34 protein-coding genes are annotated in these 45,203 nt (G+C 56.8%); 21 read left to right on the top strand and 13 right to left on the bottom strand.

The window, feature by feature from the left end; translation table 11 throughout:
- Window positions 1–430: 430 nt before the first annotated feature.
- Window positions 431–1,528: a tRNA 2-thiouridine(34) synthase MnmA gene (mnmA, locus tag C8P63_RS15900; RefSeq protein ID WP_108025707.1), complete on the bottom strand. Its 1,098-nt coding sequence runs from the start codon at window positions 1,526–1,528 to the stop codon at window positions 431–433.
- 327 nt (window positions 1,529–1,855) lie between these two features.
- On the opposite strand from mnmA, the gene C8P63_RS15895 reads away from it, so the two are divergent.
- The 6 genes from C8P63_RS15895 (at window position 1,856) to C8P63_RS15870 (ending at window position 7,659) form a co-directional block, all read left to right on the top strand.
- Window positions 1,856–3,202, top strand: coding sequence for a TrkH family potassium uptake protein (locus C8P63_RS15895; protein WP_108025719.1), 1,347 nt, complete (start codon window positions 1,856–1,858; stop codon window positions 3,200–3,202).
- A gap of 371 nt (window positions 3,203–3,573) precedes the next feature.
- Window positions 3,574–4,482, top strand: coding sequence for a tetratricopeptide repeat protein (locus C8P63_RS15890; RefSeq protein ID WP_108025705.1), 909 nt, complete (start codon window positions 3,574–3,576; stop codon window positions 4,480–4,482).
- A 229-nt stretch (window positions 4,483–4,711) separates the two neighbouring features.
- Window positions 4,712–5,515, top strand: coding sequence for an SDR family NAD(P)-dependent oxidoreductase (locus C8P63_RS15885; RefSeq protein ID WP_108025703.1), 804 nt, complete (start codon window positions 4,712–4,714; stop codon window positions 5,513–5,515).
- Between the two features lie 69 nt (window positions 5,516–5,584).
- Window positions 5,585–5,911, top strand: coding sequence for a hypothetical protein (locus C8P63_RS15880; protein WP_108025701.1), 327 nt, complete (start codon window positions 5,585–5,587; stop codon window positions 5,909–5,911).
- Window positions 5,912–6,214: 303 nt separating this feature from the next.
- The gene (locus C8P63_RS15875) at window positions 6,215–6,484 is read left to right on the top strand and encodes a metal-sensitive transcriptional regulator (protein WP_108025699.1); all 270 of its coding nucleotides are present in this window, start codon (window positions 6,215–6,217) and stop codon (window positions 6,482–6,484) included.
- 83 nt (window positions 6,485–6,567) lie between these two features.
- The gene (locus C8P63_RS15870) at window positions 6,568–7,659 is read left to right on the top strand and encodes a PQQ-dependent sugar dehydrogenase (RefSeq protein WP_108025697.1); all 1,092 of its coding nucleotides are present in this window, start codon (window positions 6,568–6,570) and stop codon (window positions 7,657–7,659) included.
- Window positions 7,660–7,751: 92 nt separating this feature from the next.
- On the opposite strand, the gene nhaC is transcribed toward C8P63_RS15870, so the two are convergent.
- From nhaC to C8P63_RS15840, 6 genes are all read right to left on the bottom strand, one after another.
- The gene (gene nhaC / locus C8P63_RS15865) at window positions 7,752–9,203 is read right to left on the bottom strand and encodes a Na+/H+ antiporter NhaC (protein ID WP_245920969.1); all 1,452 of its coding nucleotides are present in this window, start codon (window positions 9,201–9,203) and stop codon (window positions 7,752–7,754) included.
- Window positions 9,204–9,409: 206 nt separating this feature from the next.
- Complete coding sequence (locus C8P63_RS15860) at window positions 9,410–10,078, bottom strand: GNAT family N-acetyltransferase (protein WP_108025694.1); 669 nt, start codon at window positions 10,076–10,078, stop codon at window positions 9,410–9,412.
- A gap of 46 nt (window positions 10,079–10,124) precedes the next feature.
- Window positions 10,125–11,552 (bottom strand): NAD-dependent succinate-semialdehyde dehydrogenase, encoded by a 1,428-nt coding sequence (locus tag C8P63_RS15855; protein ID WP_281258735.1) that lies wholly within the window; start codon window positions 11,550–11,552, stop codon window positions 10,125–10,127.
- Window positions 11,498–12,655: a C45 family autoproteolytic acyltransferase/hydrolase gene (locus tag C8P63_RS15850; RefSeq protein ID WP_108025690.1), complete on the bottom strand. Its 1,158-nt coding sequence runs from the start codon at window positions 12,653–12,655 to the stop codon at window positions 11,498–11,500. The genes C8P63_RS15855 and C8P63_RS15850 overlap by 55 nt, the downstream gene beginning before the upstream one ends.
- Window positions 12,656–12,672: 17 nt before the next feature.
- Complete coding sequence (locus C8P63_RS15845) at window positions 12,673–14,058, bottom strand: aminotransferase family protein (RefSeq protein ID WP_108025688.1); 1,386 nt, start codon at window positions 14,056–14,058, stop codon at window positions 12,673–12,675.
- Window positions 14,059–14,241: 183 nt separating this feature from the next.
- Complete coding sequence (locus tag C8P63_RS15840; RefSeq protein WP_108025686.1) at window positions 14,242–16,371, bottom strand: sigma 54-interacting transcriptional regulator; 2,130 nt, start codon at window positions 16,369–16,371, stop codon at window positions 14,242–14,244.
- A gap of 537 nt (window positions 16,372–16,908) precedes the next feature.
- On the opposite strand from C8P63_RS15840, the gene C8P63_RS15835 reads away from it, so the two are divergent.
- The 3 genes from C8P63_RS15835 to C8P63_RS15825 all read left to right on the top strand — a co-directional run bounded on the left by C8P63_RS15835 (window position 16,909) and on the right by C8P63_RS15825 (window position 20,490).
- Entirely contained in the window at window positions 16,909–18,348 is a 1,440-nt protein-coding gene (locus C8P63_RS15835) for an NAD-dependent succinate-semialdehyde dehydrogenase (RefSeq protein ID WP_108025715.1), read from the top strand.
- A gap of 24 nt (window positions 18,349–18,372) precedes the next feature.
- Entirely contained in the window at window positions 18,373–19,719 is a 1,347-nt protein-coding gene (gene gabT / locus C8P63_RS15830; protein ID WP_108025684.1) for a 4-aminobutyrate--2-oxoglutarate transaminase, read from the top strand.
- Between the two features lie 549 nt (window positions 19,720–20,268).
- Window positions 20,269–20,490: a hypothetical protein gene (locus C8P63_RS15825; protein ID WP_108025683.1), complete on the top strand. Its 222-nt coding sequence runs from the start codon at window positions 20,269–20,271 to the stop codon at window positions 20,488–20,490.
- A 204-nt stretch (window positions 20,491–20,694) separates the two neighbouring features.
- On the opposite strand, the gene C8P63_RS15820 is transcribed toward C8P63_RS15825, so the two are convergent.
- Window positions 20,695–21,600, bottom strand: a complete 906-nt coding sequence (locus tag C8P63_RS15820) for a hypothetical protein (RefSeq protein WP_108025681.1) — start codon at window positions 21,598–21,600, stop codon at window positions 20,695–20,697.
- Window positions 21,601–21,783: 183 nt separating this feature from the next.
- Between C8P63_RS15820 and C8P63_RS15815 the strand changes: the two genes are divergently transcribed.
- From C8P63_RS15815 to C8P63_RS15800, 4 genes are all read left to right on the top strand, one after another.
- Complete coding sequence (locus tag C8P63_RS15815; protein WP_108025713.1) at window positions 21,784–22,608, top strand: inositol monophosphatase family protein; 825 nt, start codon at window positions 21,784–21,786, stop codon at window positions 22,606–22,608.
- A 279-nt stretch (window positions 22,609–22,887) separates the two neighbouring features.
- A complete protein-coding gene (gene pepV, locus C8P63_RS15810) occupies window positions 22,888–24,303 on the top strand; it encodes a dipeptidase PepV (protein ID WP_108025679.1) in 1,416 nt (471 codons plus the stop codon).
- A gap of 15 nt (window positions 24,304–24,318) precedes the next feature.
- Window positions 24,319–25,008: an MOSC domain-containing protein gene (locus C8P63_RS15805; RefSeq protein ID WP_108025677.1), complete on the top strand. Its 690-nt coding sequence runs from the start codon at window positions 24,319–24,321 to the stop codon at window positions 25,006–25,008.
- A gap of 117 nt (window positions 25,009–25,125) precedes the next feature.
- A complete protein-coding gene (locus tag C8P63_RS15800; protein ID WP_108025675.1) occupies window positions 25,126–25,767 on the top strand; it encodes an NUDIX hydrolase in 642 nt (213 codons plus the stop codon).
- Between the two features lie 113 nt (window positions 25,768–25,880).
- Here C8P63_RS15800 and C8P63_RS15795 read toward each other — a convergent pair whose 3' ends face one another.
- A complete protein-coding gene (locus C8P63_RS15795; protein ID WP_108025673.1) occupies window positions 25,881–26,192 on the bottom strand; it encodes a DMT family transporter in 312 nt (103 codons plus the stop codon).
- A gap of 90 nt (window positions 26,193–26,282) precedes the next feature.
- Window positions 26,283–26,837 (bottom strand): TetR/AcrR family transcriptional regulator, encoded by a 555-nt coding sequence (locus C8P63_RS19240; protein ID WP_170109710.1) that lies wholly within the window; start codon window positions 26,835–26,837, stop codon window positions 26,283–26,285.
- 102 nt (window positions 26,838–26,939) lie between these two features.
- On the opposite strand from C8P63_RS19240, the gene C8P63_RS15785 reads away from it, so the two are divergent.
- Complete coding sequence (locus C8P63_RS15785) at window positions 26,940–28,133, top strand: DUF418 domain-containing protein (RefSeq protein WP_170109709.1); 1,194 nt, start codon at window positions 26,940–26,942, stop codon at window positions 28,131–28,133.
- Window positions 28,134–28,425: 292 nt separating this feature from the next.
- Here C8P63_RS15785 and C8P63_RS15780 read toward each other — a convergent pair whose 3' ends face one another.
- The 3 genes from C8P63_RS15780 to C8P63_RS15770 all read right to left on the bottom strand — a co-directional run bounded on the left by C8P63_RS15780 (window position 28,426) and on the right by C8P63_RS15770 (window position 31,651).
- Window positions 28,426–29,523: an AI-2E family transporter gene (locus C8P63_RS15780; RefSeq protein ID WP_108025669.1), complete on the bottom strand. Its 1,098-nt coding sequence runs from the start codon at window positions 29,521–29,523 to the stop codon at window positions 28,426–28,428.
- Between the two features lie 128 nt (window positions 29,524–29,651).
- Window positions 29,652–30,344 (bottom strand): hypothetical protein, encoded by a 693-nt coding sequence (locus C8P63_RS15775; protein ID WP_108025667.1) that lies wholly within the window; start codon window positions 30,342–30,344, stop codon window positions 29,652–29,654.
- Between the two features lie 152 nt (window positions 30,345–30,496).
- The gene (locus C8P63_RS15770) at window positions 30,497–31,651 is read right to left on the bottom strand and encodes a cysteine desulfurase family protein (RefSeq protein WP_108025665.1); all 1,155 of its coding nucleotides are present in this window, start codon (window positions 31,649–31,651) and stop codon (window positions 30,497–30,499) included.
- Window positions 31,652–31,837: 186 nt separating this feature from the next.
- Between C8P63_RS15770 and nadB the strand changes: the two genes are divergently transcribed.
- The 7 genes from nadB to C8P63_RS15735 all read left to right on the top strand — a co-directional run.
- Window positions 31,838–33,310, top strand: a complete 1,473-nt coding sequence (gene nadB, locus C8P63_RS15765; protein WP_342748089.1) for an L-aspartate oxidase — start codon at window positions 31,838–31,840, stop codon at window positions 33,308–33,310.
- Window positions 33,276–34,124 carry a carboxylating nicotinate-nucleotide diphosphorylase gene (nadC, locus tag C8P63_RS15760; protein WP_108025661.1) on the top strand — a complete coding sequence of 283 codons (849 nt, stop codon included), beginning with the start codon at window positions 33,276–33,278 and terminating at the stop codon, window positions 34,122–34,124. The genes nadB and nadC overlap by 35 nt, the downstream gene beginning before the upstream one ends.
- Window positions 34,121–35,227 carry a quinolinate synthase NadA gene (nadA, locus tag C8P63_RS15755; RefSeq protein ID WP_108025659.1) on the top strand — a complete coding sequence of 369 codons (1,107 nt, stop codon included), beginning with the start codon at window positions 34,121–34,123 and terminating at the stop codon, window positions 35,225–35,227. Before nadC ends, nadA begins: the two co-directional genes overlap by 4 nt.
- Before the next feature lie 509 nt (window positions 35,228–35,736).
- Window positions 35,737–36,747: a type IV pilus biogenesis protein PilM gene (gene pilM, locus C8P63_RS15750; RefSeq protein WP_108025656.1), complete on the top strand. Its 1,011-nt coding sequence runs from the start codon at window positions 35,737–35,739 to the stop codon at window positions 36,745–36,747.
- The gene (locus tag C8P63_RS15745) at window positions 36,747–37,388 is read left to right on the top strand and encodes a hypothetical protein (RefSeq protein ID WP_108025654.1); all 642 of its coding nucleotides are present in this window, start codon (window positions 36,747–36,749) and stop codon (window positions 37,386–37,388) included. The genes pilM and C8P63_RS15745 overlap by 1 nt, the downstream gene beginning before the upstream one ends.
- Window positions 37,378–38,250: a hypothetical protein gene (locus C8P63_RS15740; protein ID WP_108025652.1), complete on the top strand. Its 873-nt coding sequence runs from the start codon at window positions 37,378–37,380 to the stop codon at window positions 38,248–38,250. The genes C8P63_RS15745 and C8P63_RS15740 overlap by 11 nt, the downstream gene beginning before the upstream one ends.
- 386 nt (window positions 38,251–38,636) lie before the next feature.
- The coding region (locus tag C8P63_RS15735) for a DNRLRE domain-containing protein (RefSeq protein WP_211308299.1) at window positions 38,637–45,203 on the top strand (6,567 nt) is incomplete at its 3' end.

The raw sequence follows: 45,203 nt of genomic DNA, 5'->3' as shown, positions 1-45,203 counted from the left end.
TGCACTCACAGAGCACAAGTCTCGCCTGGGTCGCTTCTCTCCCCGGTCTCGCTATGCACTCACAGAGCACAAGTCTCGCCTGGGTCGCTTCTCTCCCGGTCTCGCTATGCACTCACAGAGCACAAGTCTCGCCTGGGTCGCTTCTCTCCCCGGTCTCGCTATGCTGTCCTGCAGAGATGGTTGCATTGTCCGCTCCGAATCATCCTGCTGCGGGCAGGGGCAAACGCCTGCGGATGCAACACAGAGAAGCTTTTGCCCCTGAACGCCCTTGCAGGCTGATTCTCCGCTGGGCAGGACAGCAAAGTCGCTATTTTGGGTAAACGCTTCCCCTTTTCTCGAGAAACGAACATTCAATCACAACGCTTCTGGTGGTAAAGATCGCCCGATAAATCAATGGGAACAAAAAAGACGCCGGAAAAGGCGTCTTTTTTCAGTCTTCATTTTTAAACGTCGATTCAATGATCCCGCCTCCCAGACAGTCTTCTCCGTCATAAAAAACGACCGACTGGCCGGGGGTGACGGCCCGCTGCGCATCGTGGAAGCGGACCCGGAGCGTCCCGTTTTCCAGTGGCTCAACGGTCACTCCCTGGTCTTTTTGACGGTAACGGAATTTGGCCGTGCAGAAGAAGGGTTGAGTGCGGTTCTTCCGATCCACCCAATGGATGTGGCTTGCGATCAGACCGTCGGAGTACAGAGCGGGATGATCGTGCCCCTGTGCCACCAGAAGTACGTTCCGTTCCAGGTCTTTCCCGACGACAAACCAAGGTTCCCCGGTGCCGCCGCCTCCGATTCCAAGCCCCTGGCGTTGACCCAGGGTGTAATACATCAAACCATCGTGCCGTCCTTTGACTTCACCGGAGAGCGTTTGTATTTCACCGGGTTGTGCCGGAAGGTATTGGCTGAGGAACTCTTTGAAATCCCGTTCTCCGATGAAGCAAATCCCGGTGCTGTCCTTCTTGTGGGCCGTCGGCAAACCGGCGTCTTCGGCAATCCGACGCAATTCCTTTTTGTTGAGGTGGCCGACGGGAAAGATCGTTTTGGACAGCTGTTCCTGACCGAGGGTGTACAAAAAATACGTTTGGTCTTTGTTGGGATCCTCCCCTCTTTTCAGGCGATATGCACCGTCTGTTTCCTCCACCCGGGCATAATGGCCGGTGGCGATGTAATCGGCACCCAACTGCAGAGCTTTATTCAAAAACTCACCGAATTTGATTTCCTTGTTGCACATGACATCGGGGTTGGGGGTCCGGCCGTTCCGGTATTCCTCCAGAAAATACTCAAACACTCTGTCCCGATACTCCTTTTCGAAGTTGACGGAGTAATACGGAATTCCGATATGATCGGCGACCCGGCGAACATCTTCAAAATCCTCCGTGGCGGTGCAGTTTCCCCATTCATCCGTATCGTCCCAGTTTTTCATGAACAGGCCGACGACATCGTAACCCTGTTCTTTCAGAAGAAGGGCGGCCACGGAAGAATCAACGCCGCCGGACATTCCCAACACCACCCGCGGTGTTTTTTTCGCCATTGGTTACACCTCCCATGAAACGGTTTGGCTTGCTTTTCTCTTGAACTCCTTTATGCTTTGAATATAACGGAAACGAATCCGGGGAAATCTATTTTGCATAATCCACTCCGGGTGATCAACTTTCCTTGGGTCGGTTGATGCTTTAGAAGCGTTGTGATTGAATGTTCATTTCGAGAAAAGGGGAACGGTTTCCGAAAAATCGATGATGGACCGGAAAAAGGATTTCTGACCCATTCCTTAGATTATACCAAAAACCGTTGGGACTTTCGAGGAAGCATCTGCCTTCCCCGGGAGGGTCCTTTCGGCAGAATAAGGGGAAGACGATTCATGCAACCGAAAAAACAACTTCGTTTGACACCCCCCCGTATATTGGTTCTCGGATTTGCCTTGACCATCCTGATCGGTGCAGTCCTTTTGTCTCTGCCGATTGTGGTGGAAGGGAAAGAGCCGATACCCTTTCTGGATGCCCTTTTTACCGCCACATCGGCGGTTTGCGTCACCGGACTGGTGGTTCATGACACGGCAAATACATTCAGCACATTCGGAGAAGTGGTCATCATGCTCCTGATCCAGGTCGGAGGGTTGGGCTTTATGGGTTTTGCCACATTGTTTGCCCTTCTGTTGGGGAAAAGAGTGGGGGTGAAGGAGCGGCTCATCCTGAGGGAGGCGTACCACCAGGACCGGGTGGGTGGTGTGGTGCAGCTGGTCAAATACATTGTGGTGATTTTCGGTGTGTTTGAGGGACTGGGCGCTCTGATTTTGGCCACCCGGTTCATTCCTCTGTTCGGATGGAAAAAGGGAATTTATTTCTCGGTTTTTCACAGCATCTCCGCTTTTAACAATGCGGGTTTTGACTTAAATGGTGCTTTCGGGGATTACAGCAGTTTGACGCCCTTTGTGAACGATCCCGTCATCAGCCTGACCATCCCCGCGCTCTTCATCATCGGTGGGCTCGGGTTCGTCGTGATCGTTGAACTGTTTCAATACCGGTGGACGCGGCGGATCAGCCTGCATACCAAACTCGTTTTGTTGACCACTGGCATCTTGGTGGCAGCGGGAAGCTTCGGGATCCTTTTGATCGAATGGGGGAATCCCCGCACCCTTGGAGGCCTTTCCTTTCGGGATACGGTGGTGGCGGCCTTTTTTCAGGGAGTGACTCCCCGAACCGCAGGATTTAACACTCTGGATTTGGCGGGGATGTATCCCGCCACCCAGTTTCTCATCATCCTGTTGATGTTTGTGGGTGCTTCTCCGGGCTCCACGGGGGGCGGGATCAAAACCACCACCTTCATCACGATGCTTCTGGCCGTGTGGAGCATGATCCGCGGTCAGGACGATGTGGTCAGCTTCAGAAGAACCATCCCCCACCACCAGGTTTACCGCGCCCTGACGGTTACGGTTTTGTCGATGACCCTGGTGATTATCGTGACCATGCTGTTGACGATTACGGAATCCTCCGATGTGTTCCACGTCTTTTTTGAGTCGGTTTCCGCTTTCGGCACGGTGGGGCTTTCATTGGGAGTGACCCCCGATTTGTCCCCGCCGGGGCGGATCTTGGTCCTCATCACGATGTTCATCGGTCGGTTGGGTCCCATGACGGTGGCCTATGCCGTGGCCAAAGGGATGATCAAACCCCCGATCCGCCACCCGGAAGAAAAACCGCTGATCGGCTGATCCCACCGGCGGAGGTGTCGAACCAATGGGGTAGGAAAGACGGCCAATGGTAGGAGCCCACCTTTGGGGCCGACGCGGTATTACATCTTGGAGATTCTTATCGTACAATGAAAAAGAAACCGTAAAACGGAGTCACCGACCGGCAAGGATCGGCTTGACGTGCCATCCTTCAGCGGTTTCCGGTGTTGGTTGTTATTTCATTAAACTTTTTAAAGAATTGCACGCCATTGTTTGTTATAATTTGAATGTCCTTTTCGACAAACTCATTCATTATCCTTCAATTTTATTCAAAATATTCCCTCGACGGGTACCGGAAATTATTTTACAATTTTAGTAATCTTACAATAGTCGATAAATAAGGAGGTTGAGTGATGGGTCAAATCCCCTTATTCGACGAGTTGGGACACCTGATCTGGACAGATCGGGAAGAATTCCGAACTCATGTCATCCCCGGGAACATTCAGGCCGACTGGGATCACCCGCAGAACCTGTACACCTTTGTTGTTCAACTCTATAAGGACGGATTTTTGAAGGAAGCGGAACGGGGAGCCGACCGGCTGCTGGATTTGACCAACCGCGCAGAGGAAGCCCTGCTTTTAAAAGCCTTGATCCTCTTGAAAAACGGAGAGAACGGGGAAGCGGAAAAACATCTCCGGGAATGCATGGAGCAGTATCCGGAAAGAGGAGTGGCCCATACATACCTTGCCCGGATTCACGCGGCACGCTCGGAATCGGAAAACGTGGTGTCGGAACTGAAGGAAGGGCTGTTGAAGGAACCGAATCAGGAGACAGCACTGAGGATGCTCTCCGAATGGGTCCGGAATGAGAATGAATGGATCTCATTGCTGAGGTTGTTTTCTGAACGGGAGGATGCATGGTTGCCATTCCTTGAATTCGGAAGGTTGTTGCTCCGACAGGGAAAACCGGAAGAAGCTCTGGATCAATTTTCCACAGCCATGGAACGAACACGGTCCTTCCGCCCGGAAGAGAACGGTTATCCCGAATGGGAGGAAGAAGTGGCGGCGATGACCGTCTCCGCCCTGTTGCGCAATGAGGGTTTGCTCGAAGAACTGGTGCGTTTCTGCCAGAGCTATTGGAACCCCGCATTTCTCACGCCCTTCCACGGGATGGATTACGCGCATGCCCTTGATGAGATCGGGGATACGCCGGGTGCGATGGAAGTATTGACCCGCATGCTGGATTACATCGACCCCCATTATCAGAATGTGGTCCGTCTGCGCATTGATCAGTTCAAAGGAAAATCCCTGAGCAAAACATAAGACGGGTCCGGAATCGCTTTCTGGACCGAAACTCCGGCTTCCCGTCGAAAGGCCTTTGCCGATTTTGGGTGAGGGTCTTCTTGTTTGACCGAAAAACTGGATCAGGGTGGGTGGCTTGCGATCGGTCAAAACCGTCGCCGCTGGTTACCCGGAATCCGACTCCCAACATGGATGAAAGCGGACGGACAAGGGAATGGAATAAGAGAAAACGAAAAGGAGGGAATGTCGGATGGATTCGGTCTTTTCGTCCGGTGCCCTGAAGGGGAAGACGGCTTTGGTTACCGGGGCGACCGGTGGGATCGGAAGAGAAATCGCCAAACGACTCCGGGGTATGGGAGCCAATCTGGTGTTGACAGGACGAAGGGGCAATGTGCTGAAAGAGTTGAAAAAAGAACTGGACACCGTCGAAGGGTTCGGGGATGTGGTGATCGTGACGGCGGATTTGACGGAAGAAACCGGGCGTGAGAACGTTGTCCGAAAAGCCTCGGATTCTTTCGGGGGAACGGAGATCCTCGTCAATAACGCAGGCGCTTTTGCCAGCGCGTTGTTGGAAGAGGTGAAAGAAGAGGAAATGGAATGGGTGATGAAGGTCAACTTCTTTTCCGTCGTGATGTTGACTCAAAAGGTTTATGAGGAGATGAAACGGAAAAAATCCGGAAAGATTATTCAAATCTCTTCCCTTTCAGGCATCCGCGGTTGGGAAGGAGGGACCCTCTATGCTTCCTCCAAGTTCGCGGTCAACGGGTTCACCCAATGCCTTGCGGTGGAAGCGGCGAAACACGGAATTCAAGTGAATGCGGTGGCCCCCGGTTTCGTGGAAACGGAAATGGCCCGGGAGGCGATCGGAGCCAAAGCGGAACGGGCGGGACGGTCTCTGGCGGAAATGTGGGCCCAAATGGAGCAGGGGTTGCCCACGGGGCGCTTGACCACTCCGGAGGAAGTCGCCAATGCCGTCGCCTTCCTCAGCACCGGCGCGGTCGACAACATGACCGGTACTTATCTTCGGATTTCGGGAGGCGGGCTCTTGGGTTGATTTCGCTTGTCCTGAACCGTTATTCCATATATCATGGGAGAAACGGGAACGAATCGGAGTGAAAAGAAGATGGACCGACTGTTCCACTTTTTTTACGACGAGCGCCTGGAAGTGAGACGGCCGCTTCTTCATGTGAATTACGAAGAGTTGCCCCCTGAAAGCCAACACCGGTTTGAGATGAAATGTCAGGAAGTGTGTGCGGAAATTCCACCCAAACTGAAAGAATGGGAAGAGCGGTACATGATCTGTTTTGATGCCCTGAACCAGGCGGAAGGAGAAGAGGATTTTGACAGGATCTGGGATGAAATGAATGATATCTCCAGCCGAATCGCCGATCTGAATCTCCTGTATTTCCACATTGAAGGGCACCGATACGGAGCCAACGCCTACGCTTGACACTTGCAAACCCCCGCGGATCTGGGCGCGGGGGTTTTTCAGAAGTTCGGTCATTCCGGGCGGTTGACCTCATATGAGGAAGTTCCATCTTGTTTTGCCACGGAAAAACCCTTGTTTCACCTGCATGTAGGCGGGGAACCTGGATGCCTGTTCAGTATGGGGAGAGATGCGGCAAAATATACATCGGATGGATCCGAAGATCCGAGGGGGCAGAGAATCCCGTCAAGAGGGATCCGCATCTTGAATGTTATATACCGGCTGGGGTATAATGGATGGACGAGCCCATGAAAAGGAGCGAGGCTCATGGACTACCACGACGAAAATATGAAGAAACGCTTGCGCCGCGTGGAAGGACAAATCCGGGGGGTCCTCCGAATGATGGAGGAAGAGAAAAGCTGCAAGGAAGTCGTTTCTCAGCTCTCCGCGGTCCGTTCCGCAGTGGACCGGGCGATTGCGTACATTGTCAGCCGCAACTTGGAACATTGCATCCGCGAGGAGATCGCAAAAGGGGAGGACGGGGACACCCACCAACTGGTGGAAGAAGCGATGAACCTGTTGGTGAAAAGCCGTTGACCGGAATTGGGTCAACGGCTTTTTGAGCACGTTGGAAGGGGGAAAGGAAAACCGGGATTCCCGAGAGGGAGAGGAGGGCTTTCATGAAAAAACGGTTCGGGGGATGGATCCTGGCATGTTGGATGATGGTGGCCTGCACACCGGCTTCTCCTCCTGCGGACCCGGGAGGGGAAGAGAAGCAGCCAATGACGGAGGAACAAGCCGGGGAAGAGGTCGAAACGAAGGTGAAGCATCTCCGTGTTCCTTGGTCCCTGGTGGCGACCGATCGCTTTTTTTACATCAGTGAGCGGGGCGGGGCGATTGTGGAAGTGCCGCGATCGGGAGGTGAGCCTTCCCGGAGCGAATTAAGGCTCTCCAAACCGGTTCACCACAAAGGAGAAGGAGGATTTCTGGGGCTTGCTCTCCATCCCGATCGAAAGAGCCAAGATTGGCTTTTCGCTTATCATACGTACCGGGATCAAGGGGAAACGAAAAACCGGGTCATTCTTCTGGAGAAAAAGAAGGGAGTTTGGACGGAGAAGAAAGCATTGCTCGAAGACATTCCGGGAGGCTTCATCCACAACGGGGGAAGACTGGGAATCGGGCCCGACGGTAAACTGTACATCACCACAGGCGACGCCGGCCGGGAAAATATGGCCCAGAATCTCAAGAGCCTGGCAGGGAAGATCCTTCGAATCAATCCGGACGGGACCATCCCGACGGACAATCCTTTCAAGGGTTCCCCTGTTTACAGCTACGGACACCGGAATCCCCAGGGGCTGGCCTGGACCGACAACGGCCGGATGTACAGTTCGGAACACGGCCCCTCCGGCAGCGAGTCGGGCCGGGACGAAATCAACCGGATCCAGGCCGGAAAAAATTACGGATGGCCTGTCATCAAGGGAGATCAAAAGAAGAAAGGAATGGTCTCACCCTTGTATCAATCGGGGAAGGACACCTGGGCTCCCTCGGGAATGGCTTATCTGGACGGGAAACTCTATGTGGCCGGTCTCCGGGGAGAACAGGTTCGCTCTTTCTCCATCCAAGAGAAGCAGACCCGATTGGTTGACAGCGGAAAGGGACGCCTCCGGGATCTCGTCGAGGTGGAAGGAGCCCTTTATGTCCTGACCAATAACACCGATGGAAGAGGCACTCCCAAGAAAGGAGACGATCTTCTTCTGAAACTTTCTCCCTGATTCCGCGGAGGGTTCCGTGGTTTTTGAAATCCAAAAAAAGCTCCCCCCGTGTCATCTTCGAGGGGAGGCCCGGTGTGAGAATTTTGGATGGGTTAACCCGATACCTGACGTACGGGGCGGGGTGTGTCTGCGGGATCTTCGGTTTCCAAAGATTCATCCGCTTCATACTCGATCTTGAATCCCGTAAACCCGTAAAGAATGGCCACCAGCGGGCTGATGATTGCAAGGAAAGCGTAGGGGGCGTAGCTTAGGGTGGAAACACCCAGTGTCGCGGTCATGAAAGCACCGCAGGTATTCCAAGGAACGAGCGGGGATGTCATCGTTCCCGCGTCTTCCAGTGTGCGGGACAGATTTTTCATTTTTAATCCTCGTTCTTTGTATACTGACGCATACATTCTGCCGGGGATCAGGATGGAAAGGTATTGGTCACACCCAATGACATTGGCGGACAGGCAGGTGGCCACGGTGGTTGAAATCAGGCTTCCCGTGGTTTTCGCCAACTTTAAGAGGCTGTTTACGATTGTTCTGAAAATTCCTGATGTTTCCAGAATTCCCCCGAAACTCATGGCGATCAGAATTAATGCCACAGTATACATCATGGATTCCATGCCGCCGTTATTCAGCAGGTTATCCACCACTTTGACACCCGTTTCGGCGGAATAGCCGTAGTACAATACGCTGATCGCTTTTCCGACGGAAGAGCCCTGAACCAATACCGTGCAGACGGCTCCGACGAGAGAACCGATTGTCAAGCCCGGAATCGCCGGAATCTTAAACACCATCATGACAATCACGAGCAAAGGGACCAACAACAGCCAGGGGCTGATCACGAACAAATCGTTCAATTGACTCTGTAATTGAGCCACTTCCCGGAGGTTCGCAGCGGATTCCGAAAAGTGGAAGCCCAGGAAAGCATACAGGATCAATGAGAGGGCCAGAGCCGGAAGGGTGGTGTAGAGCATATGGCGGATATGTTCGAACAACTCCGCTCCCGTGACGCCCGGTGCCATGTTGGTCGTCTCTGAAAGCGGCGAAATCTTGTCCCCGAAATAAACTCCGGAGATGACCGCTCCGGCCACCATGGCCATGTTCATGCCGAGACCTTGTCCGATTCCCATGATCGCAATCCCGATGGTACCCGCCGCGGTCCAGGCGTTTCCGGAGGCGAGAGCGACGATGCAGGAGATGGCGCAGGCGGCGATCAAAAAATATTCCGGTGAGAGGATATTTAAGCCGTAATAAATCATGGTCGGCACAATCCCTCCGGCAATCCATGAACCGATGATGCTTCCGATGATCATCAAGATAAGGATCGCCTGCAATGCCAAACGTACGGCGTTGAGCATGCCCTCTTCGAGTTCTTTCCAGGAATAGCCCAGATACAAAGCAACGACAGTGGCGACCGCTCCGCTCAACAACAAAGGAATATGCGGGTCAGCTTCATATACGGCGATCCCGATATACAAAGAGACCGCCATGAACACGATCGGAACCAAGGACAGAAACAGGCTCGGCTCCTTCTTTTGACGGCTTTTGATGTTCACGATGATTTCCTCCTTGGTGATCGTTTGCTTTTCCGTCAGCCATTGAATAACCAGTCAACGACATCATCGATTTCCTGCTGTGTGTTTCCCGTCGGCTTCACCAACAGGTGTCTATTCATTATTGTAACGAAGGCGTCTGGATCAGGAGGGCGGTAACATTCCCCATTCAATGGCCTGCCGGAATGACTTCATGCCGGTTATGGGCTTCACTTCGTTGTGGAAGCATGCGGGGATGTTGTTTTTTGCAGACGGTAATCCACATTCTCCCACTCCATAAAGGTGGCATATTTCAGCGATTCTTTGTCTCCGGGGAGGTAATTTTCCAGGACGTCGATTAATTGGAACCCGTTTTTGGATTGAAAGGTGAGGACGGGATCATACAGCTTGCCTTGGACGACTTGCCGGGCGTATTCCCATGCAGTGTACCGGTCCGCATATTTGTGATAGTACGGGATCCTGCCCCCGATCAAAATGCTTTTTAAATTCAGTTTTTTGCAGAGTTGTCTGCGGGCGTCGTATAAACGTTGCCCCACTTTCATCTGCCGATATCGGGAATGGACAACAACCTCAATGCCGTACAGATGGTGTCCGTTCGGATCATGGTTGCGGATGTAACCTTGATCCGAAATTTCACTCAGGGTGTGCTGTCGGTTGTAGTCATCGAAGTTAATGATCAGGCTGGAGGAAGATCCGATGATTTTCCCATTCAACTCCGCGCAGATTTGCCCTTCTGGAAAAAGGCGGATCTGGCTTTCGTAATGTTCCGGCTTGAAGGCGACTTCTTCGCCGAAACCTTCCAGAGCCAGGGTTACCACCTGATCAATATCCCCGTATGTCATTTTTCGGATCTGTACATTTTCCGCATGCGTTTGCATGATCTCATCCTTTCATCAAGGTTTGGCTCCCATACCGATCCTCCGTTCACAGGGAGGTGTTAATTGAGACAAATTTCTCTTCCAAAAACTCCTGAATACCTGACCTGCCGCCCTCTCTGCCGATTCCGCTCTCCTTGAATCCCCCGAAAGGTGCCTGAGCGGCCACCGGGGAAGGGTCATTGATTCCGACGATGCCGTAATCGAGCGCTTTCATCATGTGAAAGGCCCGTTGCAAATTACCGGTGTAACAATAAGCGGCGAGGCCGTATCGCTCATGGTTGGCCCGCTGGATCACCTCCTCCTGATCCTGGAAGGTAAAGACCGGAACCACGGGCCCGAACGTTTCTTCTTTTGCAATCCGCATTTGTTCGTGGGCGTGAATGATCACCGTCGGTTCATAAAAATATCCATTTTTTTCTTCGGTAACAAAGGGCTTGCCGCCGCAAAGCACCTTTCCGTTCTGTCTGACGGCATCCTCCACATGGCTTTGCACTTTTTTCATCGCGTTCTCATTGATGAGAGGACCGATTTCCACCCCTTCATGCATTCCGTTGCCGATTTTGAGTTGGGACGCCCGCTCGGCCAGTTTTCGGCCGAATTCTTCCGCCACAAGGTGGGAGACATAAATCCGGTTGGTGCTGATGCACGTTTGTCCGGCGTTCTTGAACTTGGTTAACAGCGCTCCGGTGACGGCGGCGTCAAGATCGGCGTCTTCAAAGACGATGAAGGGGGCATGTCCGCCCAATTCCATCGATATTTTTTTGACACTGTCGGCTGAATCCCGAATCAGTTTTTTCCCGACTTCGGTGGAGCCGGTAAAGGTCAACTTGCGGACATCGGGACTTTGTGTCAATGTGGCACCGATTTCCTCCGCCGGCCCGATCACCAGATTGGCCACCCCTTTGGGCAACTTTGCTTCGTGAAAGCACCTGAACACTTCGATCGCGGAAAGCGGCGTTGAAGGAGCGGGTTTGAGAACGACCGTGCAACCGGCGGCGATGGCAGGAGCAATTTTTCTCGTAATCATGGAAACGGGAAAGTTCCAAGGCGTGATGGCGGCAGTCACCCCCACGGGTTCGTGGATGACCATCAAATGTTTTTGTTGTTGGGAGGCAGGAATGGTCTCACCGTAGACTCGCTTCGCTTCTTCCGCATACCATTCCACATAATCCGTTGCGACGTCGACTTCGCGTTGGGCGTCCGGTAGCGGTTTTCCCATCTCCTTCGTGATGGTCTCCGCCAGGAGTGCCCGGTTTTGTCTCAGCTTGTGGGCAACCGCGTCGAGATATTGACCTCGTTCGCGTCCGGTTTTCCATTTCCACTCGGCAAAGGCGTCTTTCGCCGCCTTCACGGCTTCCAGGGTTTCTTCCCGTCCCCCTGCGGCAATTTCTTTGATCACCTCGCCGGTTGCGGGGTTTGTCACTTCGATCGTTTTTCCGGTCGGTGTGTCTCTGAATTCTCCGTTGATGTACAAGACAATGACACCCTTTCGTCCAATCTGTGGTTGTCGTAAGGTTTTTCAAAGGGCTTGCCGTCGCACAGCCACATCTCTTTCTTTGACAGGTTCATGATGACCGAAAACACCGTTTCAATCTGTCGGTGTTCGGGAGCCCGTTCATTTTTTAGATGATTGATTGAATTCGGCGCATTGAACCGATCCGACAACCATTCTTTGAATGTCTCTTCGTCAATGGACCCACCCCTCTGAATGCTTTGGTTGAGAAGTTGTTCGGCCCGCATTTTCCGAATCATGGAATCGGTATGTTTAAAATTGTTAAGGTCCTGGATATGGCGGGAAATGACAGGAGAGCACAGATGATTCGAATGAACCGCTTTTTCTCCGGCGCCGTCCAGGATATCGATACCGAAAGGTGACACTTCCACATTCATCACCATGCCGTTGCCTGCCCCGTCGTCACAGCCGATCAGGAAATTGGCTGCCGATGCCATCTGTCCTTCGTTGATTTTCGATATGGCTTCATGCAGGGAAAAGGCGTTCAATACACTGCGGAGACCCAGATGAATCGGGACCTCCTCTGATTTTTTGTCGGTTAACAGAGCGTTGAGACAAACCCCGATTCCGGCGGAGTTAAAACCGATCTTTCCGATGATGCCGCCTTCGGTGACCATTTTGATTCTCGGTTTGGATTCGCAAGAGATTTCCAACAGAAGGAGGCTTTTCGATTGCTCCCCTTTCCAATCCCAGTTTTGGCCGATGATGGTATCGACGGAAACCGGAGAAGCGACGCCGATGGACGTGCATCCATCGGTAAATCTCTTGGTGCCGCTTTGCGTCAAGGCGATTTCGCTGCGGGCGTTCAATGCCAGAATGTCTTCGAAATCGACACCCGCTCCCTCTGCGATGCCTTGTATTTCTTCGATGAGCGCGGGATCGTATCGTTCAATGGCTTTTAAATGGAGAAGCGCCCGTTCCCGGACCTCTTTCCAACGGATCTTTTGATAACCGTGAAACAATTTTTCGTAGGTAGCCAGGCTGTGCATGATTTCGTCTTTTCCAAACCGCCCGTGTTGTCGGCCGATCTCTTTGGCCGTTCCTGAAAGCTGGAGTGACTTCATCTTTTCACATCCCGTTTTCAAATGCCGATTTTGGTTTCAAAAGCGTGGATGGCGTCATCGATGATATCGATCATCCGGCCGATTTCACTTTTGTCAATGATGAGAGGTGGTGCGATCGCGACCACATTCTTGCCGTCGGCGGCTCCGAGCGCACGAAGGAGGAGACCCCGTTGAAAACATTCCTCGACCACATCGAGCCCTGCTTTCAACGACGGGTCAAAGGGCGTGTCGTTGTCCGGATCGGCATAAAGCTCGAATGCACCCATCAGACCGATGTTTCTCGTTTTTGTCACGATACGGTGCTTCTTTTCCAAATAGTTCAAACCGGCGTTCAGTTCTTTTTCCATCCGCTTGACATGGGCCACCACCTGATCACGTTCGAGGATCTCCAGGGTTTTCAATGCGACGGCGCAGGCAGTGGGGTGACCGCTGTATGTGAAACCGTGGGCCAAGACTTGATCGTATTGAACCAACGTTTGATGGATGGCTTGGTTCAACAGGACACCGCCCAAGGGAACATAACCACTGGTGATGCCTTTGGCGACGCACATGATGTCGGGGATGACCCCCCAATGATCCACGCCGAACATTCGCCCGGTCCGACCGAAACCGCAAATCACTTCATCAGCGATGAACAATATGTGGTATTCGTCACACAATTGCCGGACCGCTTTCAGATAGCCCTCCGGAGGGATATATACGCCCCCCGATCCCTGGACCGGTTCCAAAATGACTGCGGCCACCGTTTCCGGCCCTTCTTTTTCCACGATGTCACGGATGCAACCCTTGTAATCCGGATCATCCTTGTCACCCAATTCACACCGGGTCAAGTGGGGTTTCGCATGGTACACATCTCCGATGTGGGTACCCGCAAATTTATGGAAACCGGTCAAAGTGGTGGCGGTTCCCGCTGCGATCGTTACGCCGTGATAACCCTGTTTCAATGAAATGATTTTCTTTTTTTTCGGTTGATTTTGCATCTGCCAATAGAATCGGGCCAACTTGAACGCCGTATCGTTGGATTCCGATCCACCCGAGGTGTAAAACACCGTATTCAGGTTTCCGGGGGTCAGGGATGCCAGTTTTTCCGCCAGCCGAATGGCCGGTTCATTGGAATAGCCGGCAAAAGAGGAGCTGTAAGCGATTTTCATCATCTGTTCGCTTGCGGCGTCGGCAAGCTCTTTTCTCCCGTGCCCCAGGTTCACGTTCCACAGCATGGAAACCCCGTCGATGTAGGACTTGCCGTTAGGATCACGGACGGTAATGCCGTTTCCCCCGGAGAAAATGATCTTGGGCCCTTGTTCCGCATGTTTTTTGGGGGAAGTGGCAGGGTGAAGGTAGTGCTTTTGGTCCAAGGCCTTCAGTTCTTCCACCTGTGATTGGAGAGAGACATTTGCAGCCATGTTTGATACCTCCTTGAGATGGTTTGTCGCTTTCCCTGTCGATACAGATGCAAAATGGATGCCAATCAAAAAGGGAAAGTTTGCGCGTATTTTGCCGCCAAAGGAAAAAACCGTTTTATGCAAAAATGCATAATGTAGTACTTGTCGCATAAAAAATCCCCCGGTCAGGGGGAAGGGGAATCTCTATCGGAGGGAGGCGTTGCCTTTCCGTTGCATGATTTTCTGGTATTTCCGACTGACGGCCGACTGGCTGATTTTCAGTGCTTTGGCTGCTTTGGTGGTGGTCTTGTATTTCCGGAGCGCCATCAGGATCAGCTGTTCTTCCACGTATTCCCGCGCTTCGTGGAAAGGCAGCAGGTCATTAACGATCAGTTTGGCTTTTGCCTTTTTGTTAAAATTCAAAAACTGGTGAACGAATTCCGCACTGATGATCTCATCCTCCGCCGTTACCACCAATCGTTCGATGAGGTTTTGGAGTTCCCGGATGTTTCCGGGCCACGAATAAACCTCCAGAAGGTTGAGCGCTTCGGGTGACAGATGATAATTTTTGTTGTATTGTGCGTTCAACTGCTGGATGAAGTGAAAGGCGAGCAGCGGGATGTCTTCGGGTCGTTCCCTTAAGGGCGGGACCTGAATCGGAATCACATTGATCCGGTAAAACAAATCTTCCCGGAAGGCTCCCTCTTCCACCATGGACTCCAGATTGCGATTGGTCGCCGCGATAATCTGCACATCCACGGGAATCGCCCGGGTGCTGCCTACCGGTGTGACTTCTTTTTCCTGCAGCACTCTCAATAATTTGACCTGGAGACGCGGCGTCAGTTCGCCGATTTCATCCAGGAACAGCACACCTTTGTCGGCTTGTTGAAAATAGCCGATTTTTCCGTTGGTGTTCGCTCCGGTAAAGGCTCCCTTTTGGTAACCGAACAACTCGCTCTCCAGCAGTTCTTCGGGGATTGCGCCGCAGTTGATCGTTAAAAAAGGTTGATCGGAACGGTTTCCCTGTTCATAAATGGACCGGGCGATCAATTCTTTGCCCACCCCCGATTCTCCCAGAATCAGAACCGTGGAATCGAAGTCTTTCAGCTTTTGGACTTTATCCATCACCTGTTCCATTTTTTGACTGCAGTAAACGAGTTTGTATTGGTGTTTTCCTTTGTTTTTTAATTGATCCAATTCTTGCTTGTATTTCCTTGTCATTTTTTTGGTTTTCTGCAATTCCGATTTCAATTGGGTGGTTTCGGTGATGTCCCTTGATGCGATGATGATGCGATGAATTTCCCCATCTTCGTTGAACACGGGGTTGCCGACGGCCAAAATGGTCTTTCCGCTTTCGGTTCTCTGAACGATGGACGCTTTTTTCTTCTTTTCCATCACCAGCCGGATGACGGAGGAATTGATGCGTCCTTCTTTTTCCAATTCCAACAGGTTTTTTCCAACATAGGTTTTCAGGTCGTCACCCCAGAAATCGGAGATGAAATTTTCACTGTGACGAAGCAGTTCGCCGTTCCGGTTCACAACCAAGATTTCATCGTACATCGTGGCCAAAATGGCGTTTAAATCCCGGTTCAGGTCTTTTACATGCTCCAGTTCCATGGCCATTTCTTCAACCATCGGCAAATCCTGCACGATGATGATCATTCCGTTGATTTTATCTTCCGGACCCCGGATGGGGCTGTAGTCGGCAAGAACACCCATTTCATCGGTGATCAGAATCTGGTTGAGCAGCGTTTCCCCGCTGGAGAAGACTTTTTCCACATGCTCCGGATCGAACACGGAGCCGGCGTCGGCATTAATGACCTGTTTTAAGGAAGATCGGATCATCTTCAGTCCGGATTCATTGCAATTGACGATTTTTCGGTCCTGATTGATGACGAAGATCCCCATCGGGATGGAGGAAAGCAGTGTTTTTAAGAAATTCAGGTTGCTGTTCTCCCGCCTGAACAACTCGGCGAGGGCCTCCTCCCTTTTAATGTAACCGATAAAGTCATGTTCGGCGTTTTGAACCAGGGTGATCGAGTTTCCAAGGATTTGGAATAAGAGGGGGAGGGAATCTTTTTGGCCGGGGTGGAGGATTGCGATGTGGTCCAAGGGAGTGGCACAGGACCGGAGCATGTCCACTGTGAGATCCGGATGCTTCCAAGTGGATAGGGGCAGATCTTCCAGGGACACATAGGCATACACCTGATCGTGCTTTTTCAGGAACAAAAACGGTTCTTCCAACTGATGTATCTTATGTTGCCAATCGCGATCCAAAGGTTCAACGGAAAAGCAAAAGAAAGGTTTGAGTTTTTCCTTCATTGCCTTGTACATGAAAGACAATTCCCTTCTGTATCAGCTTGATTTTTCTTTATCATAGCAGAAGCGCGTATTGTTGAAAAATTGGCCGGGGTCACGGGGGATGGGGGGTTCTTTTTTAATAATATCACTTATGCAATCTTGCATAAGCCATCTGTGCCCGATCCTGTCATGGAAATAGATTCCGGTGATTTTCCATGGAAACGTCGAATCGGTTCCGGGATTTGGAGTGGAGAGGAAGCGCCCTGAGGGACCAAGTGGGGAGTCTTTTCAACCGGAGCCCTTGGCCAGTGGGGAGGATCCGCCTGGAGATCAACCGATTACGTTGGTACGGAAATTGCAACTTATTGAGATTGAGCCATTCAAAAAATCATCAGCATATCCGAAAGGAGAGATGGGTTGGCGGGTTGGTGCTTTGGTGGATTTTCGGTATTTCAAGGATGAACGTGCCGGAGTCCCATGGATCTTTCCGACTGGGGAACGGACCGAAGGTTGATTATTGAACGGCCGGGTGAAATCCGGATCTCAAAGGAAAAGGAGGCAGGCAGTGGAATGATGCGATATCGCTTGTACATCGACGGAGCGTGGCAAGAAGCATCGACGGGAACGTATTTCGACGTCACCAATCCTGCGGACGGCTTGGTGGTCGGCCAAGCGGCGGACGGGGGGAAGGAGGATGTCACAAAAGCGGTGGACGCCGCCTCAAAGGCGTTTCCGGGCTGGTCCCGGAAAACCGCCCGCGAACGGGGAGAGCTGCTGGCCCGGGTATATGACGGGATGATGAACCGGAAAGAGGAAATGGCCCGTCTGATGACCCTGGAGCAAGGCAAACCCTTGGCGGAAGCGCGGGGGGAGGTGCAGTATGCCGCCGATTTCTTCCAGTGGTATGCAGAAGAAGCCAAACGGATTTACGGGGAGACCATTCCGGCCAACTCCCCGGATAAACGGATTTGGGTGCAGCACCAGCCGGTGGGGGTGGCTGCGGCGATCACCCCCTGGAATTTCCCCGCAGCCATGATCACACGGAAAGCCGCCCCGGCCCTTGCCGCCGGCTGCACCATGGTGGCGAAACCGGCGGAACAAACCCCGCTTACCGCCGCCTTGCTGGCGGAGATCATGGAGGAGGCCGGGATTCCCGCCGGGGTGTTCAACCTGGTGACCGGGACCCGGGCCGCGGAGATCGGGGATGCCCTCCTGGAGGACGAACGTGTCCGGAAGCTCACCTTCACCGGTTCGACGGAAGTGGGCAAAACCCTGATGAAAAAAGCGGCGGACACCGTGAAACGGATCAGCTTGGAATTGGGGGGGCACGCGCCTTACCTCGTCTTTGAGGATGCGGATCTGGAAAAAGCGGCAAAGGAAGTGCTGGCCAGCAAGTTCCGAAACGCCGGCCAAACCTGTGTCTGCACGAACCGGGTGTACGTTCACCGGAGTATCAAGGAGGAATTCGCAGACCTCCTGGCCCGCTATACCGGTGAAATGAAGGTGGGGCCCGGGCTGGAGGAAGGTGTGCAGATCGGTCCTCTGATCGATCAAGCCGCCCTTGAAAAAGTGGAGCGACATGTCCGGGACGCGGAGGCGAAAGGGGCCCGGGTGATGGTCGGGGGGCGTGCCGTCCCGGCGGAAGGGAGCGGTTGCTTCTTTGAACCCACCGTTCTTTTGGACACGACGGAGGAAATGTTGGTGGAACAGGAAGAGACCTTTGGGCCGGTCCTTCCCGTCCATGTTTTCGACACCGAAGAGGAGGCCCTCACGTTGGCCAACAACACCCGGTTCGGTCTGGCGGCTTACCTGTACACCCGGGACCTCTCCCGCGCGGTACGGATCTCGGAAAGCTTGGAGTACGGGATCGTCGGCGTGAACGACGGGATGCCTTCGACGGTCCAGACTCCCTTCGGCGGAGTGAAAGAAAGCGGCCTCGGTCGGGAGGGGGGCCGTTACGGGATCGAAGAATACCTGGAAACCAAGTACATCTCCATCGGTTTGAAATAAACAGGGAAACGAGGAGGAACCCCCATGTCGAAAACGCAACGTCGTCATATCCGCATTCACACCCCGATCCCCGGCCCCAAAGCCCGGGCTCTCCTGAACCGAAGGGAGAAAAACGTACCTCAGGGGCCCGCCTGCAAGCTTCCCACCTTTGCGGAAAAGGGGGAGGGGGCCATTCTCACCGATGTGGACGGCAACACATTCATTGACTTTGCCGGAGCCATCGGAACCCTGAATGCCGGACACCGTCCCGCCGGCGTGGTGGAAGCCCTGAAAGACCAGCTGGACCGTTACATCCACACCTGTTTCAACGTCATGATGTACGAGCCTTATATTCAGCTGGCGGAGAAGTTGAACGAAATCACCCCGGGAGATCATCCGAAAAAAACATTTTTCCTCAACAGCGGGGCGGAGGCGGTGGAAAACGCCGTCAAGCTGGCGAGGAAATTTACCGGGCGGCAGGCCGTGGTCTCCTTTGACCGCGGCTTCCACGGAAGAACCCTTCTCACCATGTCGTTGACCAGCAAAGTGAAACCGTACAAGTACGGCTTCGGTCCCTTTGCGCCGGAAACCTACAAGCTGCCGTATCCGTACTACTACCGGGAGAGGGACGGGGTTTCCCCGGAAGAGACCGACAGGGAACTCCTGCGCCGGGTGGAAGATTTCTTTCTCGGGGAGGTTCCGGCGGACCAGATTGCAGCTGTGATCATGGAACCGGTCCAGGGGGAAGGCGGATTCATCGTCCCGTCCAAAACCTTTGTCCAGGGCATCCGGAAAATTTGCCGGGAACACGGGATCCTGTTTATCGCCGACGAAGTGCAGACCGGTTTCGGACGAACCGGGCGGATGTTCGGCATGGAGCATTATGAAGTGGTTCCGGATCTGATGACGATGTCCAAGTCGATTGCGGCCGGATTGCCGATCAGTGCAGTGACCGGCCGGGCGGAGATTATGGATGCTGCCAACCCCGGAGAGATCGGCGGCACCTACGGCGGCAGCCCGCTGGGTTGCGTGGCGGCCCTGGAAGTGATCCGAATGATGGAAGAAGACGGACTGCCGGACCGGGCTCAGGAAATCGGTCGTCAGATCCGGGACCGGTTTTCGTCCCTGGCCAACCGATATCCCCAGATCGGAGGCGTACGGGGGCTGGGGGCCATGTGTGCCTTTGAGACCGTCAAAGGGGACGGCAAAGAGCCGGATCCCGGTTTGGCCGGAGAGATCATCCGCGCCTGCGGACAAAAGGGGGTCATCCTGATGGGGGCCGGATTGTACAGCAATGTGATCCGGACTCTCTGTCCACTGGTGATCACCGACGACCAGCTTCAGGAAGCCCTGGACGTCATCGAAGAAGTGGTGGAGGAACGGTTAAGATGACAAGACCCCCGGTTCAAACATGAGGGGAGAACCATACCCGGGTGAAGAGACCGTGCCCGTTGTCATCCATTCCATGATCGGGGGTGGGAGGTGCGGAACGGGTCAAAGGGGTTCGCCGGGGGATGGCCGGGAAGATCCTGCAGGCCTGGATGATCACTCTCCCCGGAAGCCGCCGCCGCGAGTTGGCTGAATCGCCGCTTCTTTCCTGCGAAGGAGGCGGCTTTGGCTTTCCGTATGGGGGACGGCGAAGGGGGCATCCTAGAAGTGTTGTGATTTCATGTTCGTTTCGAGAAAAGGGAAGCGTTTACCCAAAATAGCGACTTTGCTGTCCTGCCCAGCGGAGAATCAGCCTGCAAGGGCGTTCAGGGGCAAAAACTTCTATGTGTTGCATCCGAAGGCGTTTTGCCCCTGCCCGCAGCAGGATGATTCGGAGCGGACAGTGCCTGCATCTATGCAGGACAGCAGCCGGAGCGGCTTTGGGTAAATGCTGCCGCTCACTTTTTCACAATACTTCTAGACGCAAACTGCCATGATAAAGGGGGATTTTCTTTGAACGAACGACTTCGGGAACGGCTGCTCCACGCGCTTCCCGTCTATTTTGGAGAGAGGAATTACCGGGAATACAGGGTGGAAACCCAGCCGCGGAGCATGATCAGTGTCCTCGATACCGGGCAGCAGGTATCCCCCACCCTGATCGAAGACCGGGAGGGGACCATCGGGCTGGCCGGTGTGGCTCCTCACTCGAAGACGATTTATTTCTGGCCCGGGTGAAAATAGTCCTTTGTCACCGATACGGTTACATCCGGGATCGGGACGTATCATAAGGTGGGGATGACGTCATTCACCCCCCTCCGGCGCCGGAAGGGGGGTGATGGGGGTGGTCCGGGGCTTTGCCGGAGCGTGGGGTTCTGTTTGAAGGATGGGGCCCGGCTTTCAGCATCCACCCCGTTCAAGTTGTGAGTGAGGTCGATTGTGTCAGACCAACGGGGCGGCAACCCGGTTTTTCAGGTTGGCTCCGCATTCCTTCCCCGTATCGTAGGAAAGGTTTCCGATTCCGCGGCACAACGCGGTCCAAGATCCTTCTCCCTCCCAGAGGCGGCAGGTCGTCCCGAGGAGATCGGCCCCTTCCTCCACGGCGACTTCCCACAGTTCCATGAAACTTTCGCGGTGCGCTTCCTCCGGAACCGCGGGGTGGAGCCATTCCCGTTTGCTTTCGTTCAGGTAATCGGTCTCCGAACGGACCGGACGGTAACGAAAGGGGCCGATCTTTCCCAGGGTGAGAAACCATTTCACTCCGCAGGGGTCGTAAAAGATCCGGAGCGCCCGTTTCATATGACGATAGGCTTCGTCCCAATGACCGGGGAGAACGGCCGCCGTTTCCTCCGGAAAGTGTTTCCGGGCGGTGCCGTGAAGGACTTCCGCCCACTCTCGGGGGAGGGTCCGGCCCACATCGATCAGGGGGACCACCGGAGTTTTCCAGGTCTTCCATCCCGCCAGGCGTTCCGCCAGCAGGGTGTCGATGATTACCTCCAGCTTCTGATGCTTGTATTTCCCGTTCCCGGACCGGTAGATGATATAGGGGTGGGTCTTCCGGTCCAAAATGTGATGGGTCAGAAAGCCGGCTACATATTCCCGCATGTCGGGGACATCCGCCGCCGCCCGGATCAAGTCCAGCAGAAACGGCCCGCAATGGCGCCGGTGGATGGCAGACCCCAGGCGGCGGACGGAATCGTCCCGTTTCCAGGGCCAAAAATTATGATACAAAAGAGAATCGGGTCCCTGACACCCCAGGTTGAACGGGTGCCAGTCCCGGGGTTCGGATTGTCCCGCACGGGCCCGGACCCTTTTTCCAAACAGGATGTGGCTCCAAACATTGGGCAACGATCTCACCTCGTGGGGTGGGGGATTCGAAACAACGTTTCTGAGAATCTATTCGGCTCATTTTTCCCCATTCCTGTCGGATAGCGGAAAAACCCCGGGTTCCCGCTTTTGCTTTGGTTCCCCCAGGAAAGCGTGGTATAGTGAAAGAATATCCGGAGTCAACGGGAGGTATGCAGGTTGTCGATGCTGGAAACGGCCGTGAAAGCAGCGGAAAAGGCGGGGGAACGGATTCGGGCCCATGCCGCCGCCGCCAAAAAAGTCCGTTTTAAATCTTCGTCCCACGACCTGGTGACGGAAGTCGACCAGGCGGCGGAGGAAATCATTCGAGATACGATCCTGAAGATCCATCCCAGTCACGCCATTCTGGGGGAAGAAGGGGTGGAAGCCGGTGTGGAGGCTTCCAGAGCCGCCCTGGAGGAGCACCGGTCTTTTGAAGACCTGTGGATCGTGGACCCGATCGACGGAACGACCAACTTCGTCCACGGATTCCCGATGTTCTGCGTTTCCATCGCTTACGCCCGCCGCCAGGAAGTGGTTGCCGGGGTCATCTACGACCCCTTGCGCGACGAACGGTTCACCGCGGAGAAGGGGAAAGGGGCGTTTCTGAACGGAGAGCCGATCCGGGTCTCCGGCGAGGAGCGTCTGGAGGAAAGTCTGGTGGCCACCGGTTTTCCGGCGGGTGCCGGGGGTGCCCGGCAACGGAACGTGGAAGGGATTTTGAAACTTTCTCCCCGTTGCCGCAACGTGCGCGCCGGAGGCTCCGCCGCCCTCCATCTGGCTTATGTCGCCGCGGGAAGGCTGACGGGGTTCTGGGAATTGGAGCTGAACGCCTGGGACCTGGCCGCGGGGAGCCTCCTGGTCCGGGAAGCCGGGGGCGAGGTGACGGACACCGCGGGGACCCCCTACGACATCGGAGTCCGGCACATCCTCGCCACCAATGGAAACATCCACCCGGCCATGTTGAAGGAGCTGAAAGAGGCCCGGGCCACCGGTTTTGAAGCACAATAAACCGGACGGTTAAAAGCGGCCTTTACCATCCTGCCCGGCGGAAGCTGAAGGGAGGGCGTTCAGGGGCAACCCCTTTGCTTGTGAAGCTTCCCGCAGGGCTTTTTCCCTGCCCGACTGGAAGATTCGGAGCGGACAGACATCCGGAAAGCTGTGGAATCCGGGGTCCGGTGGAGATGCCCGATGATTCCGCGGGCCACTGCACCGGGGATTTCCGCCGACGGGTACATATTGGAAGCGGCCCACATCCCAAACATGGAATCGTAAAAGGAGGAAACCGGATTGTCGATCGACTGGCAGCAGGAGATGAAACAGAGGCAGGAAGAGATGATGGAGCGCTTGACGGAGCTTTGCTCGATCGAAAGCGTGTTGGATGAGTCCACCGCCAAGCCGGGTGCCCCCTTTGGCAAGGGGATCGCCGAAGCCCTGGAATACATGCTGAAACTGGGGGAGAACGAAGGGTTTTCCACCCGGAACCTGGACGGCTATGCCGGTCACGTGGAATACGGGGAAGGGCAGGAAATCGTCGGGGTCCTGGCACACCTCGACGTGGTGCCGACGGGGAGCGGATGGTCTTCGCCCCCGTTTGAGCCCGAAATCCGCGACGGAAAATTTTATGCCCGGGGTGCCCAGGACGACAAGGGGCCGGCCATGGCCGCTTTTTTCGCTCTGAAGTTGGTGAAGGAACTGGGCCTGCCCCTGAAGCGCAGGGTCCGGCTCATCTACGGAACGGACGAAGAAAGCCATTGGCGCGATGTCGACTATTATTTTGAGCGGGAGCCGATGCCCGATCTGGCCTTCACACCCGACGCCGATTTTCCCATCATCAACGCGGAAAAAGGGTTGGTGGACCTCACATTGTCGGGTCCGGTTCCGTCCCTTTCCGGAACGGACGAAGGAACTTGGGGGCTCGCCCGGTTCGAAGCCGGCGAGCGGCCCAACATGGTGCCCGATGCCGCCGCCGCCCGGCTCGAAGGGGACGGCGACGTTTTCGAGTTAAAGGAAAAGATCCAGGAATACCTGTTGACCCACCGGATCCGGGGATATGCCGAAGAAGCGGACGACCACCTGAAACTGGTGGTGGAAGGAACCGCCCATCACGGATCCGAACCGGACCGGGGAGAGAATGCTGCCTACGGGCTGGCCCGGATTCTCGGGGAGCTCCCCCTGGACGACAACGGCCGCCGCTATGTCTCGTTGATCAATGACCTTTTGAGCGACAGCTTCTTCGGAGAAAAACTGGGGATCGCCCAGGAAGACACCCGGGTGGGCCGGTTGACCGTCAACGGCGGTGTTTTCCGCTATCAGGCCGGGCGAGGGCAACATGTGGAACTGAACATCCGTTATCCCATCTCCGGCGACATGGAGACGATCCGTACCCGGGTGGAGGAAAAATGCCGCCCCTACGGCCTCACCGTCACCGATGTGGATCACAAACCCGGTCATTATGTGGATCCGGAGCATCCCCTGGTGAAAACCCTGCAGAAGGTGTATGAAGAACAGACGGGGGAGAAGGGGGAACCTTTCGCCATCGGCGGCGCCACCTATGCCCGGGCGCTCCAACCGGGGGTGGTCTTCGGACCGCTTTTCCCGGGGCATCCGGAACGGGCCCATCAGAAGGATGAGTTCATCGATGTGGACCAACTGATCAAGGCGGCCGCGCTGTATGCCCAGGCGATCTATGAACTGGCCAGGTAGAGAGAGGAGAGCAAGGTGAAGAAGCTTCAGGGACGTTTGGTATCGCTGCAGGTGGGAACCCCCCGAACGTATCCCTCTGACGGATCCTCCAGGGGGTCATGGACGAACGGGATCGCAAAACAGGCAGTGGAAGGACCGGTCCGGCTGGGACGAACCAACCTGGACGGGGACGGCCAGGCGGATCTCCAACACCACGGCGGGCCCGACAAAGCCGTCCTCGCTTATGCCCTTCGCCATTATGAGGCCTGGCGGAGGGACCCGGACTTGAAGGAGCTCGGCCCCGGCGCCTTCGGTGAAAACTTCACCGTGGACGGCCTGGATGAGGAAACGGTCTGCATCGGCGACCGGTTCCGGGTCGGTGACGCCCTGGTTCAGGTTGCCCAGGCCCGGCTTCCCTGCTGGAAGCTGGACCGTCGCTGGGGAGTGGATGGGCTGGCCGAACGGGTGAAGCGAAACGGCAAAAGCGGTTGGTATCTCCGTGTGATCCAGGAGGGCACGGTGGAAAAGAGAGACACGCTGGAGCTGATCGACCGGCCGGCCCCCCGTTGGACCATTCGGGCCGTCAACGACATCCTCCACCGCCGCAACCGGGATCCGGAAGCGATCCGTGAATGTGGCCTCCCTCCCGCTGCTGGCGGAAAGCATGCGGAAGGTCCTGGCCAACCGACGGACGTGACCCGGTCTGGAAGTATTGTGAAAAAGTGAGCTGAGCGGCAGCATTTACCCAAAGCCGCTCGCTTCCCCTTTTCTCGAAACGAACATGAAATCACAACGCTTTTGGTGGCCGGGTTTGTTTTTATATTCCAACAGGGGGGAAAAGGCTTGGACAACGATCAACCGGAAATGCTGGACGTCGTCGACTCCGATCTCCGCATTCTCGGAACCGCCGACCGGGAACGGGTTCACCGGGAGGGGCTGTGGCATCAAACGTTTCACTGCTGGGTGTATCGTCGGGAAGCCGATCACATCCGCCTCATTTTCCAGCTCCGTCATCCGGCCAGCAAAGCCAACCCCGACCGGCTCGATGTCTCCGCCGCCGGCCATCTCCTTCACGGGGAAACGCGGGAGGAGGGAATCCGGGAGCTGGAGGAGGAGTTGGGCATCCGGGCCCCCTTCGGTGAGCTGATTCCGCTCGGGGTGTGGAAGGAAGAGATGGACCTCGGAGAGGGGTGGATCGACCGTGAATACCGGCATGTGTATTTGTACGAGTGCAGAAAACCCCTCAAAGAATACCGGCCACAGCCGGAGGAAGTAAGCGGGTTGTTTGAAGCCGACCTGGGATCCATCGACCGCTTGTTCCGAGGGGAGCAAAAGACGGCCGACCTGACGGGATTCAAGGTGACGGATGGAGGAAGGCAGCTCAAGGAAAGGCGGACCGCCGTCCGCCAGGATTTCGTTCCTCACTCCGAGGGGTATTACCGGTTGGTTCTGGATGCATTGAAACAGCGCGAAATGGAATCCTGACCGAACGCAAAACCGCCTCTTTCGTCAACCGGACGAAGGAGGCGGTTTCAGCTTTCGGGTCTTCTTCGATTGTCGTCACAACCGTGGATATCGATGGGATTTTCCTCCTTTGTTCATGCCAGTTTCAATCCCACCACTCCGGCGATGATCAGGCTGAGGGAGACCAGCTTGGACACGTTGACGGGTTCCTGGAACCAGAAGACGCCGGCCAATGTGACCATCGCCGTCCCCAACCCGGCCCAGATCGCATAGGAGAGGCTGAGATCGATTTTTTTCACCGCAATGGTGAGGGAAGTGAAGCTCAGCCCGTACAGGATGAACATCGCCAGGGTGGGCAGAAGACGCGTGAATCCTTGGGAAAACTTCATCGAGATCGTACCGGCCACTTCCAGGACAATCGCAAGAATAAGAAATACCCAACTCATCGCGATCCCTCCTTATTCTTCACGATCTCCTTTCCCCAGACTTCATCTCCATGGAAAAAGCCCTCCCGTTTTGGAAGAGAGGACTCGATCCTACCGTCCGTGAATCAGGCGCCGCAGCATGCGTGACAGTGTCTCAACCGGGGGTTTTCCGCGGTTAAAGTACCGCTGCAGAACCCACCCGTTGATGACCGTCAGGATGAATTCGGCCAGCTCGGGATCCCGGACATCCAGAATGCGGGCAATCCCTGACCGATACTGCTCCAAGGTCTCACCGAGCCGGGGATCGGGATCCCGGTCCGCCACCTGATGACGGTAGTAATCCATCCAGATGAAAGACTGGTTGAGGAAGTACGTTTCACGCTCCTCCACAAAGCGGAGCAGCGCGTCGATCCGTTCGTCGGGGGTTTTCGCCCCCTTCAGCGCTTCTTTCGCGTCAAAAAGGTCCCGACAGGTGATCAGCTCCACAAGTTGGTTAAACAGATCCTCCTTGCCGGAGAAATAGTGGTACAGGGTGCCCGTCGAGACGTCCAATTCGTCCGCGATCCGGCGCATGGAGAGGGAGGCGTACCCTTCTTCGGCGAACAGATCGAAACACTGGTGCAACAGCTCTTCGCGGTACTCATCATGATCGATGATTTTTGGCATCAACTTATTATAACAAACGTTCGATATAAGAACAACCCGTTCGGAAGAACATGATATGATGGTTGGTGGAACCTGTCTTATTTTATGCAGAGGAGGGACGGAATGGAACCGACAGCGGAAAGAGAGCGGTTGGAGGTGATCGATATCCTCCGGGGGTTTGCCGTTTTCGGTATTTTGCTGGTCAACATGGCCGATTTCAAATCGGCGGAACTGTATCGGATCCGTGTTCCCGGGGAAGGGTGGGATCATCCGGACGGCTGGGTTCAACACCTGATCCGGATCTTGGCCCAGGGCCATTTTTACACCCTGTTTTCTTTTCTGTTCGGCTTTGGGATGATCTTCATGATGGAGCGTGCCCGGGAGAGGGGGAAACGATTCGTCCCCGCGTATGTCCGCCGGTTGCTGACACTGATGCTGCTGGGACTCGTCCATGCCTGGCTGATCTGGTTCGGGGATATCCTTTTTTCATACGCTGTCTTGGGATTCATTCTGTTGCTCTTTCACCGGGCCGGACCGAAGACGCTTCTCGCCGCGGGCCTTCTGATCCTGTTGATTCATACGGCGGTGAACGGGTGGCTCTATTCCGGTCCCGCTCCGACTCCCGAGCAGAAGGAAGCGATCGCCGCCTCCCACCGGTGGTGGGAGGAACATTCCACCGTTGTCTACAAGAGCGGAACCTTCGGGGAGGTGACGGAACAGCGGATCCATGACTGGACCTACCTGAACAGCCATTGGTATTCCCTGTGGCCGCCCTTGCTGGCCATGTTCCTGCTGGGAGCCGCCGCTGCGAAACGACGGGTTTTCCACCGGCTGGATTCCTCCGGAGAACTTCTCCGCAAGGGGTGGAGGTGGAGCCTGGGGGTGGCTTTGGTGCTGGGGGTGTTGGAGTACGTCGTATCCCCGGTGATTCACCCGGATCCCTACGGATTCCGGCTCCTGGTCTGGATCGGAAACAACATCGGCGATCCGGCGGCATGCCTCTTTTATCTCACCTCGGTGGCACTGTTGTACCGAAAGTGGGGGAACCGTCTCCGCCCCCTGGCGCCTGTGGGGCGGATGGCGCTCACCAACTACCTTCTGCAGTCCCTGTTCTTCACGACTCTTTTCTACAGTTACGGTTTGGGATGGTACGGGGAAGTGGAAGCGGTCGCGGGCCTCATCCTGACGGTGGTCTTCTTTTTCCTCCAGATCTTTTTCAGCCGGTGGTGGATGGGGCGTTTCCACCAGGGTCCGGTGGAATGGATCCTTCGGACCGCCACCTACGGGCGTCCGGTATCGTTTCGAAGAGGGAACTAAAAGCGTTGTGATTAATGGTTAGGCTTAGAAGAAGGGAAGCGTTTACCCGAAATAGCGACTTTGCTGTCCTGCCCAGCGGAGCATCAGCCTGCAAGGGCGTTCAGGGGCAACAGCTTCTCTGTGTTGCATCCGCAGGCGTTTGCCCCTGCCCGCAGCAGGAAGATTCGGAGCGGACAGTCATACATCCCTGCAGGACAGGAACTGGAGCGGCTTCGGGTAAATGTCACCGTTCACTTTTTCACAATACTTCTATAAAGGAAAAAGCCGGGGATCCCGGCTTTTTTTGATGGGGTCATTCTTCTTTGCTTTGCGCCTTTTGGCGGTTGCGCAGGAGAATCAGCCGGTAGGTGTGGCTGACCACCACCTTGAGGACGGCGTAGGTGGGCACCGCCAGGAGGAGTCCGAGAAAACCGCCGAGACTGCCGGCCACCAGGAGCAGCAGGATAATGGTGAGGGGATGGATGTTGAGCGTCCGGCCCATCACCTGTGGAGAGATGAAATTTCCCTCCAGCTGCTGGGCGACCACCGTCACGATGAGCACGTAGACCACCATCATCGGGGAATCGATAAAGGCGACGATCACCGCGGGGATCGTTGCGATCAGGGGCCCGATAAACGGAATCAGGTTGGTGAAGGTGGTCACCAGCGCCAGGAGAAGGGAGTAGTCCAGTCCGATGATAAGATATCCGATGTAGACCAGCACGCCGATGCAGAGGCTGACGAGCACCTGTCCCTGGATGTAGGAACTGATCGCCCGGTCCATGTCCGCCAGGATGCGCCTTCCTTCGGCCCGCTGGTTCGAAGGGAGGAGGCGGAGGACCTGTTTCGGAGCTTGTTCCCCTTCCTTCAACATGTAGAAGAGAATGAAGGGCACGGTCACAAAGACCACGACAATGCCGGCCAGGATGCTGAAGAAATTGGCGAGATTGGTGATGATGGTGGAGATGCTGTTGGAAAGGTAGTCGGTGAACTCCCGGGTGATGTTTTCCAGGTTCTGCTCTTCAAAATACTCCCCGACCCAGGGATTTCGCTGTATCTCCACCAGTTTGGACTGAAGGGTGTCGATCAGGTTGGGAAATTCGGAGACCAGTCTGGAGATCTGTTTGGAAAGAGGCGGACCCGCCAGGAACACCAACAATGTGAACAAACCGGCAAAGAGCAGATAAATCAACAGAATGGAGAAGACCCGCCGGATTCCCTTTTTTTCAAGAAAACGGACGACGGGACGGAAAAGGTAATACAGGACACCGGCGACCAGGAAGGGGAAAAAGAGAGTCTGGACAAGGACCACCAGCGGTTGAAAAATCCAGTCGATCTTGGTTCCCACATAAATGATCAGAAAGACCAACAGGATCCCGTATCCGAATCGAAAAGGTTTCGTTTGCGGCATGGAAGGGGCCAACCTCCTTTTTTCCGGGCCGGTATCAACAAAATGTCCAATGAGGGGGCATGGTAAACATCTGTGGGCTCCCGCCGTTTACAAAAAACCCGCAAACCTGGGGTTTACGGGGTCGGCGTTCATTTCCATTCAAGAAGCCCGTCGAGAAGGGTCGCAGAGGAATCCTGTCCTTCCTCATCCGTGTCTTCGGAGGAATTTTCGGTGTCATCGTCGGAGTTCGCCGGATCGGAGGGTTGGGGGTCAGGGCTCTCATTCTCATCCGACGGGGACCCGCTTTCCGTTTCGGATCCATCGGATCCTTCATCCGGATCTTCCTCCGCATTTTCATCCGAACCCTCCGGATTTTCGTTCAGTTGTGCTTCGGGGATCGCCGGGTTTTCCTCATTCTGTTGCTCTGCGTTTTCATCGGATTCCTGGCTGGCCGGATCTTCTTCCGGTTTGGGCCGGCTCATCTGTTGCTGCGTCGTGGTCCGGGTATGTACGGCGGCGGAAGGAGTCGGGTCCGGCTTTTTCAGATCGTGGGCCTGGTGTTCCGTTGCGGGCATCCGGTGGTCTGCCGTCGCGACCGCATCCTTTTCTTCATCGGAAGACGGGTGGTCCGATTCTTTCTGATCCGGTCGGATCCGTTTTTTCGAGAGCTCCATATCCGCCTTGTTTCCTCCGCCGGTTGGTTTCCCCCAGAGCCCCCACTCGTGTCCCTCGGGAGCCTGGGCGACGTGCGGAGTGATAAAACCCGAGACCATCAGGGTTCCGACAAAACTGAAGAGGGCCACCTTTCGCAACCTGCGGGTGCGGTAAAACTTCAATCGCATTCTTTTCCCCCCTTCCGGTCGAACTTTCGCCCAAGTTTTTCATTCAGTATCAGTGTAACAAATAAATAAAGGCTTGTCTGTACGAAGTTCCGGCAATTCAACTTTTTCTCATAGAAAATCATGCTAAAGAACGGGAAGGGAGGAAAAAAGGATTACAGAACGGGCAAGCGGGCCCGAAGTTCGGAGACGGATTCTTTCATCCGTTCCACCAGGTCGTGGATCTCCGCTTCCGTCGTCTCACGGCCCAGGGTGATCCGGAGGCTCTGGAACGCTTCTTCGGCAGATTGGCCCATGGAGGTGAGGACGTGGGATGCTTTCTGCTTTCCGGCGCTGCAGGCGGAACCGCTGGAGACCGCCACGTTCCGCCGGTTCAGTTCCAGGAGGACCGCCTGTCCTTCCAGCCGGTCAAACCCGATGTTCAGATTGTTGGGAAGGCGGTCCGTCGGGTGGCCGTTGAGGCGGACGTTTCCGATCTCTTCGGCGATGCGTTGCCAGAGAAGGTCGCGGAGCCGGGAGATGTGCTTCCGGAAGTGGGACGCTTCCGCCGAAGCCAGGCGAGCGGCCATCCCCATCCCCGCAATGCCGGGGACGTTCAGGGTGCCGGGTCGAAGGCCGCGCTCCTGTCCCCCGCCGAAAAACACCGGCTGGATTCGGACCCCTTTCCGGAGGTAAAGCACGCCGACCCCTTTGGGTCCGCCCACCTTGTGCCCCCCGACGGAAAGGAGGTCGATCCCCAGATCCCGGACGTTCAGGGGAGCTTTGCCGAAGAGCTGAACGGCATCGGTGTGGAACAGGGCTCCTTTTTTCCGGGTAAGGGCGGCCATCTCCCGGATCGGCATGAGGGTTCCGACTTCGTTGTTGGCCGCCATGATGCTGACGAGCACCGTCTCTTCCGTCAGCGCTTCTTTCAGGTCCCCGGTTCGCACCCGGCCGAACTCATCGACGGGCAGGCAGGTGATCCGGAAGCCTTCCCGTTCCAGCTGGCGGCACGTGTCCAGAACGGAGGGGTGTTCCACCCGGCTGGTGATCACGTGGCGGCCCTTTTCCCGCTGCCGGCGGGCCGCTCCCAGGAGGGCCAGGTTGTTGGATTCGGTGCCGCTTCCGGTGAACAGGATCTCCCTCGGGGAAGCGCTCAGGGCTTTCGCCACCTCCCGACGGGCCCGCTCCGTCCAGTCCCGGGCCCGCTGGCCGGGGTCATGGAGGCTGCCGGGGTTGGCCGGATCCTCCTCCATCGCCCGAAGCATGACCTCCCGGACTTCCCGTCGCACGGGGGTGGTGGCCCCGTGATCAAAATAGAGCGGTTGCATCCACAACGACCTCCTTCTCGTTTTCCCCCTTTATTATAGTGGAAACGGACGCTGTCCTTGTGAAAAAATAATCAGAATATCAAAAAACGGTTGACAAAAGCGGGAGACCTGAGAAAATATAAGTGATTTTCTTGTGACAAATATGTGAAAGGAATCACAAAAATGTGAGAGCGGATAACCGATTTTGTGGTGGTGGGCAGCGGGTTGGCCGGTTTGCAGACCGCCTGGCAGTTGGCCGGGGCGGGGGAGGTCCATCTCTTCACCCAATCCCGGGCCGGGGCGGGGAACTCTTCCCGGGCTCAGGGAGGGATCGCCGCCGCCGTGGGGGAGGGGGACCCGGATACCGTCGAGGTGCTGGTCCGGGAAGGACCGGCCGCCGTCGCCGGTCTCGCCCGGTTGGGCATCCCCTTTGACCGGAGCGGAGATCGATGGGCGCTGGGAAAGGAGGGTTCCCACAGCGTTTCCCGGATCCTTCACGCCTCCGGGGACGCCACCGGCGCGGCCATGGTGGAGACCCTGCTGGCCCGGGTCCGGTCCCATCCCCGGATCCGACTCTTTTCCCACACTCGGGTGACCGGCCTGATCGCGGAGGGGGGCGAATGTTTCGGCGTCACGGCCGTCCGCGGGGAGGAAGGAATCGTCTGCCGTGCCCGGGCGGTGGTGTTGGCCACCGGTGGGTGCGGTCAGGTGTTCCGGTACACCACCAATGATCCGGTCGTCACCGGCGGCGGCCTGGCCATGGCGTACCGGGCGGGGGCGGCTCTCGCCGACATGGAGTTCGTTCAGTTTCACCCCACCGCCCTGGCGGTGGAACAGAATCCGATGTTTTTGATCTCCGAGGCGGTGAGAGGAGAAGGGGCGGTGCTCGTCAACAGTTGCGGGGAAGCCTTCATGGGCCGTTACCATGACTGGAAAGACCTCGCCCCCCGGGATGTGGTCTCCCGGGCCATCGATCGGGAGGTGCGGGAGGGACGGCGGGTGTTCCTGGACGCCCGGGGTCTGAAGGAGCGGTTTGCCGCCCGGTTCCCCACGATCTTCGCCCGCTGTCTCGAGCACGGCATCGACCCCCGCCGGGACCGGATCCCGGTCACCCCGGCGGCCCATTTCCTGATGGGCGGGGTGCGGACGGATTCCCACGGGCGGAGCGGCGTCCGCCGGTTGTTCGCCGTGGGGGAAGTCGCCTGCACCGGTGTGCACGGGGCCAACCGGCTGGCCAGCAACTCCCTTCTGGAAGGGGCCGTCTTTGCGTCCCGGGTGGCGAAGGCGGCGGGAAGACTCCCCCGGGTTCCGGCCTTTCCCGACAGAGTCGTGCGTCAGGAAATGTTCACGGTTGATCAAGAGAACCCCGTCTATGCCGATGCGGTCCGGCGGATCATGTGGGAACACGCGGGAATCGTCCGGAACCGAAACAGCTTGATCGACGGGATGAATGCGCTTTCGTCCTTGCGCGAAGAGGTGCCGGGGGAATATTTGGAATGCCATGATATGATTGATGTTTCACAAGTGATCTTACACTCGGCCCTGAAACGGGAAGAGAGCCGAGGCGGCCACTTTCGGGGCGATTTTCCGGAACCCCGTGAAGAATGGGCGAAAAAACGGATCCGGATTCGGAGGGGGGAGCCCGTTGAACCCATTGCGATTGAGAAAACTGGTATGTGAGGCTTTAAACGAAGATCTGGGGCCGGGGGATTGGACCACGGAAGCGCTGATTCCGGAGGAGGATCGGTCGGCCGCCGTCTTCCTGGCCAAAGGGGACGGTGTGGTCGCGGGATTGCCGGTGGCGGAAGAGGTGTTCCGTCAGTTGGACCCGGACATCCGGTTCCGACGGGAGGCGGAGGAAGGGACGCGTGTCACCTCCGGCACCGTGCTCGCCCGGGTGGAGGGACGGACCCGGACGTTGCTCACGGGAGAACGGGTGGCCCTTAACTTTCTGCAGCGCTTATCCGGCATCGCCACCCTGACCCGCCAGGTGGTGAACGCCCTGGAGGGGTTGGACTGCCGGGTGCTGGATACCCGGAAGACCACGCCGGGCCTTCGCATGCTGGAGAAATACGCCGTCCGCACCGGCGGGGGCACCAATCATCGCTTCGGCCTCAGTCACGGCATCATGATCAAAGACAACCACATCGCCGTTGCCGGCAGTCTCCGGCGGGCGGTGGAGAAGGTCCGGGCGTACGCCGGACACATGGTTCAGGTGGAGGTGGAGGCCGACACCCTGGAACAGGTGAAAGAAGCCGTGTCCCTGGATGTGGACGCCATTCTGCTGGACAACATGGACCCCGCCACCCTCCGGAAAGCGGTGGCCCTCATCGACGGACGGGTTTGGACGGAAGCTTCCGGCGGCCTGACTCCGGAAACGGCCCGGGAAGCGGCCCAGGCGGGGGTGAATGCCATTTCCCTGGGATGGCTCACCCATTCCGCCTCCGCCCTGGACATCGGGTTGGAGATCCTGAATGAGGAGGAATCGGCATGAATACGGAAACCTGGACGGCGGACCATCCCGCCCTTCCGGAGAAGTACCGCAACCTTTCCCACCGGGAGTACGATGAACGCATCCAAGGAGCCAAGGACCGGCTCGGAGCCGACCTGGTGATCCTGGGTCACCATTACCAGCGGGACGACGTGATCCGCTTTGCCGACTTCACCGGCGATTCCCTGGAGCTGGCCCGGATCGCCGAAGGCCAAAAACAGGCCCGCTACATCGTTTTCTGCGGGGTCCACTTTATGGCGGAAACCGCCGATATCCTGACGGGGGACGACCCGATCGTCATCCTTCCCGACATGAAGGCGGGATGCTCCATGGCCGACATGGCGGATATCGACGAACTGGAAGAAGCCTGGGAAGTGATGACGGAGGAGCTGGGAGACACCATCCTGCCCATCACCTACGTCAACTCCACCGCCGCCATCAAAGCCTTCGTCGGCCGCCGCGGCGGGACCACTTGCACCTCCTCCAACGCCCGGGGTGTGCTGGAGTGGGCCTTCGCCCGGAAAAAGCGGATCCTGTTCCTGCCCGACCAGCACCTGGGACGGAACACCGCCCACGCCATGGGGATCCCCCTGGAACAGATGGCCGTCTGGGACCCGATCGACGGGGAATGGGAAGAAGAGAAGGGGCCGATGGAAGACCTTCGGGTCCTCCTGTGGAAAGGACACTGTTCCGTCCATACCAAATTCACCGTGGAGCAGATCCGGGACGTCCGGGAACGGGACCCGGAGACCCAAGTGATCGTCCATCCCGAGTGTACCTTCGACGTGGTGCAGGCCGCCGACGAGAACGGTTCCACCAGCTGGATCATCCGGAAGATCGGGGAAGCGCCTCCAGGGAGCAAATGGGCGGTGGGCACCGAGGTCAACCTGGTGCAGCGTCTCGCCCGGACCCATCCCGAACAGCGCATCTCCCTCCTCTCCCGGACCATGTGTCCCTGTCTCACCATGAACCGGATCGACCGCCCTCACCTCCTGTGGGCCCTGGAAAGCCTCCAGGAAGGCCGCCCGGTCAACCGGGTCTCCGTCGACCGGGAAACCGCCCATTGGGCCCGGACGGCGCTCGAGAGGATGCTGTCGATTCATTAAAAAAAGAATGTTTTCATGGAAAAACGGATGCGGATGGGCCGCATCCGTTTTCCAGCGCAGGGGGATCGATCCGGAAGGATGCTTGACTCCTTTTCGGGGTCCCCCATGGTTTTCATCCGGTGGAGGTCACCATTCCAGCCAAGCCGATGATGACCAAAAACCCGCCTTTCGGGCGGTTTTTTTCATCTCATGAAAAAAAGCGGTCCTTCCGCTGTTCAGCCGGATCCGGTGCCCATGGCCTTCCTTGCCGGTGGCGGTCAGCCGGGTTCCTTTTTCCCGGATGTGGGCATGGAAACAGAATAAAAAGAGGGTTCATTCCCACTCCCGGGCAGGACACGATTCCCCGACCTTTGTTGTAGTCGAAAAGAACGATTCTTGATCCGCATTGAAAAAATCAAGAACAAGAAAAGGATTTTTCGATTTTCACATCAAAGATTTAAAAGATGGTGGAGGAGGAAGATTCTCCTCTCCTCCGGAAACGTTGACAACTGCGAAGGAGTTCGAACAAGATGCCCCTGATCCCGCGATATGCCCTGGGAATGGAACTGACCGATTCCCTGTTCAAATTGGTGGAAATGAAAAGAGGGTTTAAAAAAACCCGGCTCACCCAGTATGTGGTTCACCCGCTCCTTCCTTTCTGGATGAAGGAGCACTCCGCGGTTGACCGGGAAGAACTGATCCATTCCATTTCCGACGCCCTCGCGGGGAGGCGCCTGAAAACACGGAAAGTCCACCTGGCCCTGGGCAACCGGCAGGTGGTCACCGGGATCTGGCACATCCCGGAGATGCGCCCCAACCGGATGCGGCGATGGATCCGGAAAAAAGTGATTCCCGGGTGGGACCTGCCCTTTGACGATCCCCATTTCGATTACCGCCCCCTCGGTCCGATCTGGGAGGAGGGGGACCATCAGCAGGTGCTGGTGGCCGCGGTTTCCCGCTCGTATGTGGAAGATCTGACGCACCTCATCCGCTGTTGCGGGTTGGAGCCGGTCTCCATCGACCTATCCGCCTTCAGCCTCCAGCGCTGGGTGGAGTTCACCGACGACAGCTCCCTGCACCGTCCGGCCACGCTGCACCTTTCCCGGGAAGGAGTGGAAGTGAACCTGTTCCACCACGGCCTGCTGCAGGGGGGGACGTTCCTGCCGCTGGAGATGGCCCGGTTTTTGGAGGACGGGACGCGACCGGGGATGGATCCCCTGGCCCCCGTGCTGACGGATCCGGACAAGGTCCGGTCCTATGGGGCCGCGCTTCTGGAAACGCTCGGAAAGGAGGGACCGGAATGGCTGAACCGAGAACTGTGGAAACCGAACCGGGTGTGGGTGCTGACGGGAGAGGGGATCGACCTGAATCAGCTGATGCTGTGGATGCAGTCCCGAAAAACCCCTCCCCTTCGGATGGGCAGCGGCCCGCAGGAATGGATGGACGAAGATCTCCAGATTCGCTCCTCCCGGTGGCTGGGGACCGCGTTGTCCGTCCCCTTGGGAGCGGCGCTCTCCGGGGTGCGGGGCGGATCAACCTGATGCCGCCCGTCCCCCCGGGGCGGCGGTATTTCGGTTGGGGTCTTGTGCTCATCCTCTGCTGGCTGGTCCAGTTGACCGCCTTGGCAGGGTGGTTTTTCACCACGGAGTTCCGGGAAGCGGCCCGGATGCAGGAAACGCATCAGTCGCAGGCCATGGCCGATTTGAAGGCGAGGGAGAAGGTGGGACGGTATCAGGAGTTTATGAAGCGGTACGGCCCCGAAGTCCGTTATCGCCAATCCGTGCAGAAAGCGGAAGAAGGGCGGGTCCTCTGGTCCGACGGGCTTCGCGTGGTGAATGAGAAGCTCCCCGCCGGGACGGAGCTATTCCGTTCCGAAGCCGAGGGTCGGCGGATGGACGGCTGGGCGGTCTTCCCCTCCGGATCGGAGGCGGCCGTTTTCCTGGAATCCCTCAAGCAGGACGCCCGCGTCGACGGCGTCTTTCTCGACTGCCTCGGCAAAAGCTGCGGCGAGGACGCCCTCCCGGAGCCGCCGGCAAAAGGGGAGCAGGTGCTTCACTTCCATTTCACGCTGAAGCCGTCTTCCGAAGAGAAGAGAACGGAGGCGGAAACCGCTTCTCCCGCTCCGGAGGCTTCCGAGCCCGAAGGGACACCGCTACCGGAGGTGGGGGACGATGTGGAATAGAAAGCCGAAACCGCCCCGTCCGATCGGGGCCTGGAAAAACGGGAAAACCCTCTTTCTGATCGGGGCGGGAGGCACCTTTCTCATCCTTTCCGCCACATTGGCCTCCCTCTACCCGATCTGGGCCAAGGAGAAGGAAATGCGGGCGGAGGAGGCCGAAGCCCGGGCGTTCAGGAAGGAGCACCGAAAGGTCCTGGACCCCGAATGGAAACTGCCCGAAGAACCCACCAAAGGGGAGCTTTCCGCCCTCCAGGAAAAAGTCCCCGTCACCGCGGAACCGGCCCGCCTCATCACCGAATTGCAAAAAGCGGTGAACGATTCCGGCGCCGAGTGGAAGGAATTCCGCACCGCGGAGAACCTCTCCGATCTTGAAAAAACGAAAGACGGAAAAGAGGAGAAGGAAGACGGGAACACCTCCGGCAAAGAGGAGAACCCCCCAGGGGAAGCCGATTCCGAAGGGCTCCCCCGACTTCCCGATGATTCCCGCCTCACCCCTTACTGGGCCGACCTCCACGTCCGGGGCACCGAAGAACAGCTCCTCACCCTCTTCGGCAACCTGCAGGAGATGAAACGGATCGTCTCGGTCCAAGGGTGGGAATACACCCAAGAAAAGAAAGCCGGCCAAATCCGGATCCGCCTGGCCTGGTTCGTCTACGGGGACAAAGATCTGAAAAACCTCCCGCCCCGGCCGAGGTTGGAGGTGCCGAAGGAAGAGGAGCCGGAACCAAAGGGAAGCGAAGCGGAACAGCATCCGGATGAAGAGACGGAAAAAGAAGAGAACCGCGAGTCGGATCCTGCCCCATCCGAAGGGTCCGCCGAGGATGGATCCGAAAACAACGAAAATTCGGGGACGCAAACGCCATAAAACTATATGTATAAATGTTTTAAATCAGGTTTATTTCCCTCGGAAAAAGGCCACCCCCCTCATGGGGAAGTGGCCTTTTTTTGGTGAGGAAAACAAAATCAACCCCCGAATATCCAATGATTAAGGGGATTTACTGATATGGACAATCATATCCTGATTTTGCTTTATACAAGAAATCCATAACATTTATACCCAATACCAAGAATTATACACAAAAACACTCGTTTTTTTATTAAAAATTTAATAAGGAGAATTACTCCTTTTGTCGAATGGAGATAGAGTGTGTCGCATACTGTCGATAGATCTTTCGGAGGAGGGATGCTGAAGAACGCTTCGATCAGATGGTGTCGTCTCAAAGGTGAAATCCATCAGGAAGGAGAAATCACGTGAGAAAAAAAGGAACCTTCAGCAAGCGGTTTATCTGGCTGTTCCTGTTCATCTTTGTCTTCGGCAGCATTCAGCCCACGCCGGTGTTGGCGGCGGAGGAGATTCACAACCGGATTCAGTTGGCCGCTGTCACCAAGGAACCCGGTTTTCTGGACAAAGCGATCAACTTCCTGAAGCCGGATGGACCCCAGGTGCAACCGGCCCAGGAGGAGGAGCGCGGTTTCTGGGATACGGTGGAGGGCTATCTCGGGCTGGATGACCCCGGGGAGGAAAAGGGAACCGCCCGTGCCACCGACGTTCTCCCCCGAAAGGAAAAAGCTCCCAAAGGGGAGAAGATGGCCCAACCCAAACGGGTGAAGGAACTGAAGAAAAAAAGGACGGCCACCGCCAAGTTCTACGAACTGGAGGATGGCCGCCAACAGGTAGAGGTATCCAGCTCCCCCGTCCATTACCGGGACGATAAGGGGAACTGGAAAGAGATTGACACCCGGATTCAGGATACCAATAAACCCGGGTTCAGTTATGGGAACGAGAAAAACACCTTTCAAAGTTTCTTCGGCAAGAAATCGGATCAGCTGGTCAAGTTCCAGCTGAAGAAACGGCATCTCACGCTGGGGGTGAAAGGCAAAGAGAAAAAGCTTACCCCGGAAACGAAAGACAACACCATCACCTATCCCGATGTCTTCGGGGAGGCGGATCTGGTCTACGATGTGACGCCGACCTCCCTGAAGGAAAAAATCATCCTGGAAAAAGCGCCGGAAGACGCCACCTACACCTTCACGGTGAAGATGGGCGGCGTGGAAGCGAAGAAGCAAAAAGACGGCTCCATCGCCTTTTACCGCAAAAGCGGGGAAGGGGATCCCGTCTTCATCATGCCGAAGCCGTTCATGATGGATGACAAGGACGACCCCTCCTCCCCCTACGGAAAAGTGTGGAGCGACAAGGTCACCCAGTCCGTCGAGCAGAAAGGCTCCCACATCGAGATCACGGTGAAGGCCGACGAGAAATGGCTCAAGTCCGACGACCGGAAGTACCCGGTGGTAATCGACCCGACGATCAAAGTGGAGCCGACCCCCACCGACGGCCAGGATGCCATGGTGATCAACAGTTCCGGTTCTTCCGACACCAACTTCGGCGATAACTGGAAACTCTCCGTGGGAACGACGGACACCTATGCCGCCCGGAGCCTGGTGAAGTTCAAGCTCCCACAGGATGTGGACGGGAAAAAGCTGGACGCCGCCCAGCTGAAGCTATACTACGACCAGTGGTTTCATACCAACACGAACGATGTCGGGATCGAAGCCCGTCCCGTCACTGTCGACTGGGATGAGTCCACCGTCACCTGGAACACCGTCGGGGACAACTACGGAGCCGTCGGCTACAACCGGGAGACAGTGGATAACGAACCGGATAACTGCAATAGATCCACCTATCCCCAAACTTGCCCCAACGATGAAGCGAAATGGCCGCAGTCGACCAGCTCCCTGACCCAATATGCCGTGGATGACGATTACCAATACAACAACGATTCCACCGCCGGGGATACCTACACCTGGATCCCCCGCCTGACGGAAGACGGAAAATACCGGGTGAAGGCCCACTACGTCCAGGCTTCGGATCGGGGGATCGTGCCCTACACGGTTCACTACAACGGCGGGCAACAAACCTATCAGGTGGACCAGTCCCAGGGGAGCACCCGCAGCCAATGGGCGGACTTGGGTGAGCATTCCTTTGTCGCCGGCACCACCCACAAAGTCGTCCTCGGAGACGATCCCGGCAATGCCGCCATCGCCGATGCCGTCCAGTGGACCAAATACGCCACGGACACCAAGAAAGCCGGCGAACAAAACACATGGCACACCTTCAGCGTTCGGAACATCGTCCAGGACTGGATCGACGGCAAGCAGGCCAACTACGGATTCATGCTGAAAGCTTCCGACGAGACCCTGGGAAAAGGCGGTCCCCGCTATGAGGCCAGCGAATACGCCTACAACGGAGAATCCGCCAACCGGCCCAAGCTGGTCCTGACCTTCGGGAAACCCGGCGTCCACCTGGACGATCCGACCAAGATCCACGCCACCGGGGCGGAGTTGAACTGGTCGGCCTACCAGGATCCGGATGCCGGAACCACCGACGACGATATCGTCGAATACCAGGTCCACCGCAGCGTGGATCAAACCTTCACACCCGGACCGGCCACCCTGGTGGCACCCGTGGACCCGGGAACCACTCAGTACACGGACACCACGGCGGAGCCGACACCCGCCGATGACCCGGAACCCTTTGGAAACGCCTATTACTACATGGTCGCGGTCAAAACCAAAGACGGCTCCCTGATCCCGTCTCCGACCCGGCTGGTGCGGCTGCCCAAAGCCGGCCGTGTGGTGGAGATTTTCCAGGGGAATGCCGCCGACACCACCATCGCCAGCGGTCAGCCGGATCAAAACCATGATGTGTTGGCCGGCCATCCGTGGCTGGAAGTGGGCAACAACAGCTCCACCTACGGGAACGCCCGGGCCATTCTGAAGTTCAACACCGACACCCTGCCCGCCGATGCGGACATCCTGGACGCGGAGCTCAACCTGTGGACCTCGGAAACCTACGGGAGCGGCGGAACCTACGACCTTCACGCCCTGACCACGGACTTTGTCGAGATGGAAGCCACCTGGAACAACGCCGATGCCGCCACTCCCTGGACCACCGGCGGCGGGGGAGATTATGATGCCGCGGTGTCCGACTCTGTCTCCTCCATCACCAGCGATCCCAAGTGGCACCGGTGGAATGCGGGAACCATCGTTCAGCAGTGGGTGGACGATCCCGCCTCCAACCACGGTTTCCTGGTGAAACGAAACGACGAAGCCGGGGCCGGGGAACGGGTTCTCTTCCTGAGCAGCGAAGCCGAAGAGAAAAACCTGCGGCCCAAGCTGGTGGTCACCTACACCGAGCGGACCACCGCCAATACCTATTACGCGCCGAAAACCCCCGCCCGCATGATCCCGGGGGACCAGTACACCGTCGAGGTAACGCTGACCAACACCACGGACATCACCTGGAGCGCCGCCGACTATGTTCTGTCCTACCACTGGGCCCTTCCCGACGGCACGGACAAGACCACCGAAGGCAACCGGCTGGAGACCGAACTCCGCCCGGTCCAAAGTGATGGAACCGTGGCCACTGATCCGGTGGACGTGGCACCCGGGGAGACGATCACCGTCCAGGCGAAGGTGAAAACCCCGATCCAAAGTGACTCGGGGAACAAGCGGGAAGCCTTTGTGCTGAAGTGGGACATGCGGAACAAAACCACCGGCCAGTGGTTGTCGGAGCAATCCACCACGGACGATCTGGAGACCCTGGACCAGAACGTCACGGTGGAAGACCCCACCTCCGATGAGCTGGGGCTGGAGAAGTTCTACCAGTACGTGGGCAAAAACACCGGGGCCGGCTCCACCGTGATGGTGAACCAGTACGCCGGCAACACCGTGTTCGGCTACAACCCCTTCTCCAACCCGAGCCGGGGATTGGCCACCTTCCTGCGGATCACCTACAACAGCCTGGACACCTCGGACTCGTCCATGGGCTACGGCTGGTCCCTTTCCGCCACCAGCCTGATGCGACTGGGGACGCCGCTGGATCTCCATCCCAAGGGGCAGGACTGGCCCACCGAGGTGACGCTCACCGACGGGGACGGCACCAGTCATATCTTTGAACTGAAAAAACCGGACACCACGGATGAAACCACCTGGTACTACGACAGCCCCGCCGGCGTCCATTTCTACCTGCAAAAGGACGGCTCGAAAGAGGAGCGCCAGTGGGTGATGACCCGGCCCGACCGGACCCGGTTCTTCTTCGACGGGGAAGGGTTTCTGTCGGCGATCCGGGACAAAAACGGGAACGAAATGCTCTTCACCTATGAAGAGAAGAAATCCCGCAACAAACCGGTCAAGTTCCTGAAATACATCACCGACCCGGCCAGCCGGCAGACTTTGACCCTGGAGTATTACCAAAAGGGTGAAGACTACACCTATTTTGACGAAGACACCAAAACCCAAGGCACGAATCTGACCAACCCGAAGATCATCGACCAGGTGAAGTCGATCACCGACCTTTCGGGCCGGAAAATCACCTTCACCTACAGCGACAAGGGCCTGATGCGGGAGATGGTGGACGGGGCGGGCATCCCGGAGGCCAAGACCTTCGGCTTCACCTATGACGCCACCAACACCAACAAGAACACCAAACTGGTCACCATCACCGATCCCCGGGGGAACGCCACGAATCTCGACTACTACATGCCCTCGGATACGGAGACCACCCAGCTCAACAAGTGGCGCCTTCAGACCCTGACCGACCGGGAGGGCGGGAACACCGCCTTTACTTACACGGATCCCGACGGCACCACCGGTTCCTATATTGAGTCCACGGTGACCGATGCCAACGGGAAGGCCACCCAGTACCGGATGGACGGCTTCGGTCGACCGGAGAAGACGACCAACGCCAAGGGAGAAATCACCCAGCTTTCCTGGGACGACGATAACAACGTCACCCGTCTGGAAGAGGCCAACGGGGCGGTCACGACCTGGACGTATGATGCCAAAACCGGGTACCCGCTGGAGGTGAAAGACGCCGAAGCCAACGACAAGGACACCGCCGCCACCAAGTTGTACTACCAGACCGATCTTTCCGGCTACGTGGCCGATCTTACCAAAAAGGTGAGCCCGGAAGGGCGGACGTGGACCTTCGCCTACGACACCGTGGGGAACCTGACGACCGTGACCGACCCGATGGGGAACGCCACACCGACGGAGCCGGACGACTATCAAACGACCTACACCTACGACCCTGCCGGACAGCTGTTGACGGCCACCGACGCCAACGGTAACACCACGACATACAGCAACTACCACCCGACCGGGTATCCGGAGACGATCACCGACGCGCTGGGGAATGCCACCACCACCGCCTACGACGAGCGGGGGAACGTGGTCTCCATCACCGACGCCAAGGGCAAGGAAAGCACGTACACCTACGACGTCTTCGGCCGGCCGCTGGAGCAGAAGGAGCCCAAGGATCAAGACGCGGGTGAGTACATCATCACCCCCGCGCCGGTCTACGACAAAAACGACAACATCACAAAAGAGACGGCCCCCAACGGCGCCGTGACCACCTACACCTACGACAAAGCGGATCAGATGGTGGCCACCACCGCGCCCAAGGACGAGGCGACGGATCCGGAGCGGAAGACCACCTATGCGTACGATCTCGTCGGGAACCTCCTGAAACAGACGGAACCCAAGGGGAACCTGACGACCTCCGACCCGGACGATTTTGTCACCACCTACGGGTACGACGACATCTACCAGCTGAAAACGGTCACCAACGCCGACGGGGACACGATCACTTACGATTACGACAACGTCGGCAACGTTGTCAAAGTGCTTGATCCCAAGAAGACAGCATCCAGCGACACCACCGACTACACGACCAAAATCGACTACGACTTGAACCACCGGGTGATTAAGGAAACGGATGCCGAAGGACACAGCACCCAATACACCTATGACCTCGACGGGAACAAAACCTCCGTCACCGACAAGGAAGGCAACACCACCGACATCGCCTATGACGAGCGGGGCATGGTCCAAGAGGTGAAAGTGCCCCACAAGGACGACGGCGGGACGATCACCTACCGGACCACCCAGTATGTCTACGACGAAGTGGGCAACCGGACGAAAGTGATCACCCCCCGGGGCGTGGAGACCACCGGGGAGCCCGACGACTTCATCCACGAGACGAAGTACGACGCTCTGAACCGGGTGAAAGAACAGATCTTCCCCCACGACGGCGTCAATATCGACGACCAGGCGAAGATGGTCTACACCTACGACGAAGTGGGCAACCGGGTGAAAGTGAGCGCCCCGCCCTCCGATGGACAGACGGATCCCGACGGGGGCGCCCTGCGGAACGTCACCACCTATGACTACTTCGACAACGGCTGGGTGAAGAAGAGCGTCGACCCCTGGAACATCACCACCAGCTACGACTACAACGAACTGGGGCAGCAGACGAGCCGGACGCTGACCTCCGCCGGGGGCTCCAACAGCCGCACCATGGGCTGGAGCTACACCCCCGACGGGAAACTGAAAGCCAAGTCCGATGACGGCATCCCTGTCGGAAAAGATGTCGTCCTGGTGGACAACTCCGACACCCAGAACGTGGAGTTCGCCGGTGACTGGAAAACCTCCAACAACGTCGACGGCCACCAGGGGTACAGCTACCAGTACGACTACAAAGACACAGGATACCCGGACAGTGACACGGACAACCACTACTTCACCTGGAAGCTGAACGTCCCGAAAGACGGGGACTATGAAGTCTGGGTCAGCTACCAGAAATACAAGGACCGGGCCACCAACGCCCCTTACACCATCGAGTATGACGGCGGCAGCACCACGGTGGAAGTGAACCAGAACGTCGCCTCGGGCTCGGAGACCGAGTGGAAAAAACTCGGCACCTACGCCTTCAAGGCCGGGAACACCCACAAGATCACCCTGAAGGATGATGCCGAC

It is taken from the genome of Melghirimyces profundicolus, from assembly GCF_003054245.1.
Lineage (GTDB): Bacteria > Bacillota > Bacilli > Thermoactinomycetales > DSM-45169 > Melghirimyces > Melghirimyces profundicolus.
Note: the sequence above shows the minus strand (reverse complement) of the source record. Positions and strands in the feature narration are given on the sequence as shown.

Bases quoted from the DNA above. Each gene is read 5' to 3' on its own strand.
- mnmA (WP_108025707.1), bottom strand. From the start codon at position 1,528: ATGGCGAAAAAAACACCGCGGGTGGTGTTGGGAATGTCCGGCGGCGTT.
- C8P63_RS15895 (WP_108025719.1), top strand. From the start codon at position 1,856: ATGCAACCGAAAAAACAACTTCGTTTGACACCCCCCCGTATATTGGTT.
- C8P63_RS15890 (WP_108025705.1), top strand. From the start codon at position 3,574: ATGGGTCAAATCCCCTTATTCGACGAGTTGGGACACCTGATCTGGACA.
- C8P63_RS15885 (WP_108025703.1), top strand. From the start codon at position 4,712: ATGGATTCGGTCTTTTCGTCCGGTGCCCTGAAGGGGAAGACGGCTTTG.
- C8P63_RS15880 (WP_108025701.1), top strand. From the start codon at position 5,585: ATGGACCGACTGTTCCACTTTTTTTACGACGAGCGCCTGGAAGTGAGA.
- C8P63_RS15875 (WP_108025699.1), top strand. From the start codon at position 6,215: ATGGACTACCACGACGAAAATATGAAGAAACGCTTGCGCCGCGTGGAA.
- C8P63_RS15870 (WP_108025697.1), top strand. From the start codon at position 6,568: ATGAAAAAACGGTTCGGGGGATGGATCCTGGCATGTTGGATGATGGTG.
- C8P63_RS15860 (WP_108025694.1), bottom strand. From the start codon at position 10,078: ATGCAAACGCATGCGGAAAATGTACAGATCCGAAAAATGACATACGGG.
- C8P63_RS15850 (WP_108025690.1), bottom strand. From the start codon at position 12,655: ATGAAGTCACTCCAGCTTTCAGGAACGGCCAAAGAGATCGGCCGACAA.
- C8P63_RS15845 (WP_108025688.1), bottom strand. From the start codon at position 14,058: ATGGCTGCAAATGTCTCTCTCCAATCACAGGTGGAAGAACTGAAGGCC.
- C8P63_RS15840 (WP_108025686.1), bottom strand. From the start codon at position 16,371: ATGTACAAGGCAATGAAGGAAAAACTCAAACCTTTCTTTTGCTTTTCC.
- C8P63_RS15835 (WP_108025715.1), top strand. From the start codon at position 16,909: ATGATGCGATATCGCTTGTACATCGACGGAGCGTGGCAAGAAGCATCG.
- gabT (WP_108025684.1), top strand. From the start codon at position 18,373: ATGTCGAAAACGCAACGTCGTCATATCCGCATTCACACCCCGATCCCC.
- C8P63_RS15815 (WP_108025713.1), top strand. From the start codon at position 21,784: ATGCTGGAAACGGCCGTGAAAGCAGCGGAAAAGGCGGGGGAACGGATT.
- C8P63_RS15795 (WP_108025673.1), bottom strand. From the start codon at position 26,192: ATGAGTTGGGTATTTCTTATTCTTGCGATTGTCCTGGAAGTGGCCGGT.
- C8P63_RS19240 (WP_170109710.1), bottom strand. From the start codon at position 26,837: ATGCCAAAAATCATCGATCATGATGAGTACCGCGAAGAGCTGTTGCAC.
- C8P63_RS15785 (WP_170109709.1), top strand. From the start codon at position 26,940: ATGGAACCGACAGCGGAAAGAGAGCGGTTGGAGGTGATCGATATCCTC.
- C8P63_RS15780 (WP_108025669.1), bottom strand. From the start codon at position 29,523: ATGCCGCAAACGAAACCTTTTCGATTCGGATACGGGATCCTGTTGGTC.
- C8P63_RS15775 (WP_108025667.1), bottom strand. From the start codon at position 30,344: ATGCGATTGAAGTTTTACCGCACCCGCAGGTTGCGAAAGGTGGCCCTC.
- C8P63_RS15770 (WP_108025665.1), bottom strand. From the start codon at position 31,651: ATGCAACCGCTCTATTTTGATCACGGGGCCACCACCCCCGTGCGACGG.
- nadA (WP_108025659.1), top strand. From the start codon at position 34,121: ATGAATACGGAAACCTGGACGGCGGACCATCCCGCCCTTCCGGAGAAG.
- pilM (WP_108025656.1), top strand. From the start codon at position 35,737: ATGCCCCTGATCCCGCGATATGCCCTGGGAATGGAACTGACCGATTCC.
- C8P63_RS15745 (WP_108025654.1), top strand. From the start codon at position 36,747: ATGCCGCCCGTCCCCCCGGGGCGGCGGTATTTCGGTTGGGGTCTTGTG.
- C8P63_RS15740 (WP_108025652.1), top strand. From the start codon at position 37,378: ATGTGGAATAGAAAGCCGAAACCGCCCCGTCCGATCGGGGCCTGGAAA.